This window comes from Desulfobacula sp. (assembly GCF_014237455.1).
Taxonomy (GTDB): domain Bacteria; phylum Desulfobacterota; class Desulfobacteria; order Desulfobacterales; family Desulfobacteraceae; genus Desulfobacula.
Genome location: NZ_JABZFL010000063.1, coordinates 1 through 57,671, shown reverse-complemented (window position 1 = coordinate 57,671; position 57,671 = coordinate 1). Strand labels below are relative to the sequence as shown.

The 57,671-nt window shown below is 40.5% G+C and carries 48 protein-coding genes (1 of these 48 running past the window's edge); 30 read left to right on the top strand and 18 right to left on the bottom strand.

Going from position 1 to position 57,671, the window contains the following annotated elements:
- From asnS to HGJ91_RS09330, 10 genes are all read left to right on the top strand, one after another.
- On the top strand, nucleotides 1-313 hold the end of the coding sequence (asnS, locus tag HGJ91_RS09375; protein ID WP_291347465.1) for an asparagine--tRNA ligase. It extends 1,037 nt beyond the left edge of the window; the window shows 313 of its 1,350 coding nt (coding positions 1,038-1,350); its start codon lies off the left edge, out of view; its stop codon occupies nucleotides 311-313.
- A gap of 7 nt (nucleotides 314-320) precedes the next feature.
- Complete coding sequence (locus HGJ91_RS09370; protein ID WP_291347464.1) at nucleotides 321-1,169, top strand: hypothetical protein; 849 nt, start codon at nucleotides 321-323, stop codon at nucleotides 1,167-1,169.
- Nucleotides 1,153-2,388, top strand: coding sequence for a lactate racemase domain-containing protein (locus tag HGJ91_RS09365; protein WP_291347463.1), 1,236 nt, complete (start codon nucleotides 1,153-1,155; stop codon nucleotides 2,386-2,388). Before HGJ91_RS09370 ends, HGJ91_RS09365 begins: the two co-directional genes overlap by 17 nt.
- Nucleotides 2,389-2,405: 17 nt before the next feature.
- Nucleotides 2,406-2,810 carry a thioesterase family protein gene (locus tag HGJ91_RS09360; RefSeq protein ID WP_291347462.1) on the top strand — a complete coding sequence of 135 codons (405 nt, stop codon included), beginning with the start codon at nucleotides 2,406-2,408 and terminating at the stop codon, nucleotides 2,808-2,810.
- Nucleotides 2,811-2,819: 9 nt separating this feature from the next.
- Nucleotides 2,820-4,406, top strand: a complete 1,587-nt coding sequence (gene hisF, locus HGJ91_RS09355; protein WP_291347461.1) for an imidazole glycerol phosphate synthase subunit HisF — start codon at nucleotides 2,820-2,822, stop codon at nucleotides 4,404-4,406.
- Nucleotides 4,407-4,524: 118 nt separating this feature from the next.
- Nucleotides 4,525-5,361 (top strand): phosphate ABC transporter substrate-binding protein, encoded by an 837-nt coding sequence (locus HGJ91_RS09350; RefSeq protein ID WP_291347460.1) that lies wholly within the window; start codon nucleotides 4,525-4,527, stop codon nucleotides 5,359-5,361.
- Entirely contained in the window at nucleotides 5,361-6,224 is an 864-nt protein-coding gene (locus HGJ91_RS09345; protein ID WP_291347459.1) for a PstC family ABC transporter permease, read from the top strand. The genes HGJ91_RS09350 and HGJ91_RS09345 overlap by 1 nt, the downstream gene beginning before the upstream one ends.
- Nucleotides 6,214-7,098, top strand: a complete 885-nt coding sequence (gene pstA / locus HGJ91_RS09340) for a phosphate ABC transporter permease PstA (RefSeq protein ID WP_291347458.1) — start codon at nucleotides 6,214-6,216, stop codon at nucleotides 7,096-7,098. Before HGJ91_RS09345 ends, pstA begins: the two co-directional genes overlap by 11 nt.
- 7 nt (nucleotides 7,099-7,105) lie before the next feature.
- Nucleotides 7,106-7,810 (top strand): phosphate ABC transporter ATP-binding protein, encoded by a 705-nt coding sequence (locus tag HGJ91_RS09335; RefSeq protein WP_291347457.1) that lies wholly within the window; start codon nucleotides 7,106-7,108, stop codon nucleotides 7,808-7,810.
- Nucleotides 7,811-7,831: 21 nt separating this feature from the next.
- Nucleotides 7,832-8,302, top strand: coding sequence for an ATPase P (locus tag HGJ91_RS09330; protein ID WP_291347456.1), 471 nt, complete (start codon nucleotides 7,832-7,834; stop codon nucleotides 8,300-8,302).
- Between the two features lie 19 nt (nucleotides 8,303-8,321).
- On the opposite strand, the gene HGJ91_RS09325 is transcribed toward HGJ91_RS09330, so the two are convergent.
- A complete protein-coding gene (locus tag HGJ91_RS09325) occupies nucleotides 8,322-8,900 on the bottom strand; it encodes an HDIG domain-containing metalloprotein (RefSeq protein ID WP_291347455.1) in 579 nt (192 codons plus the stop codon).
- Between the two features lie 83 nt (nucleotides 8,901-8,983).
- Here HGJ91_RS09325 and HGJ91_RS09320 point away from each other — a divergent pair, with 83 nt between their 5' ends.
- Nucleotides 8,984-10,096 (top strand): ATP-binding protein, encoded by a 1,113-nt coding sequence (locus HGJ91_RS09320; RefSeq protein WP_291347454.1) that lies wholly within the window; start codon nucleotides 8,984-8,986, stop codon nucleotides 10,094-10,096.
- Nucleotides 10,097-10,105: 9 nt separating this feature from the next.
- Nucleotides 10,106-10,960, top strand: a complete 855-nt coding sequence (panC, locus tag HGJ91_RS09315) for a pantoate--beta-alanine ligase (protein ID WP_291347453.1) — start codon at nucleotides 10,106-10,108, stop codon at nucleotides 10,958-10,960.
- Here panC and HGJ91_RS09310 read toward each other — a convergent pair.
- The 3 genes from HGJ91_RS09310 to HGJ91_RS09300 all read right to left on the bottom strand — a co-directional run bounded on the left by HGJ91_RS09310 (nucleotide 10,938) and on the right by HGJ91_RS09300 (nucleotide 13,784).
- On the bottom strand, nucleotides 10,938-11,816 hold the full coding sequence (locus HGJ91_RS09310) for a hypothetical protein (RefSeq protein WP_291347452.1): 879 nt from the start codon (nucleotides 11,814-11,816) through the stop codon (nucleotides 10,938-10,940). The two genes, panC and HGJ91_RS09310, sit on opposite strands and share 23 nt — an antisense overlap.
- A 4-nt stretch (nucleotides 11,817-11,820) precedes the next feature.
- Nucleotides 11,821-12,315 (bottom strand): molybdopterin-guanine dinucleotide biosynthesis protein B, encoded by a 495-nt coding sequence (gene mobB, locus HGJ91_RS09305; protein WP_291347451.1) that lies wholly within the window; start codon nucleotides 12,313-12,315, stop codon nucleotides 11,821-11,823.
- Between the two features lie 176 nt (nucleotides 12,316-12,491).
- On the bottom strand, nucleotides 12,492-13,784 hold the full coding sequence (locus HGJ91_RS09300) for a 4Fe-4S dicluster domain-containing protein (protein ID WP_291347450.1): 1,293 nt from the start codon (nucleotides 13,782-13,784) through the stop codon (nucleotides 12,492-12,494).
- A 399-nt stretch (nucleotides 13,785-14,183) separates the two neighbouring features.
- Between HGJ91_RS09300 and HGJ91_RS09295 the strand changes: the two genes are divergently transcribed.
- A complete protein-coding gene (locus HGJ91_RS09295; protein ID WP_291347449.1) occupies nucleotides 14,184-15,902 on the top strand; it encodes an AIPR family protein in 1,719 nt (572 codons plus the stop codon).
- Nucleotides 15,903-16,158: 256 nt separating this feature from the next.
- Nucleotides 16,159-17,070: a helix-turn-helix transcriptional regulator gene (locus HGJ91_RS09290; RefSeq protein ID WP_291347448.1), complete on the top strand. Its 912-nt coding sequence runs from the start codon at nucleotides 16,159-16,161 to the stop codon at nucleotides 17,068-17,070.
- 44 nt (nucleotides 17,071-17,114) lie between these two features.
- Here HGJ91_RS09290 and HGJ91_RS09285 read toward each other — a convergent pair whose 3' ends face one another.
- From HGJ91_RS09285 to HGJ91_RS09265, 5 genes are read right to left on the bottom strand one after another with little or no spacing between them, the layout of a single operon-like run.
- The gene (locus HGJ91_RS09285) at nucleotides 17,115-18,569 is read right to left on the bottom strand and encodes a DUF1302 family protein (RefSeq protein ID WP_291347447.1); all 1,455 of its coding nucleotides are present in this window, start codon (nucleotides 18,567-18,569) and stop codon (nucleotides 17,115-17,117) included.
- Nucleotides 18,570-18,575: 6 nt separating this feature from the next.
- Nucleotides 18,576-19,400, bottom strand: coding sequence for an outer membrane lipoprotein-sorting protein (locus HGJ91_RS09280; protein WP_291347446.1), 825 nt, complete (start codon nucleotides 19,398-19,400; stop codon nucleotides 18,576-18,578).
- Nucleotides 19,401-19,418: 18 nt separating this feature from the next.
- A complete protein-coding gene (locus tag HGJ91_RS09275; protein WP_291347445.1) occupies nucleotides 19,419-21,830 on the bottom strand; it encodes an efflux RND transporter permease subunit in 2,412 nt (803 codons plus the stop codon).
- Between the two features lie 15 nt (nucleotides 21,831-21,845).
- Entirely contained in the window at nucleotides 21,846-22,478 is a 633-nt protein-coding gene (locus HGJ91_RS09270) for a TetR/AcrR family transcriptional regulator (protein WP_291347444.1), read from the bottom strand.
- Nucleotides 22,479-22,534: 56 nt separating this feature from the next.
- Entirely contained in the window at nucleotides 22,535-24,973 is a 2,439-nt protein-coding gene (locus HGJ91_RS09265) for an efflux RND transporter permease subunit (protein WP_291347443.1), read from the bottom strand.
- A gap of 332 nt (nucleotides 24,974-25,305) precedes the next feature.
- Between HGJ91_RS09265 and HGJ91_RS09260 the strand changes: the two genes are divergently transcribed.
- On the top strand, nucleotides 25,306-26,850 hold the full coding sequence (locus HGJ91_RS09260) for a sigma-54-dependent Fis family transcriptional regulator (protein WP_291347442.1): 1,545 nt from the start codon (nucleotides 25,306-25,308) through the stop codon (nucleotides 26,848-26,850).
- 75 nt (nucleotides 26,851-26,925) lie between these two features.
- On the opposite strand, the gene alr is transcribed toward HGJ91_RS09260, so the two are convergent.
- Genes alr through HGJ91_RS09245 form a run of 3 tightly spaced genes read right to left on the bottom strand, consistent with a single transcriptional unit; the run spans nucleotide 26,926 to nucleotide 30,931 of the window.
- Nucleotides 26,926-28,089, bottom strand: a complete 1,164-nt coding sequence (alr, locus tag HGJ91_RS09255; protein WP_291347441.1) for an alanine racemase — start codon at nucleotides 28,087-28,089, stop codon at nucleotides 26,926-26,928.
- A 30-nt stretch (nucleotides 28,090-28,119) separates the two neighbouring features.
- Entirely contained in the window at nucleotides 28,120-28,824 is a 705-nt protein-coding gene (locus HGJ91_RS09250; protein WP_291347440.1) for an anaerobic ribonucleoside-triphosphate reductase activating protein, read from the bottom strand.
- A 16-nt stretch (nucleotides 28,825-28,840) separates the two neighbouring features.
- Nucleotides 28,841-30,931 (bottom strand): ribonucleoside triphosphate reductase, encoded by a 2,091-nt coding sequence (locus tag HGJ91_RS09245; RefSeq protein WP_291347439.1) that lies wholly within the window; start codon nucleotides 30,929-30,931, stop codon nucleotides 28,841-28,843.
- A 185-nt stretch (nucleotides 30,932-31,116) separates the two neighbouring features.
- Between HGJ91_RS09245 and HGJ91_RS09240 the strand changes: the two genes are divergently transcribed.
- Nucleotides 31,117-31,365, top strand: coding sequence for a hypothetical protein (locus HGJ91_RS09240; RefSeq protein ID WP_291347438.1), 249 nt, complete (start codon nucleotides 31,117-31,119; stop codon nucleotides 31,363-31,365).
- Here HGJ91_RS09240 and HGJ91_RS09235 read toward each other — a convergent pair.
- Complete coding sequence (locus HGJ91_RS09235) at nucleotides 31,362-31,934, bottom strand: CoA pyrophosphatase (RefSeq protein WP_291347437.1); 573 nt, start codon at nucleotides 31,932-31,934, stop codon at nucleotides 31,362-31,364. The two genes, HGJ91_RS09240 and HGJ91_RS09235, sit on opposite strands and share 4 nt — an antisense overlap.
- 152 nt (nucleotides 31,935-32,086) lie before the next feature.
- Here HGJ91_RS09235 and HGJ91_RS09230 point away from each other — a divergent pair, with 152 nt between their 5' ends.
- Genes HGJ91_RS09230 through HGJ91_RS09220 form a run of 3 tightly spaced genes read left to right on the top strand, consistent with a single transcriptional unit; the run spans nucleotide 32,087 to nucleotide 37,950 of the window.
- Nucleotides 32,087-33,607, top strand: coding sequence for a sigma 54-interacting transcriptional regulator (locus HGJ91_RS09230; protein ID WP_291347436.1), 1,521 nt, complete (start codon nucleotides 32,087-32,089; stop codon nucleotides 33,605-33,607).
- A gap of 15 nt (nucleotides 33,608-33,622) precedes the next feature.
- Nucleotides 33,623-34,744, top strand: a complete 1,122-nt coding sequence (locus HGJ91_RS09225; RefSeq protein WP_291347435.1) for an efflux RND transporter periplasmic adaptor subunit — start codon at nucleotides 33,623-33,625, stop codon at nucleotides 34,742-34,744.
- Nucleotides 34,745-34,746: 2 nt separating this feature from the next.
- A complete protein-coding gene (locus tag HGJ91_RS09220; protein ID WP_291347434.1) occupies nucleotides 34,747-37,950 on the top strand; it encodes an efflux RND transporter permease subunit in 3,204 nt (1,067 codons plus the stop codon).
- A gap of 17 nt (nucleotides 37,951-37,967) precedes the next feature.
- Here HGJ91_RS09220 and HGJ91_RS09215 read toward each other — a convergent pair whose 3' ends face one another.
- The 4 genes from HGJ91_RS09215 to nifJ all read right to left on the bottom strand — a co-directional run bounded on the left by HGJ91_RS09215 (nucleotide 37,968) and on the right by nifJ (nucleotide 44,122).
- The gene (locus tag HGJ91_RS09215; protein WP_291347432.1) at nucleotides 37,968-38,576 is read right to left on the bottom strand and encodes an XRE family transcriptional regulator; all 609 of its coding nucleotides are present in this window, start codon (nucleotides 38,574-38,576) and stop codon (nucleotides 37,968-37,970) included.
- A gap of 117 nt (nucleotides 38,577-38,693) precedes the next feature.
- A complete protein-coding gene (locus tag HGJ91_RS09210) occupies nucleotides 38,694-39,191 on the bottom strand; it encodes a MaoC family dehydratase (RefSeq protein WP_291347431.1) in 498 nt (165 codons plus the stop codon).
- Between the two features lie 15 nt (nucleotides 39,192-39,206).
- Complete coding sequence (locus HGJ91_RS09205) at nucleotides 39,207-40,469, bottom strand: peptidoglycan DD-metalloendopeptidase family protein (protein WP_291347430.1); 1,263 nt, start codon at nucleotides 40,467-40,469, stop codon at nucleotides 39,207-39,209.
- A gap of 134 nt (nucleotides 40,470-40,603) precedes the next feature.
- On the bottom strand, nucleotides 40,604-44,122 hold the full coding sequence (gene nifJ, locus HGJ91_RS09200) for a pyruvate:ferredoxin (flavodoxin) oxidoreductase (RefSeq protein WP_291347429.1): 3,519 nt from the start codon (nucleotides 44,120-44,122) through the stop codon (nucleotides 40,604-40,606).
- Nucleotides 44,123-44,370: 248 nt separating this feature from the next.
- Here nifJ and rdgC point away from each other — a divergent pair, with 248 nt between their 5' ends.
- The 5 genes from rdgC (at nucleotide 44,371) to HGJ91_RS09175 (ending at nucleotide 50,153) form a co-directional block, all read left to right on the top strand.
- Entirely contained in the window at nucleotides 44,371-44,985 is a 615-nt protein-coding gene (gene rdgC, locus HGJ91_RS09195) for a recombination-associated protein RdgC (protein ID WP_291347428.1), read from the top strand.
- Between the two features lie 4 nt (nucleotides 44,986-44,989).
- Nucleotides 44,990-45,523 carry a hypothetical protein gene (locus HGJ91_RS09190; protein ID WP_291347427.1) on the top strand — a complete coding sequence of 178 codons (534 nt, stop codon included), beginning with the start codon at nucleotides 44,990-44,992 and terminating at the stop codon, nucleotides 45,521-45,523.
- Nucleotides 45,524-45,802: 279 nt separating this feature from the next.
- Nucleotides 45,803-46,924 carry a DNA polymerase III subunit beta gene (gene dnaN / locus HGJ91_RS09185; protein ID WP_291347426.1) on the top strand — a complete coding sequence of 374 codons (1,122 nt, stop codon included), beginning with the start codon at nucleotides 45,803-45,805 and terminating at the stop codon, nucleotides 46,922-46,924.
- Between the two features lie 14 nt (nucleotides 46,925-46,938).
- The gene (gene gyrB, locus HGJ91_RS09180; protein ID WP_291347424.1) at nucleotides 46,939-49,362 is read left to right on the top strand and encodes a DNA topoisomerase (ATP-hydrolyzing) subunit B; all 2,424 of its coding nucleotides are present in this window, start codon (nucleotides 46,939-46,941) and stop codon (nucleotides 49,360-49,362) included.
- 131 nt (nucleotides 49,363-49,493) lie between these two features.
- Nucleotides 49,494-50,153 carry an AAA family ATPase gene (locus HGJ91_RS09175; RefSeq protein WP_291347423.1) on the top strand — a complete coding sequence of 220 codons (660 nt, stop codon included), beginning with the start codon at nucleotides 49,494-49,496 and terminating at the stop codon, nucleotides 50,151-50,153.
- 2 nt (nucleotides 50,154-50,155) lie between these two features.
- Here HGJ91_RS09175 and HGJ91_RS09170 read toward each other — a convergent pair whose 3' ends face one another.
- The gene (locus HGJ91_RS09170) at nucleotides 50,156-51,355 is read right to left on the bottom strand and encodes an aminotransferase class I/II-fold pyridoxal phosphate-dependent enzyme (RefSeq protein ID WP_291347422.1); all 1,200 of its coding nucleotides are present in this window, start codon (nucleotides 51,353-51,355) and stop codon (nucleotides 50,156-50,158) included.
- Between the two features lie 228 nt (nucleotides 51,356-51,583).
- On the opposite strand from HGJ91_RS09170, the gene HGJ91_RS09165 reads away from it, so the two are divergent.
- The 6 genes from HGJ91_RS09165 (at nucleotide 51,584) to HGJ91_RS09140 (ending at nucleotide 57,407) form a co-directional block, all read left to right on the top strand.
- The gene (locus HGJ91_RS09165; RefSeq protein ID WP_291347421.1) at nucleotides 51,584-52,786 is read left to right on the top strand and encodes an ABC transporter substrate-binding protein; all 1,203 of its coding nucleotides are present in this window, start codon (nucleotides 51,584-51,586) and stop codon (nucleotides 52,784-52,786) included.
- A 9-nt stretch (nucleotides 52,787-52,795) separates the two neighbouring features.
- Entirely contained in the window at nucleotides 52,796-54,505 is a 1,710-nt protein-coding gene (locus HGJ91_RS09160) for a hypothetical protein (protein WP_291347419.1), read from the top strand.
- 10 nt (nucleotides 54,506-54,515) lie between these two features.
- A complete protein-coding gene (locus HGJ91_RS09155) occupies nucleotides 54,516-55,154 on the top strand; it encodes an ATP-binding cassette domain-containing protein (RefSeq protein WP_291347417.1) in 639 nt (212 codons plus the stop codon).
- Between the two features lie 4 nt (nucleotides 55,155-55,158).
- On the top strand, nucleotides 55,159-55,827 hold the full coding sequence (locus HGJ91_RS09150) for a CDP-alcohol phosphatidyltransferase family protein (protein WP_291347416.1): 669 nt from the start codon (nucleotides 55,159-55,161) through the stop codon (nucleotides 55,825-55,827).
- Nucleotides 55,828-55,890: 63 nt separating this feature from the next.
- On the top strand, nucleotides 55,891-56,376 hold the full coding sequence (tsaA, locus tag HGJ91_RS09145) for a tRNA (N6-threonylcarbamoyladenosine(37)-N6)-methyltransferase TrmO (protein WP_291347414.1): 486 nt from the start codon (nucleotides 55,891-55,893) through the stop codon (nucleotides 56,374-56,376).
- A gap of 119 nt (nucleotides 56,377-56,495) precedes the next feature.
- Entirely contained in the window at nucleotides 56,496-57,407 is a 912-nt protein-coding gene (locus HGJ91_RS09140) for a DMT family transporter (protein ID WP_291347413.1), read from the top strand.
- Nucleotides 57,408-57,671 lie beyond the last annotated feature (264 nt).

Sequence of the window (57,671 nt, the reverse complement as noted above, 5' to 3'; positions counted from 1 at the left end):
CAAACCCTTTTACATGCGGATGAATGATGATGGAAAAACCGTTGCAGCCGTAGACCTGCTTGTTCCCGGAATAGGGGAGCTCATTGGCGGCAGCCAGAGGGAAGACAGACTTTTGGTGCTGGAAAAAAGGATGGATGAAATGAATCTGCCGAAGGAAGACTACTGGTGGTATCTGGATTCCAGAAAATTCGGCTCTGTGCCCCATTCAGGGTTTGGCCTGGGGTTTGAAAGATTTTTAATGATGATTACCGGAATCAGTAACATAAGAGATGTTATACCTTTCCCAAGAACTCCGGGCAGTATTGATTTTTAAACTTTATATGAATTACACTTATTATTTTTATTTTGATGTTGTCACAAAAATCCTTGAGGCGTTCAGGAATGGTACAAAAAGGGTCTGTCTGTCCCTGGACCTGAACTTATCTGAAAAGGTGTGGCAAATTGAGGAGGACCGGCTGATACTTGATAATGATATGTTTATTGATATGAAAAAGCTTGAGTCCATATCCTCTTTTAAAAACAAAATTTTTGTCTTTCAGAACAATAAGTTGCGCCCTGTTGAAGTGCGAAGTGACGGGTATTACAAACTGGTTCCCACTAGCAGTGCACCGACCCTTGAGATCAATGGAATCAAAATGCACCGCTCTAAAGAGATTGATCCCTTAACAGATGCAAAGTTAAAGACGCGGCTGGTTGTTGCAGCAAACGATCAGGTTCTCGATACCTGCGGCGGTCTTGGGTATTCAGCTATTTTTGCTTTAAAGGCAGGAGCAAAAAAAGTGATTTCAACTGAAAAGAGCCCTGCTGTAATAAAAATACGCAATTTAAACCCCTGGTTGAAAAAACATGCCGACAAAAGGCTGGAGATGGTCCATGCCGACATCACCCGTGAGATTGACAGATTTGAAAACAGCATGTTTAACAGTGTGATTCATGATCCGCCAAGGTTCACATCCGCTACCGGAGATCTTTACGGAAGAAAATTTTATGATGCGCTTTTCAGGATCATGACATCCCGTTCAAAATTATTTCACTATACCGGCAGCCCGAAAAAAATTAAAAGCAAAGACAAATTCATTAAGAATACCATGAAACGGCTTGACCAATCAGGGTTTAAAACCCTTTGCTTTCACGACAACCTACAGGGGATTTATGCACAAAAAAACTGATCTTAAATATGGGAAGGCCTTCTGTGACATTGAATTGCCGGATAAAACAGACCGCTTAAGCATCCGGGAACCTGTGTCTTTTATCGACAAAAAAAAGTTTGTAGTCGATTTTTCAAAGGCTTTGCCTGAAAATTTGCCGAACTGCCCTGCCATCTCAATCGTGGTGGCTGATAAAACAAGGCTTTGCGGTTATAAAACCTATCTGCCCTGGATTTTGGAGATACTCCATCTAAAAGGGATAGAAAACCGGCAAATTACGTTTTTTATTGCCTATGGCACCCATGCAAGACAGAGTGATGAAGAATGTCTGAACACCTATGGAAATATATATCAAACGCACCGGTTTATTCATCATGACTGCAATGATAAAGCCCTTTTCACAGGCCTTGGGAACACCCGGAAAGGCACAAAAGTCCATATTCGAAAAGATCTTCTCAAAAGTAATCTGATCATTACGTTTGGTGCCCTGTCCCATCATTATTTTGCCGGATACGGCGGCGGCAGAAAACTCTTGTTCCCCGGACTGGGATACAAGCCGGATATTTATCAGAACCACGGACTTTTTCTCGATCAAAATTTAAAAAAACTATCTCCCGGCTGTCAGCCTGGAAATCTTGAAAACAATCCCTTAGCCAGGGATTTAAAAGAAATTGATGATTTTATTGAACCCCAAAGAGTGTCCATCCACGGCATACTTGATTCAAAAGCAAAGGTGTGCCAACTCATCATCGGAAAAACCTACAACGATTTTTTAACGGCGGGCAAAACCCTTGACTCCTTTTATAAAACAATGACTGACAAGCAGTATGAACTTATCATTGCATCCTGCGGCGGCTTTCCAAAAGACATTAATTTTATTCAGGCCCATAAAGCTATCAATAACGCGGCCATGTTTGTAAAAGACAAGGGCAGCCTGATTGTTCTGGCAGAATGTATTGATGGCATCGGGTCTGACACGTTTATTAAATACTTTAACTATGGCACTTTCAACCAGGCCTTTAATATCCTTGAAAAGGACTATAAAGGCAATGGCGGCACGGCACTGTCCATGATGACCAAAACGAGCAGGATAAATATCTTTCTAAAAACCGATTTGAATGATAAAATCTGCAAAACAATTGGGGTAAAAAAAATAAAAGTCTCCATGATACAGACACTGATAAAAGAATTTCAACATGATATGGCATGTATTGAAAATGCAAGTTTATTGATAAGATAAATCCACGGGAGTAGAAAATGGAACCTGAAATCAGAATTAGAGGATATCATACCGACCTGTACCAGCATGTGAACAATGCCCGGTATCTTGAATTTTTAGAAGAAGGGCGATGGCAGCTTCTTGAAGACCATATAAACCTTGAAGAGTTTATGAATACAGGTTTTCGCTTCTTTGTTGTTAATATTAATATATCTTATAAAAATCCGGTCAGGGTCAATGATGTTATTATCATCAAATCAGGCCTTGGGAAAATAGGAAATAAGAGTGTCGTCATAAAACAGCAGATTATCAACAAAAAAACCGGTGCTGTTTGTGTGGATGCCGACATCACCTTTGTGATTGCAGGCCTTGATGGAAAACCACTTAAGATTACAGGTGAGCTCAAAGAAAAATTTCAGCAAATCCCTATGCTCGAAGGATAAAGCAACATTATGATTACCTTACTTGATTATGGTGCCGGCAACGTTCGAAGCGTGGTCAATGCCATTGAAAAACTGGGCGGAAAAATCAAACCGGTTACCAGGCCTTCTGATATTCTGGATGCTGAAAAACTCTTATTTCCCGGTGTGGGCAATTATGAAAGCATGATCAGAGTTCTCAATGAAAAAGACTATGTCAACCCCTTGAGGGAATATCTTAAAGCCGACCGGCCTTTTTTTGGTATCTGTCTGGGTATGCAGGCCCTTTTTGAGGGAAGCGAAGAAGATTTATCCGGCAATGAAAGCTTATGTATCTTCAAGGGCAGGGTCAAACGATTCGGAACCAGCCTTGCTGTCCCGCATATCGGATGGAACGGGGTGAATCTGAAAAAGGAGTCTCCTGTTTTTAAAGGTGTTAAGCCGGATACAAAATTTTACTTTGTCCACTCCTATCATATTGTACCTGAGGAGGAGTCTGTCGTTTTAACCACCACAAATTATGATTATGAGTTTGTGAGCAGTATTCAGAAAGGCAATATTATCGGTACCCAGTTTCACCCTGAAAAAAGCGGGAATGCCGGGATAAAACTGCTTGAAAATTTTATTTACCAAAAGAATCTGAAAGCTCAAAAAACTATCAATATCAAAGGAAAGGGGCTTTCAAAAAGAATTATCGCCTGCCTGGATGTCAGGACCAATGATGAAGGTGACCTTGTGGTGACCAAAGGGGATCAGTATGATGTAAGACAGGAAGGAAATGTCAGGAATCTGGGCAAACCTGTGGAACTTGCCAAACGGTATTATGAAGAGGGTGCCGATGAGATCACTTTTTTAAATATCACAGGATTCAGGGATTTCCCACTGAAAGACATGCCCATGATAGACGTCCTTGAAAAAACCAGCAAAAACGTTTTTGTGCCGCTGACCATTGGGGGCGGGATCAGGGATTATACAGACAGTAAAGGTAGAACGTATACAGCACTTGAAGTGGCCTCCCGGTATTTCAGATCAGGTGCTGATAAAATATCCATTGGCAGTGACGCCGTGTATATCGCCGAACAATATTTAAAGACGGGGAAAAAATCCGGAAAAAGCTCCATTGAACAAATCTCTAACGTATATGGAAACCAGGCCGTTGTGATTTCAGTTGACCCCAAGAGAGTCTACGTCAATTCCCCGGACGATGCAAAAAAACACCACGTGATCAAAACTCAATTCACCGGGCCCAACAATGAAGCTTACTGCTGGTATCAGTGTACCATCCAGGGTGGCAGGGTAACAAGAGATCTGGATGCGGTTGCATTGGCCAAAGCCTGCCAGGATCTTGGTGCCGGGGAAATTCTCCTCAATTGCATTGATAAAGACGGAACAAACTCAGGATTTGACCTTGAATTAATCAATGCAGTAAGAACTGCTGTTTCCATCCCGGTGATTGCTTCAAGCGGGGCCGGCTGTGAAGAACATTTTGCCCAGGTGTTTAAAAAAACGGCTGCGGAAGCAGCCTTGGCCGCCGGCATATTTCACAGAAAAGAAGTACCGATTCAAAGCGTAAAAGACTTTCTTGCCAAAAAAAATATTGAAGTAAGAACTGCCATATAGCTTTTTCCAATCTATTTCACCTTTCATATTCATATTAAAAATTGGATTAACCCCAAAATTCTTATTATTGATAGGCCGTATTAAAAAACAAAAAATTCAAACAAGGAGGGAAACAAAAATGATAATTCGCAACTTAACGGCACTATTAATATTTATGATTATGCTCTTTTTCCTGGTGGCTGGAAATTGTTTTGCCGGAGAACTTGACCGGTTCAAGGGAGAAAAACAGGTCCTTAGAATTTCCGGCGGGACAGCTCACATCCCTGTGATGAAAGAGGCTGCCAAAAGAATCATGACCTTTAATCCTGATATCCGGATCACCATTGCAGGGGGCGGTTCAGGAGCCGGAATCAAACAGGTGGGTGAAGGACTGGTTGATATCGGCAATTCCGGGAGAAAGGCAACAGAAGCGGAAATCAATAAATACGGACTAAAAATGATTAAATGGGCCATTGACGGGGTAGCTGCTGTCGTCAATCCCAAAAACCTGGTTAAAACCCTTACCCGTCAGCAGCTGCAGGATATTTTCTCAGGAAAAATTGCAAACTGGAAGGAACTTGGCGGCAATGACAAGCCCATCAATGTCTATACCCGGGATAAGGCAAGCGGAACCCGCAGTATTTTCTGGAAAAAAGCGTTGGAGAAAAAAGACATCACAAGCAGAGCCAATGTGGTTGTTTCCAACGGTGCCATGAAAACAGCCGTAAATAATGATCCTTACAGCATCGGATATGTTTCTGTAGGATTTATTAATGACAGTGTTTTTGCCATTGTTCTGGATGGTGTGAAACCGACCATGGATTCTGTGAAGCAGGGCCAATATACAGTAGCAAGAGGTCTTTACAGCAACACAAAAGGAGACGTCAAGGGTCTTGCCAAAAAGTTCATCGATTATCTGCTGGGACCGGAAGGCCAGAAAATAGCGCTTGAGAAAGGATTTATTCCTGTAAGCTGATGGATGTCAAAGAGACAATCTTTAAATCTGTCTTTTTTGCTGCATCGATTTTAAGCGCAGGCATTACCCTTTTTATATTAGGATTTATGATCGTCCTGGCCCTTCCGATACTCAAACAAGGACTGTTTTTTGATATGCTGACAGGCCCATGGGCTCCGGACCATGGGCTATTCGGTCTTGGGCCCATGATTATTGGAACGATTTGTATTGCCCTTATGGCCCTTGTCATCAGTTTCCCTGTAAGCCTTGGGTGTTCCTTTTTCATTGGGATACTTAACCCCAGAGGCCTGGGAAAATGGTTAAAAAAGATTATTGAGTCAATGACAGCGGTTCCCACGGTCATCTATGGGTTTGTCGGAATTTTTTTTCTGGTTCCCCTGGTCCGGGAATTATTTCTCAAAGGATCAGGGATGTGCATCCTGTCCGCTGCCATCATGCTTTCGATTTTAATCTCCCCGACAATGATCCTGTTTTTTGTGCAGAGTTTTTCCATGGTTCCCCAAAATGATTTAAACGCTGTGGATGCCCTTGGGGGAAACACGGCCCAGAAATTTTTTTATGTGGTGCTGCCCCACTCATGGAAGGGAATGCTCACAGGCATTATCCTCTCCTTTGGCAGGGCAATGGGAGACACTCTTATTGCGCTTATGATCAGCGGAAATTCTGTGGCTTTCCCCGGCTCTGTTCTGGATTCGGCAAGAACCCTGACCGCCCACATTGCCCTGATCATTGCAGCCGACTTTGACAGCATAGAGTTTAAAACAATTTTTCTTTCCAGCATCTTTTTGTATATCATGACAAGTTTTGGCATTATTATGTCCAGGTTTTCATTCAAAAAAAGAAAAACAATAAATGAAACCTGAATTTTTTGACAGATTGTTTAACTATTTTTCATGGGGGTGCAGCATCCTTCTGGTTGGGGCTGTTCTTACCATTGTCGGATTTTTAATCGCAAATGGATATCAATCCTTAAACCTGCATCTCATTTTTGACGACACCCGTCCCCTTGATGCCATATTCCTGAAAAGCCAAGTGTTTGACGGTCTTTTCCCTGCCATTGCAGGGACTTTGTTCCTCATCACCCTTTCCATTATAGTTGCCATACCCCTGGGACTGGCAACAGGAATTTTCCTTGCTGAATACTGCCCGCCAAAGATAAAAGGGTCCTTCAGTCTGCTTTTTGATATTCTTGCCGGCATACCTTCCATTGTCGTCGGGCTTTTCGGATTTTGTGTTACCATTTTTTTACACCATTATTTTTACACCAGACTTTTTCCCTGTCTTCTGATATCCGCTCTTTCCCTGGCTTTTCTGGTCCTGCCGTATATCATCCGGACAACCCAGATATCCCTGGAAACCCTGCCGCTCAGTGTCCGGCTGACCGCGCCCAGCCTTGGCGCTACAAAGCTGCAGAATATTTTTTATGTCCTGCTGCCCTCCTCTTTATCAGGCATATTAAGCGGCATTATTCTATCCATTGGAAGATGTGCGGAAGATACGGCAGTCATCATGCTGACCGGTGCGGTTGCAACAGCCGGTATTCCAAAATCTGTCTTTTCAAGCTTTGAAGCCCTGCCGTTTTACATTTATTATATTTCTTCTCAGTATTCCGACAATTCCGAATTGATGAAAGGCTATGGTGCCTGCCTGATCCTGCTGTTTATCTGTATCAGCCTGTTTGTTTTTGCCCATTGGATAAAAAAAAGACTTTCACAAAAAATACTTTACAGACCTTGACATGCCTATGACTGAAAATATAAAAATTAATATCAAAAACCTCTGGTTTTATTACAATGACCATCCAATTTTAGAAGATATCAGTTTAGAGATACCCCAAAATACCATCACGGCTGTAACCGGGCCTTCAGGCCAGGGGAAATCCACCTTTCTGATGACCCTTAACCGGTTATGGGAAAGTATTGAAGAAACGAGAATTAAGGGACACATTGAAATAAGATTCGGCTCGGATTTTCAAAATATTTATGATAAAAGATACAATGTCTCTGATTTGCGAAGACAGGTCGGAATGGTTTTTCAGGTTCCAAATCCCTTGCCCATGAGTATTTATAACAATATTGCTTTTCCATTGAAACTCAAAGGCGAAAATAACAAAACCCTTGGTTCTTTCAGGGTTGAGGATGCATTGAAAAGATCATTTCTATGGGATGAGGTCAAAGACAGGTTAAATGAAGATGCAAGGGCTCTTTCGGGCGGTCAGCAGCAGAGGCTGTGCATTGCAAGGGCATTGGTCTTAAATCCGCAGGTTTTATTATTGGATGAGCCGACATCTTCCCTGGATGATAAATCAGGCAGGGTGATTGAAGACCTGCTCCTTGAACTGAAAAAGGATTGTACCATGATTCTTGTATCCCATTATCTGGACCAGGTGAAACGGATAGCCGATTCAGGCATGGTTTTGTCGGACCGGCAGATGAAACAACAATGGTGAATAAATTATAAGGAAAAAAATATGGTGAATATTAACATACCGGGAACCTTTGATATCACGATTGAAAATGTTCTGCTCGATTATAACGGAACTATTGCCATGGACGGGTTTCTGATCAAAGAGGTGAAAGAAAAAATCAACCAATATTCCGACCGGCTGGCTTTTCACGTGATTACTGCGGATACATTCGGGTTCGTTAAAAAGGAACTGGAAAATGTCATTTGCACATTAAGCATTATACCTCAAAACAATCAGGCAGAATGCAAACTTGAATATCTAAAAAAACTTGGGCGGGAAAATACCCTTTGTGTCGGAAACGGATCTAATGACGAGCTGATCTTAAAAGAGTCTGTATTAGGGATAGCGGTTCTTCAAAAAGAGGGCCTGGCATCAAAGACTCTGCTTGCATCTGATCTTATTGTGCACAATATTCTGGATGTTTTTGAGTATTTTGAAAAACCGAATCGGCTTGTTGCATCCTTAAGAAAATAAAAAACGTTCCGGCATTATCTTATAAATTTCCTTTTAAACCGATCTCTTCTGCTGCGGGCCGCATTCCTAAGATTACTTCTGTAATGAGTTCGGAAAGATCCATATCAAGAAATTCGGCTCCCTGCTGGATCACCTTTCTGTCAACCCCTGCGGCAAAGCGTTTATCTTTAAATTTCTTTTTAACGGATTTTGCCTTGATATCAAGAATGCTTTTTGAAGGCCTGACCAGGGCGGAACTTGCCACAAGACCTGTGAGTTCATCAATGGCATAGAGTGTTTTCTCAAGATTGGTTTCAGGTTTTACATCCGTACAAATCCCAAAGCCGTGGCTGATGACCGCCCGAATATAGTCTTCAGGCCAATTGTGCTCTTTAAACAATTCAACACACTTGTGGCAATGCGCGTCAGGAAACATCTCATAATCAAGGTCATGCACCAGTCCTATGACCCGCCATTTTTCTTCATCTTCATTGAAACGATGGGCAAAATGGCCCATCACGGCTTCAACAGCAAGCGCATGACGGATCAACCCTTGTTTTTTATTATATTTTTTTAACAGCTTGAAGGCGTCTTCTCTGGTCGGGACGTATGGTTTCATGGCAAATCCTTTAATTATATTGCATTTTATGACCGATATAGTACAATCTTCATTATCTTTAAATTATTAATAAGTCAACGGTTATGGGCCCCCATATTTTCACTGTAAAATCTATTTATGAAAACGATGATGATATCCTTCATTTCCGGCAGGAAAAAATCTTTAACCGTCTATTGCTGATCCTTTTGGTCAGTTGTCTTGTCCCCTATATCATAACGCTGATTGTATTTGGATTTTTTTATTTTAACGGGTTGATCTCATTGGGAGGAGTTTCAAGTTCTGAGGCCTGGGTTTTACTCGTTGGAACAGTCGCCTTTTTATGTGTGGCAGCAACCCTTTCCCTGGTGATTTTAATCAAAGCCCTGAAAATCTCAGGCAGGGAAATCAAACTCCTGACAAAAAACCTGGAACAAGAACAACAACGACTCAAAGAAAAACTCATACAGGCTGAAAGATTAAAGGCCTTAGGAATATTAGCCGGAACGGTTGCACATGACCTGAATAACACCCTCTCAGGAATTGCCACATATCCCGAGGTTCTTATGATGGAAAAAAATCTTGATCCCCAGATCAGACAGGGATTGAATATAATTAAGGCTTCCGGTCAAAAAGCGTCTGCCCTTGTGAGCGATCTGTTAACCATCTCCCGGGGTTCCAGCGCACAAATGGAAATCATCAATATTAATTCTATCATAGACCGTTATACATCTGCCCCTGATTTTGACAAAATCAGAAAAGCCTGCCAACGGGTAAAAATAGAAATCCTGACAGAACCGGAGCTGTTGAATATCAAGGGCTCCTATCTTCATATCGAAAAAACGATCATGAACCTTGTTTTGAATGCAGCGGAGGAAGTTTCAGGCAATGAAGGCGGAAAGGTTCTTATCTCAACCGCTAACAGGCATATTGATTCCTCCGTACCCGGGTATGAAAATATTGTGCCGGGCGAATATGTCGTTTTAAGTGTGATTGATAATGGGCCGGGCATTGATGACAAAAATCTAAAAAAAATATTTAACCCCTTTTTTACAAAAAAAGAAATGAGGAAAAACGGTACTGGACTGGGTCTTACTGTTGTCTGGAATGCGGTTCAGGATCATAATGGCTTTATTTCTGTGATTTCCAATAACAAGGGAACAACGTTTGATCTGCTGTTTCCTGCAATCCGACAGGAAAATACCCCTAAAGAGGAGTAAAGAAAAATAGTGGACATATTAAAAACAAAATCAGCCATGCAGGAATGGTCAAAAAAAAAGAAGAAAGAATCAAAAACGGTTTGCCTTGTACCGACCATGGGATATTTTCACCAGGGACACATTTCCCTGATGGAAAAAGGAAAACCCTTATGTGATGAACTTGTGGTCAGTATCTTTGTAAACCCGACTCAATTCGGGCCTAATGAGGACTTAGATTCTTATCCTTCAAACATTGAAAATGATCTTGCCCTTGCTAAAAAAGCCGGTGTAACCGCCGTCTTTTTACCCAGCAAAAAAACAGTTTATCCTGAAAAGTTTCAAACTGAAATTAAACTCCAATATCTTCCGGGATTTTTATGCGGGAAATTCAGACCGGTTCATTTTTCAGGCGTTGCAACCGTGGTCACCAAATTGTTTAATATTGTTATGCCGGATATTGCCATATTTGGACAAAAAGATTATCAGCAGCTTCAGATTATTCGACAACTTACACTGGATCTGGATTTTGACATCAAAATTATAGCAGGAAATATCATCCGTGAAAAAGACGGCCTTGCAATGAGTTCGAGGAACGCTTATCTTTCCAAACTTCAAAGGTCGTCCGCCTTAAGTCTTTCAAAATCATTGAATCTGGCCAAAGAATTGATTGCCAGGGGAGAGAAAAATCCTGTGGCCATCAAAAATCAGATTGAAACGTTTATTTGTACATTTCCTGAAACAACGATAGAGTATATTTCCTTTTGCAATCCCAAAACCCTTGAGGCTGTTGACAGCATAGAACATCAGGTATTACTGGCAATAGCCGTGAAAGTAGGAAAAACAAGATTAATTGATAATGCCCTTATTGATCATCCTGCACAATAATAATCCTGCATTCTTTCAGAAAGGTATGGCGCTCTGTTGCTTTTTCCAACAGGTGGTAATCCGACGTGCTGATAACAATGGCGGTAGTGGGTTTTCCTTCTTTGCGAAGTCCCTTGAAAACCATGGGATGACTGCCAATTCTCTTATCCTTTAATGCCTGATCCATACTGCAAAGATATTTGCAGACACCCTTTTGAACTGCAAACTCTCTGCTGATAAAAACAGAAGAATATATGTTATGGCCCTGTTCGCTGACAATCAAAGGATTAAGTACGGGTTCAGTTCCAAGCCCCCTTGCATCAATAATCAAACCCGTGTAGAAATTTTCTCCTGTCATTTTAATATTTTTCTGGGGTATATCAGGGCTGATTTTGGGTATCTGCCGAATTTCTTCCGGCAATATCAATTGTAAAAAGCCGCCAAAAATACTGGTTTCAATCATTATTTCCACAGAAAGGGCAGACGTATAATACTGTTTTAAAATGGTTGCATCCCTTGCTGTTTTCTCCATACCTGCCAAAATGACATCATTTTTGGAAGCATACTCACCCACGGTCAAAATATTATTAATTTTTATTTGTTTTAAAAGATCTATGATCTGCCGGTTTGCATCTGCCCTTGCTGATCCGGGAACTGATTCATGGGAGGTTTCCCTGTTATCTTCAGGAGATGCCTTGCCTATTGCAGAAATCTTTCCGGTGCTCCAGTTTATAGTCCCGTTTTCAAATTGAGTAACGCAATGATACTCCTTAGGTTGATCCTGGGCTGCCATACAAAAGGAATAAAAAAAGATTGCGGCAATAACACAACCATATGTCAGGCACCGTCTGTTTCGTCTTATGTTTTTCTTTCGCACGCTGTTAACTTTTTAAAAAATTTAATTCAATAAAGTCGGCTATCTGACGGATATCTTCCAGCCCAAACAAAGGCGCTTCCGGTTTATAATCTGAATCTGTAACAAAGGCGATCAAATTTTCATCCTCCATGCAAAGCGGTACTTTGTGCACACTTTGGGCCCTGAAAACTTCTATTTTTGGAAGCGCTTGCTTTTTAAATCCTTCTGCTAAAATAAGATCCATATCAGAAAGATAAGATCTCATCTTTTCAACATAGCTTGTCTTATCATCTTTAACTATGGCAACTTCATCTTGAGTAATAACAAGAGTGGCCCTGGCACCCGCTTTTCTGTGACGCCAGCTGTCTTTGCCTTCTTTGTCCATTTCAAACCCGTCATGGGCATGCTTTACAGATCCTATTCTATGCCCTCTGTCCGTTAGATGGGCGATCAGTTTTTCAAGAAGAGTGGTCTTTCCGGAGTTGGATTTTCCAACAATGGTAATTATCTTTGGTTTCATATTCGTTGTCTTCACAGCCTTTTATTAAATTTTCATAAAAATAGTCTTCGAAACAAAGAAAGTCAAGCCAGGCAATCGCATATAAAAAAAGGACCTTGGTTTTAACCCGGCCGGTAAAAGTCAGCTCCAAGCTCGATATGTCCTCTTGCCCATACTCTCAGAAAATTGAAATTTCTTCATATAGTATCAGAACCTTCCATGTATGAAATCAGTGCCTCAAGATAACGAGACTTTACCTGTTCACTGGCCATTATCTGTTTCACAGGGGGCAGTTGCAGGATCACCCCCAGAACCGCTGCAAGAGCACGGTGGCTGAATAGCACCTTATTATCAAAAATCAAGTGCTGAAGTTTTCCTCGTTCAATGGCCATAATGACAGCTCTGTGGGCTCCATTCAATGGCGTGATGACCCTCTGGGGCAAAGATTTGAGTTCAAGGCTGCCTTCCACACATGCCCGGACACAAAGACCGCATCCAAGACAGATATCTTCATTAAGGCGGGCTTTTTTCTTTTTTGGTTTTTCAGAATCATTGGCCGACACCAAAGTCATGGCCTCCACCGGACAAATGGTAATACATTTACCACAGCCCGTGCAGGAATCACTATTGATTTTCGGGATAAAATTAGAAGTATGTATGGGATTGAATATTGAAAACCGCCGTGCTGCAATCATGGCCTCACAACAGCATCCACAGCAGTTACAGATGAAATTAACCCGATCTCTGACATTTTCGCCGAACTGGACCAGGTTGGATTCATATGCCTGTGCAAGAAGGTCCAGTCCTTCTGCAACACCTACTGCACGGGCATGGCCGTATTTTATCAGAGATCTGCCAGACGTGTTAAATGTCATGCAGATATCCATAGGTCTGTCACACGCTTTGCCTATATGATACATCTTATGACGGCAGTAACAGGTGCTTATACCCATGTGGGATGCGGTTTTAATCACCTGTGATGCCCGCTCGTAATCCAGAACATGAATCGCATTATCATTGGACAGCACTGGCTCATGGACAAACACACGACCCAGTTGAGTATCCCCCACAGTAAAAAGGTCTTTTATAAAATCTTCTTCCACGTTCAGATACTGGTAGAACAGCTCACTTAACACCTTTTGGTCTATATCGTGCCGCACCCGCATCATAGAAAATTCAAAAAAACCGGCCATGGGCGGGGGCAGAGCATATTGGGTGGTGCCTTTTTGATCAATGTCCACCAAGATAGCCCGGGATGCAAGCTGATCCAGAATCTTCCGGGCTTTGAGCAAGCTCATCTTCCAGATTTTAGCTGCTTTGTCAGCAGTAAACGGTTTTATGGGAAGCAGGGAAACCAAACGGGCTTCTGTTTCTGAAAACAGCATACCAAGAATTTTGTCCAGCAGTATCGATGGAGGGGCACCCTGGGGAAAACGATTTAAGCGATTTACCAGATGGGTATAACCGGATTTATTGATGTGATGTGCCATATTTTAACTCCCCCGGAAAGTCTATTTTGAACTCTTGAGCATCTTTAATATGAAATTCTCTTATTATATAGACACTGCAAAGCAACGAATGCAATATAAATTTAGTCCTCTGCATTACATTGTTCTCCGGGATTACAGCTCAAAATCACTCATTGAAAATCTTAAAGATACAGTTTGAGTTGTTGAATATTGAGAGAGCTATGAACAATGCAAGTGTTGTTGAGTTTTCATCTTATAAAAATCAAAATGAAACAAACCTTAACTCTTATAATGTATTTTTTTTATAGGATTTGCTTTACACTGACTGTCTTGCCTGTTACAAATTTTGCAGCGATTTATTATTGCTGGATAAATATTTTAAAAGCTTCGTTATAACTTCGTAAATTGAGAGGGAATATCATGAGCAATAACAGCGTTATCCTAGAAGGTTGCATTTTACAATATATGTCAGAGAATCAATTGACGACAAATGAGAGTGAGAGTTTTGAGCTTTTCACTTTAAGCCAAATAACTAAAAGCCTTGATATAACATTTGAAAATATTCAAAACTCCATAGTTGATGGTGGAAATGATGGCGGTATTGATTCTATAATACTGCTGGTTGAAGAAGAAGTAATTGAAACTAAAGAAGATTTGGAGGCAATCAATTTTTCAAACAAAACCACTACGAAGTTTGTTATTTCCCAGTGCAAGAAAGAATCCTCTTTTAAAGAATTAACAATAGACAAACTTATCACTTCAATACCGATTCTTTTTGATTTAGAAAAAAAAGAGGACTCTCTAATTTCAAGATTCAATCTCAATCTTGTTGAAAAAACATTGATTCTTAGAGAATGCTGGATGAAAACATCTATCAACGGAGGAACTATAAAAATTAGATATAATTATTGTTGCAACGCAACTAAAGTTGAAATTAATGGTGTTTTTAAAGATAAAACCCAACAGTTATTGGAAATCACAAATAATGCATTCTCCGGTGCCAAAATACAATACAGCAATTTTAGTAGTGAAGAGCTTCTAAAATTATATCAAACTAGGAAACCTGCTCGTTTGTCTATAAACTATAAAGATCAACCATTATCAACATCATATGGAGATAAAGGAATTGGCTATGTTGGTACAGTCAAAATGGGAGATTATAAAGAACTGCTTAGTGATCCTGAAGGAAACATTAGAGAATATCTCTTTGAAAGCAATATCAGACACTTTCAGGGATTAGTGGATGTTAATAAAAAAATCAAAGACACTATCAACCTTGACTCGAATGAAGACTTTTGGTGGTTGAATAATGGAATCACAATTATTGCAGAGAATCCCAATCAAGTTGGCAGAGTTCTGTCGGTTGACAACATTCAGATTGTCAATGGATTGCAAACATCATACTCTATTTTTAATAATCACAACGGAAATATTGAGGATGAACGATCCGTCTTGGTGAAAGTAATAATAAACAATGACAATGAAATTATAGACAACATAATCGCCTCTACTAATAGCCAAAATCAAGTTTCCCCAACGTTACTTAGAGCAACTGAAGATACACAAAGAAAAATCGAATTATTTTTCCTTAACGAAGGTTATTACTATGACCGAAGAAAAAATTATTATAAAAATATCGGAAAACCAGCTTCAAAAATATTCAGTATTCAATTAACTGCACAAGCAATAGAAACTATTGTGTTTGATAGTCCACACTCGGCCAGATCAAAGCCGACTTCACTGATAAAAGAAGATACTACTTACCAAAGAATTTTTAACCCTGAAATCGATTTTAGTGTATATTTAAACTGTTGTCTTATCTTCAAGAAGACGAATGATCATTGGGTAAGTTTTCAAGAGCCAGAGAAAAAATCCAAAATAGCAAATTTTAAAATGCATTTATCAAGGATCGCAGCTTCTCTTCTATTGGGAAAAGCGAATTTAGATTTTGAAAATTTATCAACCATGGATGTTGATAAATATGATGAAAGTATTTTATCAGATGCAATGGAAATATTACTCGAAATAATACTAGGATATCAAGAAACTGACCCAATGATAAACTTGATAAACTTGGCAAAAAGTAAACCTCTATCTGATAAGATACTTTTAAGCTTGAAAGACAAATTTGTTAATTAATATTTTTCTAAAATTTGTTGATAGCTTTCATTTCTGAGAAAGAAGAGAATGGGGTGGACAAAAGAGAAAAAAACAAGGGCTCATGTCCTCGTTTGACACTCGGTCATAGTTTCCGACCAGTCAAGCATAATTATCCCAAACTGGTGTATCCAAAAGCTGGAATTATTAAGGATACCGATACAGGTCTTGATTAATTGGAATGTCTGGTGTTGAAAAAGCAATGAAATATTTATCTTGAGGCAAAAGGAGAACTGTTATGAGAGAAATGCTGTCAACCAGAGAAGTGGCAAAATTTTTAAACGTAAATGAAAAAATGGTATATTCACTCATTGCGGAAAAAGGTCTGCCGGCCTCTAAAGTTACAGGAAAATGGTTGTTCCCGTTAAATCTTGTTCGCCAGTGGATAGAAGTCGGTACGGAAAACTACCCCCAACTTGCCAAACTTCCCCCTTATCACGGGCTTGTCCTCATTGCCGGCAGCAATGATTTGTTGCTGGATAAAATGATTTCAACCTTTAATCTTAAACACAAAGAGCATATGGCAATGTTCGGTATTGCAGGCTCCATGGGCGGTTTAAGGGCCTTGAAGCATAATCTTTGCCACATTGCTTCAAGCCATCTTATTGCAGACAATGAAGAGTATAATTTCCCTTTTTTAAAAGATGAAATGAACCAGATCCCGGCAGTGGTTAATTTTTGTTTAAGAGAGCAGGGCATTATTGTCCAAAAGGGGAATCCAAAAAATATCCGGTCGGCAAAAGATCTTGGAAAGCCAGATATCAGCATTATCAACCGTCCCTTAGGTACTGGAACACGGCAGCTTTTTGATAAAGAGCTAAAAAAATCTGGGATAAAAGGTGAAACCATAGATGGATATAAAAATACTTTATCCAGACATATGGATGTGGGGTTGCAAATCCTGACAAACAAAGCAGATGCCAGCCCCGGCATCAGACCGGTTGCCACTGTTTTGGGGCTTGATTTTATTCCCATTTGCTGGGAACGATTTGATCTGCTGATTAATAAAGACCGGTTCTTTGATCAGGGAATCCAGCTTTTCTTGTCTCTATTAAAAGGAAAAGTGATTCAGACCACTGCCGAAGAGCTCGGTGGTTATGATTTATCCTATACCGGTAAAATGCTTTACCCGGAACCGGAATCTGAATAAACTTTTTTTACCCGGGCTTGTTCAACGCTTTTGATTACAAACTGCTAAAAACTATATTTAATTTTGCAAAACACACGGTCATTGTCACCAATATTTTTAAACCTTGCAAGATCACCGGATTGGTAGAGTACCACTCCGCAGTTAATTTGAACAGAATCGGTTATATCGTATTCAGCGGAAAAACGCTGGAAGGAACCATCCTGACCCGTGATACCATATGTTGAGGTTAAAAGGGTTAAGGTGATGGTGTCATTTAAAAAATCTCTGGTTAATCTTGCCACCCACTGAAATTCATTCTCCTGGGCATTATCAGGAGAAAGTTCTAAAATATTGTCAAAGTTATTTATGTGCCTGTTAACAGCCTCAATACTCACTGTTGTGTCTTTAAGACCGGAATATTCAATGCCTGCCAATGCATCTGTTCGGGAATAGTTTTTATCTTGTGCATTAAAGAACTCAAACCCGTCTATGTATGCAACTTCTGTTTTTAAAAGCCAGTTGCCGACAGCTATGTTAAAAGCAGCTCCAAACATTTTCAGGCGTGCGTGTTTCCACTCAATTTGAGGCAATGGCGCAGATACAGGTTTTGCATGGGGTATGTCATTGTAATAGTCTGCCCAGTAAAATGATATATCCCAGCCGCTGAAAATTCCATTTACGGCAGCGGCATATTCGGTATTTTTACAGCAAGAGTCAGGTTTATCTTCATGGGGGGGCCGCACTGCTGAAGGATAAAAATCATTGCCATATTCCGGGGTTTTGTTAAATCGAATTTCATGGATTGCAATGCCGGTCAAACTCCAGTTATTGATGTAGTAATCAAGCCTGGACATTGCAACCGGAAGCCTTAAGTCTTCGATATCGGTTAAACCCGACGCACGCATATCTAAAGGATTAAGCACATCCGTAACCCGAATATTGTCTGATTTACCCCACACAGCTACTTGACGACCAAGTTTAATATCAAGGTTTTTTGTGAGACTTCCCTGGATATATGTTTCACCAAACTCAATTTCTTTTTCATAATTGTCGATTACTTCATTTGTAAATTCATCACGACCCTTGATTGAATAAACAAAATCATATGCGCCCTTGCCGCTTATGCGTGCCTGCCAGGAACTGGAAAATTTAGCGTTTAATTCAAGATTAAGTTCTGTGCGCAGGCATGACAAATCTCGCCAGTCGGTTTTGTCTTTTTCAGGTTTATCATGGGCAAAATTATAGGAAGCACTGAGTTTGACATCACCGTTTAAGCTGAAAATAGATGGTTTGATTTCATTTTTTGGCAGTTCAGGTTCAACCTCTTTTATGTTGTCGTCAAATCCATCTAAAAAATCATCGCTGGTTTTATTTTTTTTGACATTTTTGGGTTCATCATCAAAGCCGCAAGTAATTTCATCAAGTATTTCGTCCTCAACAGCAAAAGTTTGCCCCGGCAATAATAATATTAAAGCCATGAGAAGAACAAAAAACACAGCACTATTGATATTATCCCACATTAAATTTTATATCCCCTTTTCCATTCTGCGAATAGAGAACATATCAAATTCAAGGCCTTGATTGAATCTCACGTTGCTTAAGTTAAGAATGGTTTTGTGTACTGTGTTTTTACCCTTTTTCTTGGTAACCTGCATCTGGCTCGCCACCCAGATGCCGTCGATAAGATCAAGCTTTTTAATGTCCATATATTTATTATACCCGCCGTCTCGAACCCAGTGAAGGGCCCGGATAACAAAAAAATTATCCTGTCGCACAAAAATAAGTGATTTTTCATATCCGGTTTCTTCAATCACATCTTTTGAACGGGGGGCCGACCAGATCACCCATGTTTTTACACCTCTTACTTCTTTTTCTTTGGCCTTTTCATAAAAGGTATAATCATAGTCCTCAAGATTGCGGGAGGTCATATCCGAATAGGTAAGATCAGAGCCCATAAAGCTTTTGCTTTTATCGGTTGATGCTATGCGCTTGGTTTTCCGAAGTGCGGGAAGGTACAACCACTGATCATCGTCTTTATCAGGATTGTCATAATCAAAAGTAAGAAACGCTGTGTCCTTGACATCTGCCGGATGCTGGAAAAACATCAGTCTTAATTCATCCTCTCCCTTGTACTTGCTAAACGCCCGGATCTTCCTGACTCTTTTTTTCCCCTTCTTATCAATGAGGATCATCTCCATGTCTGATGTCTGGTTATCTCCGTCATCCCGCGCATCCACCTTTTCCATGATAACCCGTGCTTTGGGGTCATCTGCAAAGGCATATGAAACAGCAAAAGGCAGGATTAAAATAATAATAATTGATGCGAGATATTTTTTCTTTATATTTTTCATACTATAACTCCTTATTTGTTAATTGACTGTTTTTATCGGCCGGTTCACAACCACCATAAGAGCAGGGGCAATAAAATAATCTGCAAGCAGTGCCAGAATAATAGCCAGGCCGGTCAGAAAACCAAAATGTATCAGATTGTTCATACTAGCAAACATGAAAATGAAAAATCCGATGGACAAGACACAGGATGTCACCAGCATTGCCCTGCCGGTTGTATGCAAGGTTTCCATGACGGCAAGCTTTGCATTTTTGCTTTCTTCAAAATACCTTCTGAAATTATGCATAAAATGGATCGTATCATCCACTGCAAGACCGATGGCAATATTGCCCACCAGCATGGTGAAAAGGTTCATGGGAATTTGCAACCAGCCCATAATGCCGAGGGTAACAATAATCGGCGTAAGATTAGGCACCATGCTTAGAAGGCCGATTCTAAAACGTCCGATAAGGATAACCATCAAGATAGTGATAACGATCAAAGCATATATGTAACTTTTAGCCATGCTGGCAATTGCGTTGACTACGGTTCTGAACATCAGCGCTGCCATACCGGTTACAGTGATTTTTACATCCGGATATGTTTTCTGAAGATGATCGCTCACTGTTTCAAGAAATTTAGTATAGGCAGTAGCGTCTACAAAAGGCACCTTAACCATCAGGCGCGCTTTTGAAAGATGACTGTCTGTAAAGTCTTCCATATCGTCTGATCCGCTGTTTTCAAAAAGAAGTAATTCCTGGGCAATCAATTTTTTGTTTTGAGGAATAGCGTAGAATTCCTGTTGGTTTTCATTTAAGGCACGGTTTGTTTCTTTCAAAATTGTTGTAAGGGACCAGGCTTTTCCGGCAAACACTTTTCCTGCCTCGAGTGTTTCAAGATATGCGGCAGTCTTTTCCATTCTATTTAATATATCTGGGTCATATAAACCGTTTTCCTTTCCGGTATCTAAAACAATCTCCAGACTGACGGAACCGCGAAGCTCTTTGTCAATTTTTTCTGTTGCAATACGTACGGAGTTGGTCTTAGGAAGCCATTTCAATACATCGTGAGAAAAACGGATTTTCATTATACCGGCTATTGAAAAAGCAATGATGACTGTGGATATAACAAGAATTTTATATGGATGACCGGTTGAAATCCGGCCTATTTTCGCAAGAAACCTGTCAATTGTCGTATCTTCCGACAGGTCTTTTTTGTTTTTTACAATTTTAACAGGTATTAAGGCAAGCAGAGCCGGTAAAAGAATAATTGTATAAACCATTGCAAGGAGGACTCCTGTGCCTGCAAAAATACCAACATCTGCAATAGGTGCTACCTCTGAAGTTGAAAAAGAGAATAACCCTCCTGCAGTGGTTGCGGCCGTCATAACTACGGCAAGCCCTGAATGACCCATGGAAAAAACAATGGCTTCTTCCCTGCTGCGGCTTTTCCGAAAATTGTGATAGAACATGGATAGAATGTGGACACTGTATCCAACACTCACCGCAAGCATAAAGGATGGAAGTATCTGGGTAGGCAGCTTTATCGGCGCTTTAAATGCCGCCATGAGGCTGATGGTGGAAACAAGAGAGAGAATAACAATCAAAAGAGGCAAAATTACACCTGTGATTCGTCGAAACATGATAAACAAAAATGCACCCACTGTGATAAAGGCAAGGAGTAAAAACCTGCGGACATCTTTTATCATCGACTGTTTCAAAAAGTGGGTTACTGCCGATGAACCTGCAATATAAATTTCAAAGTCGGAACTTCTATATTTGTCAGCAATTTTATTTACAGCTGCAACGACTTCGCTGTTTTCCTTATCCGTTAAGTATAGTTTATCGTTAGTTGCACTTAGATTTTTTGCTTCATCTTCAAATCCATCCAGGACATCTGAGTCTGTTCCCACTGAAGAATAGGTCTGGGTCCGAATGACAATGGTCGTCACCTTACTGTCTTCGGATATTAAAAGGTTTTTATATAGCTGGTTTTCAAGGGTTCTCTGCTTTATCACTGCTATATCTTCAGGTGTTTCGGGCCAGTTATCCATGAGGTCCTCAACGATCAGTTCATCTTTTTCTCCCCTTGTATTCCTGGCGTTAATAAGGCTGGTTATATCTTCAATATATGGAACATTTTCGGATATATCCTCGTGCAGCTCTTTAAGTTTCTTAAGGAAGTTCCCTTTGAAAACTTCCGGTGAACGGATTGCAATAATGATTAGTTCATCCCTGCCGAACTGGTCACGAAAAGTATCGTAATCGACTCGTGCCGGGTCTGATTTATGCATGAATCCTTCAGTAGATATATCGATTGTCAGATTTGGAAGTTGCGACACGATGGCCGCTATTATTACAAACATAATAAAAAGGGTTTTAAGCCGGTTATGATATATGAGCCGTGCTAAAGACTCGAACCATTTTTCCATTTTATTTCTGATAGTTGTCATTATATCCCCGATTTTTTACTTCTTTACAGCCTTTAAAATCAGTTTTTCGATTTCTTTTGAGACTTCGCCTGAAACTCTGTTGTCCAATTTTTTTACATTTTCTGGAAAAACAGTATATCGGGACCTGACAGGATAGCTCCCTTTATAGAACATGACACCACCTGTAACCATTGAGTGTATAATAAAGGGAGTGGTTTTGATAAAAACACCCTGCTTTGCGCCTTGTTCAAGAATATCCGCAACCATACCAATTATTATGGCAAAAGCGCGTGCGATCACATCAGGAAGGTTCCGACCTCCTGAAGCCTGCTCACGCATCATAATGGGGGACCAATGTGGATGTTGATCCATTGTATGAGTAACTCCGTTTATATAGATTTTAAGTTTTTCTTCAGGCGAATCACTGCCCTGTAAATCGCTAATAAAACGTTCGACTGCATCACCTATCATATCCTGAAGTACTTTGGCATACAGAGCTTTTTTGTCACCTATATGGTAGTAGATCATGGCTTTGTTGATCTTAGCCTGTTTTGCGATTTCATCCATGCGTGCACCTTCAAAACCGGATTCGGAAAAGATTTTTGCTGCTGCATCAAGAATGCTGCGGATTGTTTTTTCCTTTTTTGACTCTATTGATTTGGAAACCATAAGTTTTCCCCCGATAAGCTGTTAACCATATCGTTAAACTAACTGTTTAGTTAAACCTATCGGTCAATATAGTCTCCGGTAAGGGTTTTGTCAATGATAATTTTTTCATGGGTAATTATTTTCATAATTGCAGGAACCAGCATGATATCCGCCAGAAACGCCATAACGATAATAAATGCACAGATTATTCCCATAGTCTGAAGGTTCTTCATAAATGCCATAAGGTAAACTAAAAAACCTGTTGTCAGTACCAGTGTTGTGACCAGCAATGCACGACCGGTAGTCAGCAGGGTTTGTTCAACTGAATATGAAACATTGCCGCTTTGATGATAATAGCGCTGATAAGTATGCATAAAATGGATGGTGTCATCAACAACCAGACCAATGGCAAGGCTTCCGCAGAGAATAGTGCTCATATCCAGCCTGAATCCCAGATAGCCCATAAGTCCTATCCCAAACAAGATTGGAAGAAAGTTCGGGAACATAACGATCAGCCCGTTTTTCAGGCTGCCTATAAGAAGTATCATCAGCAGTGTAATAATAATCCCGGCAATCATATAACTTTGGGTCATGCTTTCCATCACATTGTCAATAGTCTTTGTCAGCAGGGTCATAAGTCCTGTTTTGGTCACCTCTGCCTGATCACCGATAATATGCTTAACCTCTGCTTCCAGTTCATTTAAAACAGCCACGTATCGATTTGCATCTTTCCAGGGAAATTTCATTGTAATCCTTGCCTTGCTGAATTGTGAATCCACGAGTCTTTCCAAATCGTCGGTTCCACCGTTTTCAAAGAGAAGAAGTTCTTGGGCAATTAGTTTTTTATCTTCGGGAATGGCATAAAATTCCAGTCTGTTTTCATTTAATGCCTTGTGGGTATTTTTCAAAGTATCGGCAAGAGAAAACGATTTTCCCACAAAAAGGTCGTCTTTTTTGTATTTCTCAGCAACCTGGTTTATCATTGCAAGTTTTTTCATGATCTCAGGCTCATGCAGACCGTTTTCTTTTTTTGTATCAATTATAAATTCCGCAGTAACTGTTCCGTTCAGTGCTTTGTCAATTTTTACAGTCGCAATTTTTACAGGCTCGTCATCAGGGAACCATGCCAGATGATTATGTGAAAAATTGAGCTTTGTCATCCCCACAATAGCCAGAAAGGTTAATATCAATGTTACAAACATGACTTTTTTAGGGTATTGTATTGAAAACCGCCCCATTGCCAGTAATATTCTATCTATTAGAGAGTCTTTTGAAGGCTTGTTTGCTATATTTTTTGTTTTAATCGGAGTAACAGCCAGAAGCGCAGGCAGCAAAAAAAGAGTAAAAAATAAAGCAAGCAAAACTCCGATGGGAGCATAAATTCCAAGCTCGGCTATGGGAAGGATCTTGGCTGGTATAAATGAGATCAGGCTTCCTGCTGTAGTCAGGCTGGTCATCATAATTGCCAGACCCGAATGCCGGAAAGTAAAAGCAATAGCATCTTCTTTATTTTGATTTTTATCAAAGTTTGAATAAAATAATGCCAGAATATGTACTGAAGCGCACACACCCACAACCAGGATAAATCCTGGTAAAATTTGTGTGATAGGCGTAATGGGAGCTGAAAAAAATGCCATTATTCCCAAAGTTGAGGCCATGGAAAAGGTTACGACAATCAACGGGTAAACAACCCCGCTTATCCTTCTGAAAATCAGCATAAGGAGGATTGAAATAGCAATAAAACACCCTGCGGTAAAGCGGGGTGTATCGGTTTGAATATGATGTTTAACCGTACCGATAATTACCGGTGATCCTGCAATCTCAATGGAGAAATCTTTTGAGTTATATTTTTCAGCGATTTTATATATGGCTTGTACAAATTCTGAATTTTCCCGGTCAGTTATTGCAACATGTATATTGCTGTCCTCTGTTTTTGCATCAAATCCTTCGAGTTCATCTCCTGAGTTGTCACCCGCCTCGGAAAAAGCAACGGATCTTACCAGTATTGCAGCATGTTTCTCATCGTCTGAAATAATCAGGTTGTTGTATAATGGCGTTTCTCTTATCCTTTTTGTTTTTTCCTTTAGCGTCAGCTCATTTTCAGGGAAATCTTCCATAAGCTTTTCAACTATCAGCTCGTTTTCCTCTCCCCATGTAGATGTAATATTTATAAGGCTTTTTACTTCATCAAGATGGGGCACTTTTTCTTCAAGCTCTTCATGAAAGGCTTTCAGCTTCTTTAAGAAACTCAAATTATAAAGATCCGGCGGGCTCACCGATATAACCACCACTTCATCCAGGCCGAACTGCTCCTGGAAAGCTTCATATGTGATCCTGGTCGGATCATCCTGATGAAAAAAGCCGACTGTGGATGCGTCAAGATTGATTTTAGGCAGTTGAGATGCAAAAAGCAGTGTTAATAAAACACAAACTATTAAAAAATACCATTTTTTTTGAAAAATATATCTTCCCAGAATTTCAAACCGATCCTCAATAATTAATTTGATCTTGTGCATTACCTTCTCCTTTAATATAATTCCGTCCAGATTGTATGATGAATCAATCCAAATTTTTTTAATGACTCGCAAAGTATCTGTACAATCTTGTCAGAATAATCACCCGTCGTTCTTAACCTTATAAGTTCAATATATTTCATATATACCTCCCCTCTTTTGGCATTATATAAAGCATAGACTGTGCCAACTATTTTAATATGGTAATATCAATGGGTTATAAAAATACGTAATTATAAATATGTCATATTTGACATTTGAAGTGTCGTATGCGATAATTTTAGCCAACTGATGTCAAATATGACACTTTTCTTTATATTGGTTCAGGAGTAACCATGAAAATAGATGAAAATGAATTTTTCCGTGAGGCAGCACTTCGAATTTGTGGAACATTTGAGATTGAAGAAGCATTATGGAATTGTTTTAAATATATTTCAAAATTTATAAAGGTGGACAGGGCATATCTTCATTATTTCAAACCCGAAGAAAACTGTGGAATAATATTTGCCATGGCTGACCATGACAGAGGACAAAGGGTCAATATCAAGTCCTTCCCTCCTCCTGATGTATGTAGCATAATGAAAAGCGTTCAAATGCCTGAACAATTACTATTTAACCGGGCAGATGAAGATCCTATGGGAAGTTATATGCTAAGCGCAGTCGGTATGCATGAAAAATGTTCGCTTATCGTAACCAAGCTGATTGTTGACAACAAATGGGTGGGAGGAGTCAGTTTTGGTACATTTGGCTGGGACCAATATAATGATAAAGATCTTCATCTTCTCAAACTTCTCAGGACGCCTTTTACAATCGCTCTTTCCAACAGCAAAAGATATTATGAATTGCTGGAGCTTAAAAATTTGTTGGCAGATGACAATAGATATCTTCAGGATGAGCTTTATAAACAAAAAAATGATGAAATCATAGGTCATGATTTCGGCTTGAACACCGTGATGCAGCAGGTGTATCAGGTAGCCCCTCTTTCAAGCCCGGTACTTTTACTGGGAGAAACAGGTGTCGGCAAGGAAGTTCTTGCCAATGCAATTCATAAACTTTCAACACGCAAAGACGGCCCGATGATCAAGGTCAACTGCGGAGCCATTCCTGAAACGCTGATCGACAGCGAGCTTTTTGGTCATGAAAAAGGCGCTTTTACAGGAGCAATTGAAAGAAAACGCGGACGCTTTGAAAGAGCAGACAAAGGAACGATTTTTCTTGATGAAATCGGAGAATTACCCTTGGAAGCTCAGATCAGGTTTCTCAGGGTATTGCAGGAAAAAAAATTTGAACCTGTAGGCAATGACAGAACAATCAAATCAGACATCAGGGTTATAGCAGCAACACATCAAAATCTGGAAAAAATGATTAAGGAAAAACGGTTTAGAGAAGACCTGTATTTCCGGCTTAAAGTTTTTCCTATATATATTCCCCCGTTAAGAGAGAGAAAAATGGATATTCCAGCCCTGGTTCAGCATTTCATTCTTAAAAAATATAAGGAAATGGGTTTGAAAAATTTTCCTGTTCTTGCAAATAATGCGATTGAACATCTTAACGCTTATGACTGGCCGGGTAACGTTCGTGAGCTTGAAAATGCCGTGGAAAGAGCCCTGATCATAAGCCTTGGCAAACCGCTTCGGTTTGATGACCTTATTAATCCTGTAGCCACGAGTAATACAGAAGATTTCAAGATTTTAGACAGGTCACCTGTTTTACTTGATGAGCTAATTTCACAACATATTAAAAATACCCTTAATCAGACAAAAGGCAAAGTCGGCGGTACTGGCGGCGCAGCTGAACTGATGGGGATTAATCCTGCCACATTAAGACACAAAATGAGAAAACTTTGTATTCCATTTGGAAGAGATGTTGATTATCCTTAAACTGTAAAGATGAATATCTTGAGCATAAGCCAGACAGCCAGCATATACGAAAATGGCACATGCAGTTCAAATGCTTTACCCGGAACCGGAATCTGAATAAATCCTTTTTACCCGGGGTGTTAAAGCAGATACGATCTCATAATTGATGGTGTTTATCCTGTTTGCCAATTCATCTGCACCAAGAATTTCATCGCCCTGGGAACCGATCAACACGACTTCATCCCCTGGAGTCACATCAGGGATGTCTCCCACATCAATCATGGTCTGGTCCATGCAGATCCGTCCGACAACGGGTGCCCTGTGTCCTTTCACAAGCAGTGTACCATTGGATGAAAAGCCTCTTGAAAACCCATCGGCATATCCGACAGGCACCGATGCAAGTTTTGTCTTCTTTCGAGTTTTATGGGTCATTCCATAGGAGACGCAAAATCCTTTGGGAACCTCTCTTACCGCCGTCACAATGGATTTTAATGTCATGGCCGGAGTCAATTTTACCTTTGACTGATCCACCTCGCCGGAAGGATAGAGTCCGTAAATGGAAATACCGGCTCTCACCATATCAAAATGAGACCCGGGAAATTCAATAATTCCTGCACTGTTTGCAGCGTGACAGGTCGAAAGTTCAATTCCCTTTTTCTTTAAATCTTCCAGTAAAGATGCAAACAGCTCTATCTGCAAATCAGTATAGCGTCTATCCTTACAGTCGGCAGCGGCAAAATGAGTATAGAGACCCTTAAGATCAATACCCGGCAATTTTACAATTTCTTCTATCTTTTTTAACACCTGTTTTCTTGCCGTTTTATCGGACAGGTTTTTTTCAATAACCATGCCGACTCTGCCCATTCCGGTATCAATCTTTAAATGCACTTTAATCGGTTTGTTTAACAATTTTGCTTTGCTGGACAAGGCTTTAGCCATCTTGAGACCATACACTGTAGTAACCAGATTCATATCGTTTATCATGCCGGCCTGTGCCGGATGGATATATCCGAAAACCAGCAAAAGTGCCTCAATCCCGGCCTTCCGAAGCTCAACAGCTTCGTTGAGCCGTGCTATTCCCAGCCAGTCGGCGCCACTTTGAAGGGCTTTCTGGGCGACCTTTACCGCACCATGCCCATACCCATCCGCCTTGACCACTGCCATGAATTTAGATTTTTTGTCTGTGATTTGTTTTAGATTTTGAATGTTCTTCTGGATAGCATCAAGATCGATACAGGCCCTTACAAGAGGATATTCCATGCAGGCTTCCTTTCCAAGCGCTTTTCACTCTTAACGGACAACCGATGTTATAACATATTTATCGATTGTCTCTTTTAGTTCAAGCATCTCTTTATCAGAAAAAAAGTTATTATCCGCTTTTAAAAATTCCGGGTCAAGTACTTTTACATTCCTTGAGCACTTTTGAAGAACATATTTTGATGCACCCGTTATCATTTCCCCGACATCCTTCATGATTTCTTTGCTGACAAACGGTCTGCTGCAAGTGGTTCTGAACTCATAGGCAGGTGCTTTTTCCATTAAAAGACGGATGCTCTCTAAAATTTTTTGGGGATCAAATTTTCCCGGCACGACAAGATGATAATTTTCAAGGCTGGTTTTTATATCCATGGAAATAAAATCAACCAGCCTGTCTTCAAAAAGCCTTGCCAGTATGTGGGGACGGGTCCCGTTGCTGTCCAGCTTTAACTTATATCCCATATCCTTGACTTTCCGGCAAAATGCTATCACGTCTTTTTGCAGTGTGGGTTCTCCCCCCGTGATCACAAGGCCTTCCAAAAACCCTTTTCTTTTTTCAAGAAATTCAAAGATCTTGTTTTCATCATAAAGATCGCCAGCCTCCTTTTGGGGGCTGGCGACCAGATCAGGGTTGTGGCAGTACGGGCAGATGAAATTACACCCTTGTGTAAAAACGATACAGGCTATGGTTCCAGGAAAGTCAATCAGGGAATTTTTTTGAAATCCGCCAATATTCATCTTTCAGCTTTCTTTATCAGGCTACATTAAATGTTTTACGCATGAAAAATTCTGTCTGCTTTCCGTCATTCCATTGTCCGACAGGTCTTAAGTATCCGACCACTCTTGAGTAGACTTCGGTCGGGGCATCACAGGTGTCGCATTTTTCATGCTCGCCTGTAATATATCCATGGGACGGACAGACACTGAATGTCGGGGTCAATGTAAAATACGGCAGTTTAAACGAGCGGGACACCTTGTCCACTACATTTTTTACAACCTCGATGTCCACAACTTCTTCCCCCAGGAAAAGATGCTGGACCGTTCCTCCGGTATATTTGACCTGTAGTCTGTCCTGAAGTTCCAGGGCTTCAAAAATATCATCGGTATAGTTTACCGGCAAATGGGTGGAATTAGTATAAAAAGGCGCTTTCCCCTGTTTATAGTCTTCTTCATTGGCACAGATAATCTCTTCATACTTGGCTTTATCCATACTGGCAAATCTATAGGTGGTGCCTTCGGCCGGAGTTGCTTCAAGGTTGAAGATCTCGTTGGTTTCTTCCTGCAATTGTTCAATCCTGGCTCTGATATAATCCATGACCTTTATGGCAAACTCCTGACCGCTTTGTGTGGCAATATCTTCGGCCATAAAGTTGATACAGGCCTCATTCATGCCCAGGATGCCGATGGTTGAAAAATGGTTGCGCCAGTAAACACCGGTACTCTCTTTGATTTTTCTTAAATAAAATCTTGAATAGGGATAAAGATCACCCTCTGTAAATTTTTCAAGAATCTTTCGTTTAATGCTCAATGAGTCTGCTGAATATTTAATGAGCGTATCCAGTTTCTCAAAAAAGTCATTTTCATCTTTTGCCAGAAAACCAATTCTCGGCATGTTTATAGTGACAACCCCGATAGAGCCGGTCAATGGATTAGCACCAAACAGACCGCCGCCTCTTTTTCTCAATTCCCTGTTGTCCAGCCTCAGCCTGCAGCACATGGAACGGGCATCTTCAGGATCCATGTCTGAATTTACAAAATTTGAAAAATAGGGGATACCATATTTTCCGGTCATTTTCCAGATATTCTCAAGATTTGGATTGGTCCAGTCAAAATCCTCGGTAATATTATATGTCGGGATCGGGAAGGTAAACACCCTGCCTTTTGCATCACCTTCCATCATGACTTCGGCAAATGCTGCATTCAGTGTATCCATTTCTTCCTGATACCCGGCATAGGTCTTCTCTCCATATTCTCCGCCGATAATGACGGGAGAATCCTTTAAAGTGGACGGCACATTCAGGTCCATGGTGATATTTGTAAACGGCGTCTGAAATCCGACTCTTGTCGGAATATTGATGTTAAATACAAATTCCTGAAGTGCCTGCTTAACCTCTTTATAGGACAAGTTGTCTTCCCTGATAAAAGGGGCCAGAAGCGTGTCAAAATTGGACATGGCCTGGGCACCGGCAGCCTCGCCCTGCAGGGTATAGAAAAAATTGACGATCTGACCCAGCGCACTTCTGAAATGTTTGGGTGGAGAAGATTCCACTTTTCCAGCCACACCTTTAAATCCTTCACGCAAAAGATCCTCTAAGTCCCATCCCACACAATATACGGATAAAAGGCTTAAATCATGAATGTGGAGATCTCCTTTGTAGTGCGCATCCCTGACTTGTGGTGGATAAATCTTGTTGAGCCAGTATTCTGCTGTAATGTCTGAAGATATGTAATTGTTCAATCCCTGGAGAGAATAACTCATGTTGCTGTTTTCTTTAACTTTCCAGTCCATCCTTCGAATATAAGACTCCATGAGACCCACATTCTCTTTAATGGCAATTTTTCTGATCTGGTTATGCTGCTCCCGGTAAATAATGTAGGCTTTGGCAGTTTTATAAAACGGAGAGTCCAAAAGGATTCTTTCCACGATATCCTGAATTTCTTCTACTTCAGGAATTGGCCCAAGATGCAGGTCTCTTGCCAGTGTGATAACCTTCAATGTCATTTTTTTTGCTTCTCTTCCATTAAATTCACCGCTTGCCTCACCTGCTGTTTGAATAGCATGGGTAATTTTTGATGAATCAAACTCTGCTATTCTTCCATCCCGTTTTTTAATTTGCTCAAACATGTATCTACCCCTTGAAATCTGATTGAAATTAACCTATCTTTTGTAAGCGTTTTTAATGACTATAAAAATTTTTACTCTGTACGTCAAACGATACGCGGAAAAACAAATTTAATCAACATATTGTTGTTTGTCAAGAAAAAAAATCTATATATTGTGATTTTAACATACACTGACTATAAACACAAATGCAATTAGATCAAAACCCATTTTTCAGAAAGACCATAACACCCTGGTATGATTCAAATTTTGCCTGCTGGACGCTTATCACTATACTGTTCTTTGTGTTTGTTTTTGCTATTGCCGGCATTTTTGTTGGGTCTGACAATCAGAATTTCCATGAACATGTATGGTTTCCAGGCTTTCTGGCATTTTTAAGCTTGTTTGTTGTGGTTAAAATATTTTTAAGACTTAAAAAACGTTCAAAAAATGATTAGCCGTTCTTTAATAAAACCTCGATAAGATGGTACAAAATTTTACCCGTCACCCCCCAGATCTCGACATCTTCATAGGGGTATGTCAGATGCATGACATTGGGTGTTTGTCGATGAAACTCTTTTTTTTTATGCAAATCAATCAAATACTTTAAAGGAATCTGAAATACCTTGGATATTTCAGACGTATCATGTTTAATGACATCTTTTTGATTCCAGATACCGATCCAGGCTTCAATATCTTTACTGTTAATGGTTTGAAAGTGCCCAAGAGAACCGAGAACTTCTACATTTTCCCGGTTTATCCCCATTTCTTCAGTCAATTCCCTTAAAGCCGTATCCTTTGTTGAAAGATCTTTCTTGTCTTTATGCCCACCTGGAAATGCCATCTGGTTGGCCCAGGGATATCCTTTTACATCTGCTTTCTGGACAAACAGCAGTTCAATTTCCTTATTAAAAACAAACAACGCTATCACACTGGTTGGCTGAAACAGTCCATCATCCGGAGGCCCGGGGTGAGATCCGTTTTGAACTGCTGATCGAATAATACTGATACACTTATTTTTATCCATGAAAACCTTCACCTGAAATATTCAAACAAAACCCGCAAAAGATACAGCGAAAAAGTGCCATTGTCAAATACCCATATTTCATGCAATAATATCCAGACAACTATAGTATAAAAGCAATATCTTAATATAAATATTTGTTTGGAACGGTATGAATGAAATCTTTTGAAGAAATCTCGCTTCTGTATGAAATCAGTGAAGCGCTGAACCAGCATATGGACATGAAAAAATCATTGTTCAAGGTATTAAGTGTTCTATCTGAATCCTTGAATCTGGTCAGGGGAATCATTTTTCTGATCAACTCTGAAACCGGTGAAATCCGGATTGAAATTGCCCATGGCATTTCTGAAGAGACCACTCGTCAAATTAAGTATCTTCCCGGTGAAGGCATCATTGGCAAAGTTATTCAAGACGGAGAGTCGGCTGTTGTCCCACGGATCAGCGAAGAACCGTTATTTCTGGACAAAACCCATTCAAGAGGTATTGTAGAAGGCCAGGACTATTCTTACATCTGCGTCCCCATAAAAAAAGACAACCGGGTGGTCGGTGCCATCAGCGCGGATAGACCATTTGAAGGCAAAAAATCCCTGGAAAAAGGAGAGAAACTCTTATCGGTTGTGGCCACCATGGTGGCCCATCATGTCATCAATATAGAAAATATCCGGGTTGAAAAAGAGCAGTTAAAAACAGAAAATATTCGGCTGAAATCAGCGCTTGAAAACAGATACAGCTTTACCAATATCATTGGAAATTCCAACAAAATGAGGGAAGTCTTTCAAATGATTTCCCAGGTGTCTTCTTCTTCAGCCACTGTTCTGATCCGAGGAGAAAGTGGTACGGGAAAAGAGCTTGTCGCCAATTCCATCCATTATAACAGTGATAGAAATAAAAAGCCTTTTATCAAAATAAATTGTGCCGCCATACCGGAGAACCTTATCGAAAGCGAATTGTTCGGCCACGAGAAAGGGGCGTTTACCGGAGCTTCCCACCAGAAAAAAGGAAAATTTGAAATGGCAGACACAGGAACCATCTTTTTAGATGAAATCGGCAACATGGCGCCTTCCGCCCAGGTAAAACTGTTAAGGGTCCTGCAGGAAAAGGAATTTGAAAGAGTAGGGGGATATAAGCCCATCAAAAGTGATGTCAGAATTGTTGCCGCCACAAATTCCAATCTTGAAGAAATGGTTCAGCAGGGAAAATTCAGGGATGATCTTTATTTCAGGCTGAATGTCTTCCCCATTTACATTCCAAGCCTTAGAATGAGAAAAACAGATGTCATTCTGCTGGCCGATCACTTTCTTGAAAAATACAGAAAAGAACATGGTAAAGACATCAAACGGATCACAACCCCTGCCATTGACATGATGATGGAATATCACTGGCCCGGCAATGTAAGAGAGCTTGAAAACTGTATTGAACGGGCAGTCATCCTCTGTAATGAAGGGGCCATCCACAGCTATCATCTTCCAGCCACTCTTCAAACAGGCATCAAATCCAAAACCCTCCCCCTTTCCCTTGAAGATGGCGTGGCTCATCTTGAAAAAGAAATTTTGATGGATTCTTTGAAAAACACCAAAGGAAATATTAATAAAGCAGCCAAACTCATCGGGGTTACGGTAAGAAAATTCTCTTATAAGACTACAAAATATAATATCAGCTATAAAGATTATAGATAATTTGAGGGTTATGCCATGAAAAAAACACTTTTTTTCGTATTTCTATTGTCATTTTTGTTCATTTTTTTTTCCTGTGAGAATGATAAAATAAAACCGGGATTTTCAGGAAACGGCGCGGCCGGTAAAATATCTGATCCTGAAAATATTACTACCGTTGAAAAACAGGACGTCATTCAGATGTATGAAGCTGTCGGAACTATCCGGCCTTTAACAGAATCTATAATTGAATCCCAGGTCAGTGCACAGATTATAAAAGTATCCTGTGTTCCGGGTACGGCCGTAAAAAAAGGACAGCTTCTCATCCAGCTGGACGCAAGACATCTCACAACCCGGCTCAAACAGGCGAAGGAAGGGCTTGCCGTTGCAAAAAACAGCCTGAAACAGAATTATAAATCCATGGATGAAGCAAAGGCCGGCCTTGACCAGGCAAAAGCAGCATACAACAGAACAAAAAAACTGTTTGAATCAGATATTGTAACGTCTCAAAATCTTGAAATTGACAAAGCCGGGCACCTTCAGGCAAAAGCACGACTTGAAAAATCCCAGGAAGTTGAACTGTCATCAAAAGCATCCATCCGGCAGGCCGAAGAAATTGTTAAAGAAGCCCGAATTGCTCTTGGCTATTCCGCGATCACATCACCTGCAGCCGGTGTCGTAGTGGAAAGAATGATTGACCCGGGAGATCTTGCCATCCCGGGGAAACCACTTTTAATGATCCAGACCAGCGGCGCCTTAAGGCTTGAGGCCAATGTAAGAGAGGGATTGATCAGCCGTATCGTTCTGGGAAATGATTATCAGATCAGAATTGAAACCATCGGGAAAACCGTGGTGTCAAAAATAGATGAAATTGTCCCCTATGCCGATCCGGCCACCCGGACCTTTCTGATAAAAGCATCCCTGCCCGAGACACCGGGTATTTATCCGGGAATGTTTGGAAGGCTTCTTATTCCCGTTGAAAAAGAAAAGACCCTCCTCGTTTTACAAAAGGCTGTGGTCCGGGTGGGCCAGCTTGAACTGGTTTATGTAAAAAAAGAGGGTGCCTGGCAATCGGTCTATATCAAAACAGGCAAGAAATTCGGTGAAAAAATCGAAGTGCTTGCAGGGCTTACCGGAAACGAAACCATAGGATACAACTAAGCATGGCTGAAAAAAAAGATTCCATTCTTACCCGTATTGTAAGACTTTTTCTAACCTCTCAGCTATCTATTATGTTGATCATTATTTCACTGGCCCTGGGCGCATTCAGTATCTATATCACCCCAAAAGAAGAAGAGCCCCAGATCGTTGTTCCCATGGCGGATATCTATGTTGAAGCACCGGGTGCAAGCCCGGCAGAGATAGAAAAACTTGTGGCAACACCCCTTGAAAAAATGTTGTGGGAAATTGACGGGGTTGAGTATGTATATTCCATGTCCACGAGAGAAAAAGCCGTTATTACTGTCCGTTTTTTTGTGGGAGAAGACAGGGAAAACTCTCTGGTCAAACTTAACAACAAAATACAGATGAACCTTGACAGGGTGCCACCCATCGTGACCAACTGGTTGATCAAACCCATTGAAATAGACGATGTCCCTATTTTAAATCTCGCCCTTTATTCAGATCAATACAGTGATCATGAACTTCAAAGGGTGGGAGAAGAACTGATCGCAAGACTGTCAAGACTTGACAATATTTCCAGGTCTTCCATTTACGGGGGAAGAAAAAGGGAAATAAGGGTTGAGATTGATCCTTTAAGAATGAAGGGATTCGGTGTTTCAATACAGGATATTGAACAGGCACTTCAAGGGGCGGATGTCTCCACCCAGGCAGGTTACTTTAACAAAAACAATATCCAGATCACCATTACCAGCAGTTCTTTTTTAGCCTCGGTTGACCAGGTGAAAACCCTTGTGATATCGGCAAGAGAGTCAAAGCCGGTCTATCTTGAAGATGTAGCAAATATCATTGACGGCCCCAAAGAGGCAGATTCCTATACCCGGATCGGCTTTTCCAATTTTTATAAAAAAACCCATGATATTCAGTCTGACAGGCCTTTATCATTTCCCTCCGTGACCCTGGCGTTTTCAAAGAAAAAGGGAACCAATGCTGTCACAGTAGCCCAATGCCTCCTTGAAGAAGTTGAAAAACTTAAAAACACCATCATTCCCGACGGCATTTATATTGAAGTGACCCGGAACTATGGGAAAACCGCCCAGACCAAGGTAAATGAGCTGTTAAAGTCCCTTGGGTTTGCCATTGTTTCCGTTGTTATCCTTCTGGCACTTACCCTGGGATGGCGGGAAGCAGCAGTTGTTGCCCTTGCAGTTCCCATATCATTTTCGCTGGCGCTTTTCATGAATTATCTTTTCGGGTATACCATCAACCGGGTCACCCTGTTTGCCCTGATTCTTTCTTTGGGGCTGGTGGTGGATGATCCCATCACCAATGTGGATAATATCCAGCGGCATATTAAGAAAAAATTTTTCAAACCCTTTGAGGCCACCCTTTACGCTGTACAGGAAGTATTGCCACCGGTGATCATGTCAACGATTGCCATTATTATCTGTTTTGCTCCCCTGGCTTTTATTACCGGCATGATGGGCCCCTATATGGCGCCCATGGCAATCAATGTGCCCCTGACAGTGACCTTTTCAACGGTTTGTTCCCTTACCATTGTCCCCTGGATATCCTATAAGCTGTTAAAAGACGTTAAAGAAAAAACCGAAAAGAAAAAAAAAACAAAGCGCTATCTGGCTAACCTTTACAAAGCTGTCCTGACCCCTTTTCTGAACAAACGATACATGCGGATCTTATTGTTCATTGTGATCATCATTCTTTTAATCGGTTCTTGTTCTCTGGCGGTGTTCAGGCTTGTGCCATTGAAACTGCTGCCCTTTGACAATAAAAACGAATTCCAGATCGTAATTGACATGCCCGAAGGAACATCCCTTGAGTATACGGATCGGGTTGTCCGGGAATTTGAAAAATATTTGAAAACTGTCAATGAAGTCACCAGCTTTGTGTCCTTTACCGGAATATCTTCGCCCATGGATTTTAACGGCATGGTCCGGCATTATTTCATCCGTAAAGGCAGCCATCTTGCAGATATCAGGATCAACCTGGCTCATAAGTCCGACAGAGAGCAGCAAAGCCATACCATTTTGTTGCGCATCAGAAAAGATCTTGAAAAAATCGCAAAAGATAACAATGCACGGGTCCAGCTGGTGGAAGTACCACCGGGACCACCGGTTCTATCCACTCTTGTGGCTGAAATCTATGGCAGTTATGATAAACCCTATGAAGAGCTGCTGCAGGGGGCCCAATATGTTAAATCCATCATGGAACAGGAACCCGATGTTTCCGATATAAAAATTATGACGGAAAAAAACAGCCAAAGAATGGACATAATTGTTGACAGAGAAAAAGCCGCCCTGCACGGAATTGACACTAAAACCATCCTTGACGCCCTGAAAAGTGCCGTGGGAGGCATCACCCCTGCAAGCCTTCATCTGGACCCGGAAAGAAACCCTTTGTGGATCAAGGTGATTCTTCCCCGGGACAAACGATCCGACATGATATCCATCTCCCACATTCCCATCAGATCTTCCAATGGCAAGATGATCCCCCTGGCGGAACTTGTCCGTGTGATTGAAACAAAAAACGCAAAGCCCATTTACCATAAAAATCTTGAGCCGGTCGTCTATGTGATTGGGGAAATGACCGGAAGGGCGCCCGGAGAAGCGGTTCTGGATATAATAAAAACACTTAAAGACAACCCGGCCCAAAACGGGATTCGTGTTAATTGGGCGGGAGAAGGTGAATGGAAGATTACTCTGAGGGTTTTCAGGGATATGGGGCTTGCCTTTGCTGCAGCTCTTTTTGGTATTTATTTTATCCTTGTCATCAATACGGAATCCTATTTTCTGCCCATGCTGATCATGATGGCCATTCCCCTCACCATTCTCGGGATTATGCCGGGATTTTTTGTTTTAAACCTTTTTACCAAAAGTGTGGGCGGCTTTAGTGATCCTGTCTTTTTTACCGCTACGAGCATGATCGGCATGATTGCCCTTGGCGGTATTGTAATTCGAAATTCTCTTGTATTGATCGAGTTTATTCAAGATGCCATAAAGAAGGGCCTTCCGTTCAAGGATGCCATTTTAATCAGCGGGGTTGTCAGAATGCGGCCCATTATCTTAACCGCTTTAACCACAGCCATCGGTGCCTTTCCCATCACGTTTGACCCTGTTTTTTCAGGGCTGGCATGGGCATTGATCTTCGGCTTGTTTGCATCAACGCTGTTTACACTTCTGGTGATTCCAGTCACCTATTATGCAGTTTATAAAAAAGACCACGAAAGATAAAAAAAAGATCCCTGGTTTTATTGAGGTGAAAAAATAACGATCAAAGATTTAGCGACACCATCAATGCCGCGCAAGGCATGGGGGATACTGGAATCAAAGTAAATACAGTCACCTTTTTCAAGCAGATGGATCTGTTCAGAACTTCTGAACTCAACAACGCCATCCATGACAAAATGGAATTCTTCTCCTTTGTGATCATTATAGAGCAGCTCTTCTTCTTCCCTGGGCTCTATCTCTACAACAAACGGCTCCATTTGTTTTCCCACCATAGGATATGCCAAAGACTCCCATCGATACCCAACTTTGGATTCATTTTTGTGATGAAACAATTTTTTAACGCTGTACCGTTCATGTTTTCTTACGACCACAATCCGATCTCCCATTTCATGATCCTGAAAAAAATGACTAATTTTTACACCAAGAGCGGTTGAAATCTTAATCAGCGTGGCAATGGGAGGTGCGGCTATATTATTTTCAATCTGAGAGAGTAACGGCTTGGAAAGTCCGGTCAGATCTGAGACATCCTGAAGTGTTAACGCCCTTTTTTTCCGAAGATTTCGAATTTTATTACCCAGGTTGAGCGCAGCAACTTCTTCTTTCACTTTGTTTTCTATTTTAGGTGACATCTTTGCTTCACTTCCTTTTAAAATATTTCAGATTCATTTTTTGAAAATACTTAACAAAAGACAAAAAAGTTTAGCACGATGAAACATTGAGATCAAGGCTATTTTCGCCAGGATTACTTACATTAGGGGATAATGTTCAGCAGCCAGTTGATTGGTTGGGTCCCCTTCCTGTGTCATGGCTTTCAAGATTTCTTTTTCTTTTTTCATTGGCAGACGGCCTGTCATCTGGACACAACCAACCTGTTTTTTATCCCGGTTGGTAAAGAGTGCCGTTGCTTCTGCCCGGCCGCCCTCCTCTATTTTGGTGATGGTCACAGTACATTGGATGGTATCGCCAAAATAAACAGGACGGATGAATTTAAAATTCATGCCTGTGGCAAGCCATCCCACCTGGCCGCCAAACTCACAGATCATTGACCCGATCAGGAGACCGTGACAAATAACCCCTTTAAACCTTTTTTCATCTGTCCAGCGCCCATCATAATGAACTGGGTTGTAATCCCTTGTCATATCGCCAAATAAAAGGGTGTCTTCTTTTGTAAAGGTTCTTTGATATGTAAAGGTATCATCTAATTTAAGACCATTGATAGCTTTTAACCGGATCGGGTTTGCCATATGCTCTATAATCCTTTAAGTTGATTTTTTATCTGATGAGACAGGCTTTTGGGCGGTTAATATTATAGCAGACAAGTCTATTGTCCTTGCTAAAAACAATTCCATCTCACCGGGTTTGACCGGGTTTGCCGCCGGTACTTTATGTTTGAGCGGATCAAGCAATTTTCCGTTTTTTTTCATCCGGAAATCCAGGTGGGGCCCTGTGGCATACCCTGTCATTCCCACATATCCGATCACCTCTCCCTGCAACACGCTTTTGTTTTTTTTCATGCCTTTGGCAAATTTGCACATGTGGTTATATCCGGTAGTATATCCATTATAATGACGAATGTTAATATAATTTCCCATACCCTTGTTGTAACCGATTTCTGCGATAACACCATCTCCAACAGTTTTTATGGGTGTGCCTTTTGGGGCAGCATAGTCAACGCCTGGATGTGGCCGATACACTTTAAAAATAGGGTGAAGCCTTTTTTTAGTAAATTTGGATGTAATTCGTGAAAACGCAAGTGGTGCTTTTAAAAATGCTTTTTGAAGGGAGTTTCCCTTCTCATCATAATATCCTGATGCCCCTTTTGAATTTTTATGCAAAAAGGCTTTAAAAAGTGTGCCGTTATTCGTAAAAAAGGCAGCTTGAATATTACCATAGCCTGAAAGCTTACCATCGCGATACCGTTTTTCCACAAGAACCCTGAACTGATCACCGGGTTGGATATCCCTGATAAAATCAATGTCCCAGGCAAAAATATCAGACAATTTCCATGCAAGTTTGCTTTTTTCCCCTGATTTTCTTACGGCTTCAAACAGGCTGGATGTAATTGTAGAAGAGACCACCTCAAGAGCTACATCATATTCGATTGGCGCCTGGTTTATGGAAAATATGCCATTTTCCTTTTGAACAACCAGCCTGGCTTCCTTGTTGATTTCATATTCAAACCCAACCAGATTATTCTCCTGCAAAACAATTTTATACGGCTGACCTTTTCTGATATGTGTTAAGGAGAAAACATCTGAACTTCGCCTGCTTATCTCGTATATGGTTTTTAGGGGAAGATATTTATTGAGTAAAGAAGATGCCGTATCTCCTTGTTTCACGACTCCTTTTACAACTTGACTATCAGGTTGAATGCTTGAAAGGGGTTTTGGGATATTTTTGTCTGACTTTGATGCAAAAACAGTATTTAACCCGAAGTTAAAAAGAATGCCGACAAAGAACAGTATATATATAAAAAATTTTTTAAGAAGAACCCTGGTTATAATTTCTCTTTGACAGGTCATTTTCAAGCTCCAGCGTAGTCTCATGTCTTATTTCCAGCCATATAATTGTTTAGCACCATATACAAACATCTTTAGTAAAGGGCCGGGAATTTATATCCCGACCCTTTTTGCATGATTTTTATCGACTTAAAGAATTATTTTTCTTCTTTTCCGGCATCAGCCATCATTTTAAGCATGGTGTATTTATCCGTCACTTCTCCTTCTATTTTAGCTCTCAGCCGTTTTGATTCTTCGGGAAAGCTCTTTTCAAGGGCCGCAAACCTGGTTTCACCGCCAAGGAATTCCTGCAAGGTTCCGTCGGGCGCTTTTGAATCGAGAACAAACGGATTCTTGCCTTCTTTGATCAGTTCAGGGTTATACCTGTACAATGGCCAGTAACCGGATTCAACTGCCAGTTTCCCTTCAAACTGGGATTTACCCATACCTTTTCTGATACCCTGGTTAATACAGGGGGCATAACAGATGATCAAGGATGGTCCCGGATATTTTTCAGCCTCAAGGAATGCTTTCATGGTCTGGTTCTTGTTTGCACCCATGGAGATAGACGCTACATAAATATATCCATAGCTCATGAGCATACGACCCATGTCTTTTTTAACTATTTTTTTACCCGAGGCTGCATATTTTGCAATGGCTCCGGTCGGTGTTGCCTTGGAAGACTGTCCGCCCGTATTGGAATAAACTTCCGTATCCATCACCAGGATATTGATATCATCTCCCGAGGCAAGGACATGGTCCAAGCCGCCGAATCCAATATCATAAGCATAGCCGTCACCACCAAAGACCCAGTGGGATTTTTTCACAAATATATCTTTTTCGTCATAGATCTCTTTTAAGATACCTTGTGTTTCATTTTTTAATAGAATTTTTAACATAAGGCTGAATTTTTTAGATTCTTCTGCATCGTCTTTTCCTGCAAGCCAGCCGTTTAATGCATCTTTTAGCTCTGAGGATATGTCTGTTTTAAGGGCCTGTTCAACCTTTGTTGCCAGGGTTTTTTTCCTGGTATTGGTTGCCAGCATCATGCCATACCCGAATTCCGCTGCATCTTCAAACAAAGAACTTGCATATGCCGGACCTTCGCCATCAGCATTTGTGCAGTATGGGGTTGCTGGCGCTGATCCTCCCCATATTGAGGAGCATCCGGTGGCATTGGCAATGGTCATTCTTTCACCAAAAAGCTGGGTCAAAACTTTCACATAGGGTGTTTCTCCACAGCCTGCACATGCACCCGAGAACTCAAGAAGGGGCTGATAAAGCTGACTTCCCTTAACGGTTCCCCTTTTAAGGATATCGGTTTTAAACGGGATGGTTTTAGAAAATTTATAATTTTCCTCCTGTCCCTCAATCTGACTGGCAAGGGGTTTCATCTCAAGGGCAACGGTTTTGGCAGGACAAATATCTGCGCAGTTTCCACAACCCAGGCAATCCAATGGATTCACCTGGATTCTGAATTGATACTCTTCCATACCCTTGCCCTTGCCATCAATAGTAATAAATTTTTCCGAAGCCCCTGCGAGTTCTTCCTGGGTTGCAACGATCGGGATAATCGCTGCATGGGGACAGACAAAGGCACACTGGTTGCACCCTATACAGTTTTCAGGAATCCATTCAGGTACATTAATAGCAACCCCTCTTTTTTCATACTGAGCTGTTCCCTGTTCAAAAACACCATCCGGTGTAAATGCGCTGACCGGAAGATCGTCTCCGCCCTGGGCATTAATTTTCCGCATGACATTATCCACAAACGGGGTCGTCTTTTCAACAAGCTTTTCTTGTCTTACAGCCTCTTTCCAGGATTCGGGAATTTTAATTTCAATTAGATTATCAAGGGTTTTATCAACCGCCTCAATATTCATTGAAACAATTTTTTCACCCTTTTTACCGAACTTGGCTTTAATGTCTTCCTTTAAAAGACCGATGGCCTTTTCAACGGGAAGGACATTGGCAAGTTTGAAAAAACAGGTCTGCATGATCATGTTGATCCTGCCACCCAGGCCTACTTCACCGGCAATTTTAACGGCATCAATATTAAAAAATTTAAGTTTTTTATCATAAATGGTTTTTCTGATATCACCGGGAATATACTTTTCCATGTCTTTAACAGACCAGGGTGAATTAAGAAGGAAGATGCCCTCATCTTTAATTCCCTTTAGGACATCATAAAGCTCTACATAATTGGATTTATGACAGGCGACAAAATCAGAGTTGTCAATCTGGTATGTTGACTGAATAGGCACATCACCGAATCTTAAATGGGATACGGTCAAGCCCCCTGATTTTTTTGAATCATAGGCAAAATACCCTTGGGCATACTTATCCGTATTGTCACCGATAATAGCGATGGCACTCTGGTTTGCACCAACAGTTCCATCAGCCCCAAGACCCCAGAATTTAGCAGCAATCGTTCCTTCAGGCGCCGGGTTGAAACCGGTTTTCACTTCAAGGGATGTGTGGGTTACATCATCAACAATACCCACGGTAAAATGATTTTTCGGTTGGATGGACTTCATGTTGTCAAAAACAGCCTTAATCATATTCGGGTTAAATTCCTTGGAAGACAGACCATATCTGCCACCAACGATTTTCGGGCTTTCACCATATTCCATGAATGCTGTACACACATCCATATAAAGTGGATCACCAATTGCGCCCGGTTCCTTGGTTCTATCAAGTACTGTGAGTGTCTCAACAGTTGAAGGAATCGCTCTTAAAAAACTCTGGGTGTCAAAAGGTCTGTAAAGACGAACTTTTACAAGTCCGAGTCTCTCACCCTGGGTATTGAGCCGGTTAATGGATTCTTCAATAGCTTCACAACCGGAGCCCATGGCAACAATCACCCGGTCAGCTTCAGGGTCTCCCACATAATCAAACAGGTTGTATTCCCGTCCGGTCAGATCACTGACCTTTTTCATATAATCGCTCACAATGGCCGGAAGTTTTAAATAGTATGAGTTGGCAGCTTCTCTGCCCTGAAAAAAAATATCCGGGTTCTGGGCTGTTCCCCTGGTATCAGGATGTTCAGGGTTTATGGCGCGGTTTTTAAATGCTTTATAGGCATCATAATTAAACAGGGATGCCATATCTTCATATTCAATCATTTCTATTTTCTGGATTTCGTGGGAAGTCCTGAACCCCTCATAAAAATGCATAAAAGGTACCCGGGCTTCCATGGTTGCAAGATGAGCAACTAAAGCGATATCCTGGGCTTCCTGGACTGAATTGGACGACAGTATGGCAAACCCTGTCTGACGGGCAGACATGATATCCTGATGATCGCCAAAAATGGATAGCGCATGGCCGGAAATAGAGCGGGCAGTCACATGAAAAACACAGGGAAGAAGTTCACCAGCAATTTTATACATATTGGGTATCTTGAGTAAAAGTCCCTGGGATGCCGTAAAGCTTGATGTAAGAGCCCCTGCTGCAAGAGAACCGTGAACCGCTCCTGCTGCGCCTGCTTCAGACTGCATCTGTTTAATGTTTAATACCTGGCCGAATATGTTTTTTCTGCCTTTTGACGCCCAGCTGTCTGCGATTTCACCCAGGGGGCTTGAAGGCGTAATCGGATATATGGCTGCGACTTCACTCATAGCATAGGCCACATGGGTTGCGGCTGTATTTCCGTCAATAGTCTGCGTTCTCTTTTTCATAGTTTTTACCTCATTTATAATCATGAAAATAATTAAAATTCCAATATAGCCTTTAACCCATACAACAACTGGCTGAATAAGTAAATAATTAAAGAAACTCGATAAGTTAAGATATTATGCGAGATGTGTCAATGCCCAATAATTAAAAGAAGGTGTCTGTTATTTTTCATTAAACTATGATAGAAAGACTCGGCACGAACAATATATTATTTTTAATAAAAATAACTATTTATAACAAGGATAAAGGTATGGGATTAATCTCTTCAACGCATTCTGTCAGCCGGTATCATATTGATGGAAAAATTGAGGGTTCAATTACAGAAAAAGTGCGAAACGGTCTAATAAAACATTCAATTCCTAAAATAGAGAGTGACTATGATGAACTTTCAGCCGGGTGGGCACCGGTTGAAAGTCCTTATAATCCGGATTTTAATAAATTTTCCTTTCTGTTTGGAACTTACTTTCTGTTTTCTTTGAGAATTGATAAAAAATCAATTCCAGCTAAACTGATTCAAAAATATATGGTCATTGAAATTGAAAAAAAGAAAAAAAAATCAGAAAGAGATTTTATTTCCAAAAACGAGAAATCAGAAATAAAAGAAATAGTCACAGATGTTTTAATGCATAAGATTCCGGCTATTCCCAACGTGTATGATGTCCTCTGGAATTATGAAGAAAAAAATCTCTGTTTATACACCACACAGAAAGCCGCCAATGAATTTTTTGAAACTATTTTTTTAAAATCCTTTAATTTAAAACCCATAAGACTGTTTCCCTATACTATTGTTGAAACCCAATCAAACTTTTCAAACCCGCAAAAAGACAGGGTGCTAACACTTTCCCCTTTAAAATATTCGAGGTGACCGTATGCTTGATATTGCAACTGCTTATAATAAATATAAATTTCTTGGAAATGACTTTTTGACCTGGATCTGGTTCTTAATTGAAACCGATCAGAAGATATCACCCCTTTTAAAAACAAAAGATGTTGTCACGCTTGACGTTGGTAATTCAATTGTCCTTGAAAACAAATTAGGGGACAAATCAAAGGAAAAAATTACTATAAAAGGGGATCAGGCCGGCCTTGAAGAAGGAACCACTGCGTTGAAAAAAGGCGCGTGGGTTACCCAGATTAACCTGACGTGTAAAATCAATGAGGATAAATATAAATTTACTATAAAAGGGGAAAGTTTTAATATTACCGGTCTTAAAACTCCAAAAACAGAACTATCTAAAAAAGAAGATGAAATTGAAGGTTTGGTATTAGAAAAATCTTTCTTTTGTTTTAAAATTTTCGAAGTTATTGACACTCTTTTTTTAAAATATCTTGAACAAAGAACGGCAGATGATTGGAATAATAAAGGATTACAAGATGTTAAAAACTGGATTGGGTCATTTTAATAAACTGTTTAAAACCAGGCAGTTTTAAACACCTTAAATTTAAGTGATAAAACTTGCTGTTTTTTATTTAAAAACAAACATGATTTTAAATAATTTATTAAAAATATCTATAATAAATTTAAAGGCTTATTTATTTTTAAACATTTAAACACTCTTTATTGTTATTATAATCTTTTATTAAATATTTAATAAATAAAATCATCCCTATTTAACAATTGATAAATCAAATAATTTGATATAAATATTGAGGGATGTATAATTTTAAAAAAGGAAATTTAAATGAAATTTTCGTTTGATAAAAAGGATATTCTGGACGTTCTTTCAAAAATTCAGGGATTGACCGGAAGAAAAACCAATTTGACCATTACATCTGATATTCTTATCAAAGCAATGGGATCCGGGATCACTATCACAGCCAATGATCTGGAAACTGTTTTTCTTGGGACCTATGAGGCCCAAGTGGAAACAGAGGGTGTTTTATCTATTAATTCGAAAAAATTTTTTGAAATTATCAGAGAATACCCGGAAAATAAAATTCTAATTAATGAAATAGAAAACAGGTGGGTTGAAATTGGAAAGGGAGACAGTGTTTTTCATATTGTATCTTCTGATTATGAAAACTTTCCTGAAACCCCGGTCATAGAAAATATAGAATTTGTTGAAATTAATTCCACAGATTTAAAAAAGATGGTTGATGTAGCTTCTATTGTGAATTATTCAGGTGAAGAAAAACGGATTTATGTTATCGGATCACTGATCGAAAAAATATCAACAGATGATGGCGAAAGATTAAGAATCGTATCAACGGATTCAAGACGGCTTCATTGTTATGATACAGAGTTTAAAGGAGAACTTTTGCTGCCGGATGAAAGTGTAATTATCCCTAAAAAAGGGTTGTCTGAGTTAAGCAAATTTATAGACAGCAGTAAAGGCGGTATAAAGGTGGGAGTTAAAGACAACCACTTTGTTTTTCAAAATAAAAATGAATCCATCATGATCAAACTTCTTGAAGGGGAGTATCCTGATTATAAACCCGTGATAAATTATGAAAAAATGATTCCCATTGAAATGGACAAAATTATGTTTTCAACCCTTATGAAGCGGGTATCTATTTTAACCTCTGATGATTATAAAAGTGTGATTTTAAATTTCAAGGAAAATGAGCTTTTGGTTACCATTACCAATCCTGAAATCGGAGAGTCAAAAGAGCAGATGATGATCTCTTTTTCCGATGAAGAGATTAAAAGCGCCTTTAATCCGAGATATTTTATAGACGCCTTAAGTGTTTTTGAAGAGAGTATTGTTGTTCTAAATGTTAAAGACAATAAAAGCCCTTGTATTATCCGGGGTCTTGATGACGATAAACTTATTTGTGTAATAATGGCGATGCACATATCATAATATAGAGGTCACACGTGAATGAAAACAAAGTAAACAAAGAGTATAGTGCGGATAGTATAAAAGTACTTGAAGGTCTTGAAGCCGTACGGAAAAGACCGTCTATGTATATAGGAAATGTTGATCTTCAGGGCCTTCATCATCTGGTTTATGAAGTGGTGGATAATAGTATTGATGAGGCCATGGCAGGAGAATGCGATAAGATTCTTGTGACCATTCATCCGGATATGCGCGTGAGTGTGGAAGATAACGGTCGCGGGATTCCTGTTGAAATACATGAAACAGAACACATACCGGCATGTGAAGTGGTCATGACCAAACTTCATGCCGGGGGTAAGTTTGACAAAGACTCCTATAAAGTCTCCGGCGGGCTGCACGGAGTGGGAATTTCCGTTGTGAACGCACTTTCTCAGATCCTTGAGATGGAAGTCTATAAGAACGGAAAAATTTATTCTCAGTCCTATTCCAAAGGAAAGGTGCTGACCGAACTGACCATTAAAGGGGATACGGATAAACGGGGAACAAAAATTACATTCACCCCTGATTTTGAAATCATGAACGAGAATGAATTTGTGTATGAGACCCTTACCCGGAGAATGAGAGAGCTTGCCTTTTTAAACAAAGGTGTCAGAATCATTATTGAAGATGAACGGTCTGCTGAAAAAGAAGATTTTTATTATGAAGGTGGAATCGTTTCTTTTGTTGAATATCTGAACCGGTCCTGTACAGCTTTGCATGATCCCATTCATATTGAAGGGGCTAAAAAGGATGTACAAATTGAAGTGGCTATTCAATATAATGACACATTTAAGGAAAAACTCTATTCATTTGCCAATAATATTAAGACCGTTGAAGGTGGTTTTCATGTGTCCGGTTTTAAAGGTGCGTTAACCCGCACAGTGAACTCCTATATTTCTTCAGGATCAAATAATTTGCCTAAAAACATGCAGAATATTAAAATAGGCGGCGATGATATGAGAGAAGGTCTTGCCGTTATTATATCCGTGAAACTGATGGAGCCCCAGTTTGAAGGCCAGACAAAAACAAAGCTTGGGAACAATGAAGTTAAAGGGATTGTTGAATCCCTTCTCAATAAAAAATTAGGCCATTATCTCGAGGAAAATCCATCTGTTGCAAGGAAAATCATTGGCAAGGCCGTTGATGCGGCAAGGGCCAGGGATGCCGCCAAAAGAGCCAGGGAGCTTGCCAGAAAAAAAGGAACTCTGATGGATTCATCTCTCCCTGGAAAACTTGCCGAATGCCAGTATGCAGACCCTGCTGAAAGAGAATTATTTCTCGTGGAGGGAGATTCTGCAGGCGGCAGCGCCAAACAGGGAAGAGACAGACGCTTCCAGGCCATTCTTCCTCTTAAGGGAAAAATTTTGAACGTTGAAAAGGCCAGATTTGATAAAATTCTGCGAAGTGATGAAATTAAAAATATTATTACGGTTCTTGGGACCGGTGTTGGCAGCGAAGAATATGATATTGAAAAAATCAGGTATCATAAAGTTGTGATCATGACGGATGCAGATGTTGATGGATCTCATATCAGAACCCTGTTGTTAACCTTTTTTTACAGACAGATGCCGGATCTGGTTTCAAAAGGATATTTATATATTGCCCAGCCGCCTCTTTTCAGGGTGGGTTCAAGAAAAAGCGGGGTATACCTGAAAAATGAAGAAGAGTATTCCAATTATCTGGTAAAGAGAGTTACCGGACAGAAAGATCTTTTTCTAAACAGGAACAAAGAACCACTTTTAGAAGATGAGTTTTATTCTTTTTTAATTGATTTGTCTGAGTATTATACTGCAGTGAATCTGTTAAAGAAAAGAGATATGGACACCAGTCTTTTGCTTACCCTGATTAAAAACGGAGTGAAAGATAAATTTTTTCTTGAGGAAAAGCAAAATTTTCTTTCCCTTTCAAAAGATCTTGGGAAAAATGGATATGCCCTTGGTGAAATAGAGTATGACCCGGAAAGAAACATTTTTGAAATGGATATATATGAGAAAGAAGAAAAACAGCTTCTTTTGAGGGTTGGCAGAGAAATTCTGGCCACCGGTGATTACAAAAGAATGTTAAGAGGATATGAAAAAATCAAACACTTTGATAAACCGCCTTTTTCCGTATCTGCCAAGCAATCAGATGCACAGACAAAAAAAGAGTATCATTTTGATGATACTAACAGCCTGTTTGGGTTTATCATGTCAGAAGCTAAAAAAGGGATCAATACCCAGCGTTACAAGGGTCTGGGTGAAATGAATGCAGATCAGCTCTGGGAAACCACCATGAATCCTGAAAAAAGAAATATGCTCCGCGTGGATATCGAAGATGCTGAAAAAGCAGATGAAATTTTTACCCTTCTGATGGGTGAGGAAGTGGAACCCAGGAGGAACTTTATTCAAAAACATGCCCTTGAGGTCTCTTCTCTCGATTATTGATAGGGTTGTCTAAAATAAAAGGCGGGTGAGCGGGTCAATGTTTCATTGACTTAATTTCGAATTTAAACTATTCTGTGAATACACTTCAATGATAAATTCTTTGTGACGGTTATTAAAAAAAGGAGGATATCATGAGCAAGTCTATTCATAAAATGATCGATGAACGGATCAAAAGATGGGAACTGGAGAAAAGGGAAGATAAGCCCCTTCAGGAGACGGTCAATGTTATCACCATATCAAGGGAATCCGGCAGTCGGGGATATGACGTTGCAAAAAAACTATGCCGGGAAACAGGGCTTGATCTTTTTCATCATGAAATAGTTGATGCTATGGTTGAGACATCAAAGAGCAGCCGGGTTTTTCTGGAAACTCTGGATGAGAGAGGAATGAATGTTGTTGATGATATCGTATCCAATTTTGTGAGTGAGCACCATTTATGGCCGGATGAGTATTCAAAATTCCTGTTTAAGATACTGACCACCATCGGCAAGCATGGAAATGCCGTTATTCTCGGAAGAGGTGCTAATTGTGTTCTTCACAAACAAAACGTACTCAGGGTAAGACTTGTTGCCCCCATGATAGTCCGGCGTGATTATATACAGAAAAGCCTTGATCTGAATAAGACTGATGCACAAAGACATATCGTCAGCACAGACGCCAACAGAAGCGCTTTTGTAAAAAGGTATTTTAATAGCGATGCAACCGATCCTGCCAATTACGATCTTATTTTGAACACAGGCACCTTGTCTGTTGAAAAGGCGGTGCAGATAATTAAATGCTCAATCAGCTGAAATTAAACTATTATGTTTTCCATGGCTTTTTTCATTTGACGGACAGCCTGTCTTAACCGTTCTTCATTTTCCACTAGAGCAAGACGCAGGTATCCTTCTCCTTCTTCACTGAACCCTGTTCCGGGAGCAACCGCTACATTCGCCCTGTTCATCATCTCAATGGCAAACTGCATGGCACCCATTTTGTTGAATGGTTCTGGGATCTTCGCCCAGATAAACATGCCGGCCTTTGGTTTTTTAATGTCCCATCCGATTCTTTCAAGGCCGCTGCACAACACATCTCTTCTGGTTTGGTACAGGTTTGCCAGCTCGGGAATCGTATCGTCACAATCGCGTAATGCAATAATCCCGGCCACCTGGATGGCCGAAAAGATGCCATAGTCAAAATAGCCTTTGATTTTTCCAAGGGCTTGAACAATCTCAGCGTTTCCCACACAATACCCAATTCTCCATCCGGCCATGTTATAGGATTTTGAAAAAGATCCGAATTCAACCCCAACATCTTTTGCGCCGTCCACTTCAAGGAAACTTGGGGCTTCATATCCGTCAAAGGTGATTTTTGAATAGGCAAAATCATTGATGACCATGAATTTAAACCGTTTGGCAAGTGTTACCACTTCTTTGAAAAACTCCTTGTCCGTTACAACTCCTGTGGGATTATGGGGGTAATTGAGCATGAGAACCTTGGGTTTGGGGTAACAGGATTCACAGATGTTGATGATGCGGTCAAGAAAGCTTTTTTCAGGTTCTATGGGTATTTTCATGACATTGGCCCCTGCAATAACGGCTGCATAAATGTGAATCGGGAATGCAGGGGCAGGCACAAGCACGGAATCTCCCGGACCCATGATGGCCAGGCAGAGATGGGATATCCCCTCTTTGGAGCCAATGGTGAAATAAGTTTGGGTTTCAGAATTAAGATCAATATTGTAATGCCGCTTGTAATATTTAGCAATTTCAATTTTTAAATGCGGCATGCCGGAGCTTTCCGGATACCGGTGTGATTTGGGGTCTTTGGCCACTTCAATCAGTTTTTCAATCACTGCATCAGGTGTGGGATCCATTGGGTTCCCCATACCAAGATCAATGACATCATCCCCGGCCCGCCGTTTTTCCATTTTCATCTGGTTGATCATTCCGAACAAATAAGGGGGCAGCTGATCCATACGGTTTGCAAAACGAACAACACTCTTTTCTTCCAAAACAACACTCCTTTGTAAAACGTTATCTTGTAATTGTAAAAACAAAACCATAGCAGATTTTTAAACCATAGGAAAACAAAAAGTATTCCCCCTTCTTTTTTGTCAGACACACATCTTTTAAACTTGTTTTTTTTTGCCTTGACAAAGGGATAATTCCACACGAATATGGTTTAATATTCGCATACAAAGAAGAGAATATTTTTAAACTCAAGAGAAACAGGACATACCATGAAAAGCTTTTTTTTAATTCTAATAGGGTTGGCCTTTTTATTTTTATCAGGTTTCTCACAAGCCTTTGCGCAAGAGTGGGGGGAGATTGAAGAAAAAGCAAAAGGGCAGACTGTCTATTTTAATGCCTGGGGCGGATCTCAAACCATTAATGAGTATATTCAATGGGCTGCAAACGCGGTACAAAAAAAATACAATGTCCATGTTATCCATGTAAAAGCAACGGATATCAGCGATGTGGTTTCCCGCATCCTTGTTGAAAAAGCAGCAGGTAAAAATACAAACGGCAGCGTGGATCTCATGTGGATCAATGGGGAAAATTTTAAGGCCATGAAGGAAAATAAGCTTTTATATGGTCCTTTTTCTCAAAAACTGCCCCATTATCATCTGGTGGACATAGAGAATAAAAAAACATTGCTGTATGATTTTACAACGGCGGTTGATAACATGGAATCTCCCTGGGGAATGGCCCAGCTTGTATTTTCATATAATTCAAACCGCGTGACAAACCATCCCAAAACCATGCTGGAGTTATTGGCGTTTGCAAAACAAAACCCAGGACGATTTACCTATCCTTCCATACCCGGGTTTCATGGAACAACCTTTATTAAACAGGCGCTTTTTGAGCTGATCCATGATCCCGGCGTATTGAATAACCCCGTGATTTTGTCTGAGTTTGAAAAAAACACCCGGCCATTATGGGAATATCTTGATGCGCTGCATCCTTTTTTGTGGCGAAAAGCAAAGGCATTCCCGACAAGTGCCTCCCAGATGGTAAGCCTTTTAAATGACAATGAAATTTTTATTTCTTTCAGCTTTAATCCAAATTCTGCCTCCAATGCCATTGAAAACGGGGAGCTTCCCGATACGATAAGAACCTATATCCATACCGGCGGCACCATTGGCAATGCTCATTTTGTGGGCATTCCCTTTAACTCGTCAGCTAGGGTCGGGGCAATGGTGTTTGCCAATTTTCTTTTAAGCCCTGAAGCCCAGGCAAAAAAAGCAGATCCGAGGATCTGGGGCGATACAACTGTTCTTGACACCCAAAAACTTGCAGGCAAAGATAAGGCCTTGTTTGATGCCGTTCCAAAAGGGGTTGCCACCCTGACACCCAAAGAACTGGGCCAGGGCTTGCCGGAGCCTCATGTGTCATGGGTTCAGGCCCTGGAAAAAAAATGGCTTGAAAAATATAGCAAATAACAGGAGATAATGACGAGAATGTCTGGCCAGGCAAAGAACAGTCTGTTTCCTGTCGTTGTTATTGGCCTTTTTTGCATCACCATTCTGGCAGGTCTTATAGGAACGCTTCTGCCCTCTTTAAATTATTTGCCCGTTATCGGACATACAAGTTTTTCATTATCCGTCTGGTTTGATTTTTTTTCCTATCCCGGTATTCAAACCGCCATTCGTGTAACGCTTTTCACCGGGCTAAGTGCTTCTTTTGGTGCTGTCAGCCTTGCGTTTTTGTTTATTACCTTTTCTTATGGAAACAGGTTATGGAAATTTTTTGAGAAAATCCTTTCCCCTGTGCTTTCAATTCCCCATGCAGCATTTGCCATAGGGTTTGGTTTTTTAATCGCTCCTTCCGGATGGCTGATCAGGATGGTTTCTCCCTGGATGACAGGGTTTACAGTGCCTCCGGACTGGCTTCTTCTCAATGATCCTTTTGGTATCAGTCTTACTATAGCATTGGTGATAAAAGAGTTTCCGTTCTTAATTATGGTGACTATGGGTGCCTTAGGTCAGCTTGATATAAAGAAAACACTCCTGGCGGGAAGAGCGCTTGGGTATAAAAAAGAACAGATCTGGCTGAAACTTTTAATTCCAAGATTATATCCCCATTTAAGGCTCTCCATTTTTGCCGTCATTGCCTATTCTTTTTCCGTTGTGGATATGGCCATTATTTTAGGCCCAAGCTCCCCTCCACCACTTGCTGTACTAATTTTGAAATGGTTCAATGATCCTGTGATGAGCTTTAAGATGCTTGCTTCAGCCGGGTCTTTATTCCTTTTTTTTATGGTGATGGTCAGTATTTTATGTGTTTATCTTATTGAAAAATCCGCCGGGGTTTTAAGGCCCTGGACGGCAAATGGAAAGCGCCGTTCTTTTCTGGCACCAATTAAACCAATCATTTTTTTTATGGGCAGCACAACTTTTTTTTTCACTGCTGTTTCCTCTGTTATCCTTGTGATCTGGTCCTTGACATGGCAATGGCGGTTCCCTGATTTTCTTCCATCTGCCGGGACTTTAAAATTCTGGGAAAAAGGACTGGAGTCATCTTTTGATCCCGTGATGACAACCTTGTTGACAGGAATAGTTTCTGCATTTATTGGACTTGTTTTGACTATCGGCTGCCTGGAGCATAATGTGACGGCTAAACAAAGAAGGACCCGAAACTACACTAACTATATCCCTTATTTTTTATATCTTCCGTTGCTGGTTCCCCAGATCTCCTTTATGGCAGGGATCCAGCTTTTGCTGGTCATCATGAGGATGGACGGCTATTGGATAACCCTTATGGTTTCCCATCTGCTGTTTGTACTGCCCTATATGTTTATTGCCTTGAGTGCCACATATCTTGCCTTTGACAGCCGGGTTTTTGACCAGGCAATGCTTTTGAAACGATCGTATATCATGGTTTTGTTCAGGGTAAAATTACCCATGCTGTTAAAACCCATCCTGTTTTCTTTTGCCATCGGGTTTTCCGTGAGCGTGGCCCAATATATTCCCACCATGCTGGTGGGGGCTGGAAGATTTTCAACCATTACCACAGAGGTTGTCAGCATTGCCTCGGGCTCGGACAGAAGGGTTATTGCAGTTTATGCACTGATTCAGCAGTTTTTGCCCATGATGATGTACAGCCTTGCCATTATTTTCCCCAAAATTTACTATTACAATAGAAAAGGAATGCAGGTATAAGGATAAGAATATGTCACTTGAACTGGAAAAGGTCAGCATATTAAAACTGGGGGCGAATATATTTGATCCAGTGAATCTAGTGATTAAGCCAGGTGAGATTACCACCGTTATGGGGCCAAGCGGGTGTGGAAAGTCTACTCTTTTGTCTGCTGTGTCAGGAAGCCTGGACAGGGTGTTTACCCTTAAAGGGTCCATCCGCTTATATGGCCAGGATATATTAACTCTGCCCATGGAAGAGCGGAATATCGGACTTCTTTTTCAGGATGACCTTCTCTTTCCCCACATGGATATCGGCAGCAACCTTGCCTTTGCCATTAAAGAGAAAATATCCAGGGCGCAGCGAAATAAAATGATTGATGAAGCCCTTAAAACAGCAGGGCTTGAAGGGTTTGAAAAACGTGATCCCTCAAGCCTTTCAGGAGGGCAGAAAGCAAGGGTCAGCCTTTTAAGAAGCCTTTTGGCCGAACCCGCTGCTCTGCTGCTGGATGAGCCCTTTTCAAAGCTTGATCAAACGCTTAAAGCAAAAATTAGACCTTTTGTTTTTTCTCAGATAAGAAGAATGAATATCCCGGCGCTTTTAGTGACTCATGATCCCATGGATTGCCCTGAGGGCGGGATGATATTAAACTTGAACAAAGAAGAAGGATAAACCCATGCTCGACCCCTGGGCGATAAAATTAGTGAGTGCACCTTTGAAAGCCTGTGCCCATATTCTTAAAAAAAAGGATATCAAACCGGATCAAGTCACAATCGCAGGTTTTGGTATAGGTCTGCTTGCTTTTTTTGCACTCTGGATGGCCTGGTACAAAATTGCTCTGTTTTTTATCATCTTGAACCGGATCATGGACGGGCTGGATGGAGCACTTGCAAGACTGACAACCAAAACAGATGCTGGCGGGTTTCTGGATATCTGTCTTGATTTTATTTTTTACGCCGGTGTGGTTGCAGGGTTTGCCCTGGCAGTCCCTCAAAATAATGCCATTCCCGCAATCTTTTTATTGTTGAGTTTTGTGGGAACAGGGACCAGTTTTCTTGCCTTTGCCGCCATGGCCCAAAAATATGGTTTGAAGAGTGTGGCCTATCCCCATAAGGCCATGTATTATATAGGAGGGCTTACCGAGGGAACGGAAACCATTATTTTTCTGGCCATAATCTGTATATTTCCAGAGCACTTTCCTTTCTTAGCTTTTTTCTTTGCCTTTTTGTGCCTGATTACAACGATAACAAGGGTTTTATCAGGATATGCAACGTTGAAAGACGTTGCAAAAAACAAAGAAAAGATGGTATTTAATCAGAGCATGAATATGGATCACGACCCTTAATGACAGGTAATATATAATGAAACCACAAGAAATAGAACAATAGTGTTTAAAGGAGAACAAATAATGAAGCTCACTCTTTTTCCAATTGGTACAATTGAAACCCCTTTTAATGATTTGAAGGATATACCCATACAACCTTCGGGGGCTGCTAAAGTTCAGGGAACCATTGTCATAGACAAGAAATATGAACAGGGTTTAACTGATCTGAAAGGCTTTTCCCACATCATTCTTCTCTATCTTTTTCATCAGTCAAAGGGGTATGATTTGATGGTCAAACCTTTTCTGGATGATCAAAAAAGAGGCCTTTTTTCCACACGGGCTCCAAGGCGGCCTAACCCAATCGGATTGTCTGTTGTCCGGTTGATCAAAAGAGAGGGTAATAGATTAACCATTGAAGGAATCGATGTGCTGAATGGTACCCCGTTAATTGATATCAAGCCCTATGTCCCGGGATTTGACACAAAAGAAGTGACAGCCATTGGCTGGCTTGAAAGCAAGCAGGAAAATGCAACAGCCTTAAAGTCTGATGATCGGTTTATTAAAACATAGCTCAAGTTTAATAAAAAAACACTTTACCTCTTTTTAACAGTTCTATAAGCTTGGCAGATTCAAAATAAATTATCTTGATTAGATAACTATTTTAAATAACAATCAATCTGGAGTGTAAGTTGCAAAACAATGATGATCTGACCGTTAAAGCATCTGTTTTAACGGTTTTTATATGTATTCTTTTCGGTGCCAACCCTGTGGCTATAAAATTTAGCCTTACAGGGTTAGGCTCTTTTACCGCAGCGGGAATCCGGTTTGCTATTGCGGCTGTTGTAATTTTTACCTGGGCAAGGGTTAAAAAAATACCGTTAAAACTCAATCAGAAACAATTGGGCCAGATGCTGATAGTTTCTGCCATTTTTGTTGTTCAGCTCTCCTGTTTTTATATGGGCCTTGACAAAACCACGGCTTCCCACGGGGCATTGATAGCAAACATTTTACCATTTTTTGTATTGATTTTAGCGCACTTTTTTATTCCCGGTGACAGCATTTCCTTAAAAAAAGGGGTCGGTATAACCCTTGGGTTTATTGGTGTTTTACTCTTGTTTTTTGACAAACAGGACTTGACCGGTGATTTAAAGAGAGGGGATTTGATTATTCTTGGGGCTGTATTCTTGTGGAGCTCAAGTGCGGTTTTTGTAAAAAGGATTATTTCTGATTATAATATAGCTCAAATTACCATATATCCCATGGTTTTCGGTGTACCCTTCTTTTTTCTCGGCGGTTTTTTATGGGATGATCAAATGATACGAATAATCAACCCGACGATTATCAAGGCACTGCTGTATCAGTCCATTGTAACGGCAGCTTTCGGGTTTATTGTCTGGAATAGCCTGCTACAGAAATTCGGGGCAACAGCACTCCATTCTTTTATCTTTATCATGCCCCTGGCCGGTGTCCTGTTTGGCGTGCTGCTTTTGGGAGAGACCATTACTCCTCATTTGGTCACTTCAATCACTTTTATTGTGACAGGAGTGATCATTGTAAATTTGAGAAGAAAGAAACAGACCGTCAAAAAGGTGGTTGTCTAAATTGTTTGGTTTAAATTAGGCATTAATTCAAATAGATATAAGTTTTTTTTATTTTATGTGAAAAAAAGGTTTGACAGAACGTTTTTTTTCATGCATCATACGCCGGTCTTCTCGAGGACGGTTCGAGCTTCTTCGAGAAGTTTTTTTTTGATCTTTGAAAATTGGTCAGTGAGAAATTTTAGAGCGGGTCTAAAACAAGACTTTAAAGAGTTTATAGTATAGGATTATAACTGGAGAGTTTGATCCTGGCTCAGAATGAACGCT

Coding starts and splice junctions, on each gene's coding strand:
- HGJ91_RS09370 (WP_291347464.1), top strand. CDS start 321: ATGAATTACACTTATTATTTTTATTTTGATGTTGTCACAAAAATCCTT.
- HGJ91_RS09365 (WP_291347463.1), top strand. CDS start 1,153: ATGCACAAAAAAACTGATCTTAAATATGGGAAGGCCTTCTGTGACATT.
- HGJ91_RS09360 (WP_291347462.1), top strand. CDS start 2,406: ATGGAACCTGAAATCAGAATTAGAGGATATCATACCGACCTGTACCAG.
- hisF (WP_291347461.1), top strand. CDS start 2,820: ATGATTACCTTACTTGATTATGGTGCCGGCAACGTTCGAAGCGTGGTC.
- HGJ91_RS09350 (WP_291347460.1), top strand. CDS start 4,525: ATGATAATTCGCAACTTAACGGCACTATTAATATTTATGATTATGCTC.
- HGJ91_RS09345 (WP_291347459.1), top strand. CDS start 5,361: ATGGATGTCAAAGAGACAATCTTTAAATCTGTCTTTTTTGCTGCATCG.
- pstA (WP_291347458.1), top strand. CDS start 6,214: ATGAAACCTGAATTTTTTGACAGATTGTTTAACTATTTTTCATGGGGG.
- HGJ91_RS09335 (WP_291347457.1), top strand. CDS start 7,106: ATGACTGAAAATATAAAAATTAATATCAAAAACCTCTGGTTTTATTAC.
- HGJ91_RS09330 (WP_291347456.1), top strand. CDS start 7,832: ATGGTGAATATTAACATACCGGGAACCTTTGATATCACGATTGAAAAT.
- HGJ91_RS09325 (WP_291347455.1), bottom strand. CDS start 8,900: ATGAAACCATACGTCCCGACCAGAGAAGACGCCTTCAAGCTGTTAAAA.
- HGJ91_RS09320 (WP_291347454.1), top strand. CDS start 8,984: ATGGGCCCCCATATTTTCACTGTAAAATCTATTTATGAAAACGATGAT.
- mobB (WP_291347451.1), bottom strand. CDS start 12,315: ATGAAACCAAAGATAATTACCATTGTTGGAAAATCCAACTCCGGAAAG.
- HGJ91_RS09300 (WP_291347450.1), bottom strand. CDS start 13,784: ATGGCACATCACATCAATAAATCCGGTTATACCCATCTGGTAAATCGC.
- HGJ91_RS09295 (WP_291347449.1), top strand. CDS start 14,184: ATGAGCAATAACAGCGTTATCCTAGAAGGTTGCATTTTACAATATATG.
- HGJ91_RS09290 (WP_291347448.1), top strand. CDS start 16,159: ATGAGAGAAATGCTGTCAACCAGAGAAGTGGCAAAATTTTTAAACGTA.
- HGJ91_RS09285 (WP_291347447.1), bottom strand. CDS start 18,569: ATGTGGGATAATATCAATAGTGCTGTGTTTTTTGTTCTTCTCATGGCT.
- HGJ91_RS09280 (WP_291347446.1), bottom strand. CDS start 19,400: ATGAAAAATATAAAGAAAAAATATCTCGCATCAATTATTATTATTTTA.
- HGJ91_RS09275 (WP_291347445.1), bottom strand. CDS start 21,830: ATGACAACTATCAGAAATAAAATGGAAAAATGGTTCGAGTCTTTAGCA.
- HGJ91_RS09270 (WP_291347444.1), bottom strand. CDS start 22,478: ATGGTTTCCAAATCAATAGAGTCAAAAAAGGAAAAAACAATCCGCAGC.
- HGJ91_RS09265 (WP_291347443.1), bottom strand. CDS start 24,973: ATGCACAAGATCAAATTAATTATTGAGGATCGGTTTGAAATTCTGGGA.
- HGJ91_RS09260 (WP_291347442.1), top strand. CDS start 25,306: ATGAAAATAGATGAAAATGAATTTTTCCGTGAGGCAGCACTTCGAATT.
- alr (WP_291347441.1), bottom strand. CDS start 28,089: ATGGAATATCCTCTTGTAAGGGCCTGTATCGATCTTGATGCTATCCAG.
- HGJ91_RS09250 (WP_291347440.1), bottom strand. CDS start 28,824: ATGAATATTGGCGGATTTCAAAAAAATTCCCTGATTGACTTTCCTGGA.
- HGJ91_RS09245 (WP_291347439.1), bottom strand. CDS start 30,931: ATGTTTGAGCAAATTAAAAAACGGGATGGAAGAATAGCAGAGTTTGAT.
- HGJ91_RS09240 (WP_291347438.1), top strand. CDS start 31,117: ATGCAATTAGATCAAAACCCATTTTTCAGAAAGACCATAACACCCTGG.
- HGJ91_RS09235 (WP_291347437.1), bottom strand. CDS start 31,934: ATGGATAAAAATAAGTGTATCAGTATTATTCGATCAGCAGTTCAAAAC.
- HGJ91_RS09230 (WP_291347436.1), top strand. CDS start 32,087: ATGAAATCTTTTGAAGAAATCTCGCTTCTGTATGAAATCAGTGAAGCG.
- HGJ91_RS09225 (WP_291347435.1), top strand. CDS start 33,623: ATGAAAAAAACACTTTTTTTCGTATTTCTATTGTCATTTTTGTTCATT.
- HGJ91_RS09220 (WP_291347434.1), top strand. CDS start 34,747: ATGGCTGAAAAAAAAGATTCCATTCTTACCCGTATTGTAAGACTTTTT.
- HGJ91_RS09215 (WP_291347432.1), bottom strand. CDS start 38,576: ATGTCACCTAAAATAGAAAACAAAGTGAAAGAAGAAGTTGCTGCGCTC.
- HGJ91_RS09210 (WP_291347431.1), bottom strand. CDS start 39,191: ATGGCAAACCCGATCCGGTTAAAAGCTATCAATGGTCTTAAATTAGAT.
- HGJ91_RS09205 (WP_291347430.1), bottom strand. CDS start 40,469: ATGACCTGTCAAAGAGAAATTATAACCAGGGTTCTTCTTAAAAAATTT.
- nifJ (WP_291347429.1), bottom strand. CDS start 44,122: ATGAAAAAGAGAACGCAGACTATTGACGGAAATACAGCCGCAACCCAT.
- rdgC (WP_291347428.1), top strand. CDS start 44,371: ATGGGATTAATCTCTTCAACGCATTCTGTCAGCCGGTATCATATTGAT.
- HGJ91_RS09190 (WP_291347427.1), top strand. CDS start 44,990: ATGCTTGATATTGCAACTGCTTATAATAAATATAAATTTCTTGGAAAT.
- dnaN (WP_291347426.1), top strand. CDS start 45,803: ATGAAATTTTCGTTTGATAAAAAGGATATTCTGGACGTTCTTTCAAAA.
- HGJ91_RS09175 (WP_291347423.1), top strand. CDS start 49,494: ATGAGCAAGTCTATTCATAAAATGATCGATGAACGGATCAAAAGATGG.
- HGJ91_RS09165 (WP_291347421.1), top strand. CDS start 51,584: ATGAAAAGCTTTTTTTTAATTCTAATAGGGTTGGCCTTTTTATTTTTA.
- HGJ91_RS09160 (WP_291347419.1), top strand. CDS start 52,796: ATGACGAGAATGTCTGGCCAGGCAAAGAACAGTCTGTTTCCTGTCGTT.
- HGJ91_RS09155 (WP_291347417.1), top strand. CDS start 54,516: ATGTCACTTGAACTGGAAAAGGTCAGCATATTAAAACTGGGGGCGAAT.
- HGJ91_RS09150 (WP_291347416.1), top strand. CDS start 55,159: ATGCTCGACCCCTGGGCGATAAAATTAGTGAGTGCACCTTTGAAAGCC.
- tsaA (WP_291347414.1), top strand. CDS start 55,891: ATGAAGCTCACTCTTTTTCCAATTGGTACAATTGAAACCCCTTTTAAT.